Raw genomic sequence first — 57,671 nt, forward strand, 5'->3', positions numbered from 1 at the left:
TTGGGGTAGCGCAGCGCGGTCAGCCGCTTGCGGGCCATCTTGGCGCCGACGACCTCGTGGTGGTGGAACGACACCCGGCCGCCCGGCTCGAACCGGCGCGTCTTGGGCTTGCCGATGTCGTGCAGCAGCGCCGCCAGCCGCAGCACCAGGTCGGGCCCGTCCTCCTCCTGGGCGATCGCCTGCTCCAGGACGATCAGCGAGTGCTCGTAGACGTCCTTGTGCCGGTGGTGCTCGTCGATCTCCAGGCGCAGCTTGGGCAGTTCCGGCAGGACGTGGGCGGCCAGGCCGGTGTCGACCAGCAGCGCCAGCCCCTGCCGCGGGTGCGCGCCGCACAGCAGCTTGGACAGCTCGTCGCGGACCCGTTCGGCCGACACGATCTCGATGCGCCCGGCCATGTCGGTCATGGCCCGCACCACCTCGGGCGCGACGGTGAAGCCGAGCTGGGCGGCGAAGCGGGCGGCGCGCAGCATCCGCAGCGGGTCGTCGCTGAAGGAGTCCTCCGGGCGGCCGGGCGTGCGCAGCACCTTGCGCTCCAGGTCGGCCAGGCCGCCGAACGGGTCGACGAACTCGTGCCCGGGCAGCCGCGCCGCCATCGCGTTGACGGCGAAGTCGCGGCGGCGCAGGTCCTCCAGCAGCGAGGTGCCGTAGGAGACCTGCGGCTTGCGGGACCGGGGGTCGTAGGACTCGCTGCGGTAGGTGGTGATCTCCAGCTGGTGGTCGCCCTTGCGCAGGCCGACGGTGCCGAACTCGATGCCGATCGTCCAGACGTGGTCGGCCCAGCCGCGGATGATCTCCAGGACGCGCTGCGGCGGGGCGTCGGTGGTGAAGTCCAGGTCCTTGCCGACGCGGCGCAGCAGGGCGTCGCGCACCGGCCCGCCGACCAGCGCCAGCTCGTGTCCGGCGGCCCGGAAGCGCTCGCCCAGCTCGTCGGCGAGCGGCGCGACCCGGCGCAGCAGCTCGGCGATGGCCGCCCGTTGCCGCGGGGACGGCTGCGTCGGCTGCTGCTGGGTCACATTCTGGTCGGGCACGGCCATCGAGCGTATTTCCTTGGTTGAGGGCTGACAAAAGAATTTGTTCGGCGCCCGGGAGGCGGTTCGGGAAAACTTCCTGCGGATTGCGCGAGGAATCCTTCCCGTCGCGCGCGGTCTCCGGGGCACGTTCCGGGCCCCCGGGGACGCCCGCCGCACACCACCGCAGTCTCCCGTACGACCAAAGGTAGCGGGGCTCGCCGGGGTGCGGCCCACCGCAGGGGTCGGCCGCTCAGAGGATTTTCCCGACCTGTCCGAGTCAAGAGGTGACTCCCCCGGTGTGGGGGTGTACGGAACGCCGGCGTTCCCCGCCGGACGGAGCAGGACGTGCCCCCCCCTGAGGAGTCAGGAACGATCGGGGTTCGGACGCGCGTTGCTGGGAAGTAGGCGCAGTACCTGCGTTGATCACCTCCGCGACCGGGGGCGTCATGTGCGGGTTTGCAAGGGAATCGGGCGAAGAGGCGGGAGGAAGGTCTGACGGCAGCCGTCACGCGGCTACCATCAAGCGCGTGATGCGGGACTACGACGCCCGCTGTCTTCAGGCGAGGCCTCCTGCGGCAGGCGGCCATCGGGTGGACATGGCGTGAGAACGGTCAAACGCGCGGCCTGGCTGGCCGTACTGGTGTCCTGCGTTTCTGCGGTCACGGCCCCCGCACTGGCGGCCACGCCCAGGGCACCGAAGACGGCGCAGAGTTCTCCGAACCGGCCGCAGAACCCGGTGACGGCCCAAGGCGCGGCACAGGCGCAGGGGGCGTCGCAGGCGCAGGCCGCGTCGCAACAGGCCGGCAGGCAGCAGTCGCAGGTCACGCTCGCGCTGTCCAAGGTGACCCCGTCGGCCATCACCGCGTCCGGAAAGAACTCCAGGTTCACGCTGACCGGCACCGTCCGGAACAACTCCGGGCACACGCTCGCCGGGCTGTCGGTCCGGCTGCGCTACAGCTCCCACCGCATCACCAGCAGGGGCGAACTCGCCCAGTACGCGTCCGCCGCGCCGTCCAGGCTGCCGGGCGCCACCACACCGCGCCCGCTGCCCCAGGCCGCCGCCGCGAACGGCACCCAGACGTGGAAGCTCGGCGGCAACGCGGCCGCGGTCGGCATGCGGCAGTTCGGCGTCTACCCGGTCGGCGTCGAGGTCATCAACTCCTCCCAGCAGGTCCTCGCCGGCTTCACCACGTTCCTCACCTTCACCGGCAACGCCGGCGGCACCCAGCCGCTGTCGGTCGCCTGGGTATGGCCGCTCATCGACGGCCAGCACCGCGCCAACGACAGCACCTTCATCGACAACCGGCTCGCCACCGACCTCGCCCGCGGCCGGCTCAGCACCCTCGTCGACGCGGCCGCCGCGACCACCACGCCCATCACCTGGGCGATCGACCCGGCACTGCTGGACGACGTCCAGGCGATGAACCAGACCTACCTCGTCAAGCGCCCCGGCACCGCCGACAAGGGCACCCGCACGCCCGCCAACCCCGCCGCGCGGCAGTGGATCGACAAGCTGAAGAGGGCGTCCAAGGGCGACCCGTACTTCGTCCTCCCCTACGCCGACCCCGACGCCGTCGCGCTCGTCCGGTACGGCGACTCCATGGCCCGGCACCTCGACATCGCCTACAAGAACACCGCCGTGGCCGCCGAGGTCCTCGGCCGCGCGCCGACGGTGAAGGTCGCCTGGCCGCCGTCCGGCATGGCCGGCCCGGACACGCTGGACGCGCTGTCCCGCTACGGGCAGATCGGTACGGACGGGGCGTTCCTGCTGAGCAACTCGGCGTTCCAGGAGAACCCGCAGGGCTACACCACCAGCGCCACCACCGCGGTGCAGACCAAGCAGGGGATGCGCCGCGTGCTCACCTACGACGACACGATCAACGACATCGTCAGCTCGGGCACCCGGTCGCCGGGCGCGGCGGCCCTCGCCGAACAGCGCTTCCTCGCCGAGACCGCCATGATCACGGCGGAGGCGCCGAACCTCCGGCGCACCCTGATCGTGGTCCCCGACCGGCACTGGAACCCCGCCCCCGAGTTCGCCCAGCGGATCCTCGCCCACACCAAGTCGGCGCCGTGGCTGAAGGCGGTGGATCTGCAGACGGCCATCAAGGCCAAGCCGCAGGCGCGGGTCTTCACCGGGTACCCCGACGCCTACGAGGCCTACGAGCTCGGCCCCGCCTACCTGGAGCAGGTGCGCAGGATCGCGCGGGACGTCGCCCTGTTCTCCCAGGTGACGGCCGAGCCCGTGCGGATCGACTACACCCGGGCCGTGCTGCGCATGGAGTCGGCCGCCTGGCGCGGGCACGGCAGGCGCGCCCGGGCGGCACGCGAGGAGCTCGCCCGCGAACTCGGCGCGCACAAGGCCGGAGTGAAGATCATCCCGTCCCAGAACGCCCTGGCGGGCAGTTCGGGGCGGATCCTGGTCAGCGTCGCCAACAACCTGCGCGACCAGAACATCAAGGTCCGCCTGGAGGTGACCAGCGAGAACAGCGCCAAGCTGCAGATCGGCCGGTTCCCCGCCGAGGACCTGGTGCTCGAACTCGGCCCCGGTGAGAAGGTCAGCCGCAAGATCCCCGTGCAGGCGGCCGGCAACGGCAACTTCCGGGTCCGGCTGCGCCTGATCACGGCCGAGGGCAGGGTGTTCGGCACGGAAGAGATCACGGTGCGCACCACGGGATACGGGCGGCTGGCGCTGCTCATCACCGGCGGCTCACTTGCCGTACTCTTCGTGGGCGTCGGAGTGCGGGCCATGCGAGCAAGGCGCCGCCGGAAAGCGGAGGCAGGCGGTGACGGGTCGACAGGAGCGGAACCAGCACCCATCGGGGCCATGGCCCCGGCATCCGGGGACCCCGGACCCCCCGACGTCCCCGGAGCCGGAGCAGGCTCCGCCTCCCCAGCCCGAGACGGCCACCTCCCAGGCAACCCCCCGACCTTCACCGGCAACCCCTGACCGGCCCTCGCCCGGCGGCGGCTACGGCCCTGCCCAAGGGCAGCCTCCCTATGGGGCGGGCCAGCAGCCCGCACCCGGGCAACACTCCCCCGGCCCCCACCCCGGGGGCCGGCACAGGGCCAGGTTCGACGGCGCGCAACGTCCGGCTGCCCCGGAGCAGAACGAGCAGCCCCGGCCCCTGTCCCCTCAGCCGCCCGCCGGTTCCACGCCGTGGGGCACCCCGCCTCCGGCGGCCGCGGGCCCTAAACCTGGACGAACCACACCTCCCATGGGCTATCCCCCGTCACCACCACCCAACCCGGGCCCTTACCGGCCCGCCCCGCCGGCACAAGGCCCCTCGGCGCCTGACGGGCGGTTCCCGCCCGAGCGCCCGTCACCGGGGCCCGGGGCGCCGAGTGTGCCCGGAGCCGCGCCCGGCCCGTCGGCCCCACCCGCGGCCGCGCACGGTGCCGACGGCGCGTCCCGTCCCCCTGCGGCACCGGGGCCGTACCTGCCCGGCCCGTCTCCGTCCGGGCCGTCCGGGCCGTCAGGGTCGTCAGGGCCGTCCGGACAGGGGGCCATGGGGCCGCAGGCGCCGGGTCCGGGCGGCTTCGCCCACGGTGGGGCGGGGTCCCCGAACTGGGGGGCGCCCCCCGAAACCGCGCCTCCGGCACAAGGAAGGTGGGCGCCGGAGGGCTCGGCCCCCGGATGGCCGCAGCCCGCGAACGCCGGCTCTGCCGAACCGAACCCCGCGGATTTCAGTCCCACAGGTATGAACCCGGCAGGACAGAACCGCCCAGGCCCGGGATGGGGCGGACAGCAGCACGCCCCCAACCCGGGGGCGTACCAACCCCCGTACCCTGCGGCCGGCGGCGCTCCCCAGCCGCACGGCCCCGGACCGGTGCCTCCGGCCCCGGCGGGCCCCACGTCCACCGACGCGGCCCAGGCCGCCCCTGAGGAGGAGAAGCCGTCCGGCAAGGGCGGCGGCCTGCTGAAGTCCAGCGCGATCATGGCGCTGGGGACGCTGGCGTCCCGGATCACCGGCTTCCTGCGCACCGCCGTGATCGTCGCCGCGCTCGGCACCGGCGTGCTCGCCAACGCCTACAACACCGCCAACACCATCCCCAACCAGGTCTACGACCTGCTGCTCGGCGGCATCCTGACCAGCGTCATCGTCCCGCTGCTGGTGCGCGCCAAGGAACGCGACCGCGCCTACGGCGAGCAGTACGAGCAGCGCATGTTCACCCTCGCGGTGATCGGCCTGGCCGTCCTGACCGTGGTGTCGGTGCTGATGGCGCCGCTGTTCATCGACGTCCTCGCCGGCAGCTACACGGGCGACCAGCGGCGGGTGGCCGTGCTGTTCACCCAGTTCTTCCTGCCGCAGATCTTCTTCTACGGGGTCGGCGCGTTCGCCGGGGCGATCCTCAACACCCGCGGCAGCTTCGGCGCGCCCATGTGGGCGCCGGTGCTCAACAACATCGTGGTGATCGCGGTCGGCGGCGCGTTCCTGATGCTGTCCTCCGGCCGGGTCGACCCGTCCAACATCTCCGACACCCAGTTCATGCTGCTGGCCGTCGGCACCACCGGCGGCATCGTCCTGCAGACGGTCGCGCTGTGGCCGTCGCTGCGCAAGGTCGGCTTCCGCTGGCGGCCCCGCCTGGACTTCAGGCGCGGCGAGATCGGCCAGGTCGGCCGGATGGCCGGCTGGACGCTGATGTACGTCGTCGCCACGCAGGTCGCGCTGGCCGTGGTGACCGCGCTGGCCAACCGGGCCGGCGACCGCGGCGTGGCCGAGGGACTCGGCGAAGGGTACGGCTACACCCCGTACTTCAACGCCTACCAGCTCTTCCAGCTCCCGTACGCGATCGTCGGCGTCTCGGTGATCACGGCCCTGCTGCCCCGCATGAGCCGGTTCGCCGCCGAGGGCAAGCACGCCGACGTGCGCGCCGCCTTCGCCGGCGGCCTGCGGCTCTCCTCGGTGATCATCCTGCCCGCGGCGGCGCTGATGCTGGTGCTCGGCCCGGAGATCACCACCGTGCTGTTCGCGCACGGCAACACCTCCGACTCCGACGCACTGGTCATCGCGCGCGTCATGCAGATGTTCGCGATCGCGCTGGTGCCGTTCTCGGTGTACCAGCTGATGATGCGGGTCTTCTACGCGATGCAGGACACCCGCACCCCCGCGTTCATCAGCGTGGCCGTCGTGACCACCAACATCGGCATGGCGCTGACCATGTACAACGTGCTGCCCACCGACAAGATCGTCATGGGCATCGCGGGCGGTTACGCACTCGCCCAGGTCATCGGCACGCTGATCAGCTGGATGATCCTGCGGCGCCGGCTGGGCGGCATGGACGGACGCCGCATCGCGGGCGCCTACCTCAAGCTCATCGTCGCCCTGTGGCCGCTGATCGGCTTCGCCTACGCCACGCACGCCGTCATCGAGGCCGCGCTCGGCACGGGCCTGGCCCCCGGCCTGATCACCCTGGTCGTCGGCAGCGCCGGCGGCGGCCTGCTCTACCTCGTCTTCGCCCGCCTGCTGCGCGTCGACGAGGTCCAGACGATGACCGGCATGATCACCAGCCGCCTCCCCGGCCGCCGCTGACCCGCCGCCCCGCCCGGCCGCCGCTGACCCGCCCGGGCCGGCGGCGGCCGGGCGCACTCGGAGCGAGCCATGCGGTGGTCTCGGGAGGACGGCCTGGTGGCGGACGGGGAGCGCGGCGTAGCGGCTGGCCACCATCCGGTGGCGCTCGAAGTGGTTGACGTCGTACTCCATGGCATGGCGGCCCTGTCAGGCGGCCGGGTCGAAGGCGGGTGAAACGACCGCCGCTACCGGGCCTGATCGCCCGTGATTCGGGGTCGTGGCGGCGATGCCACGGCGACGCCCACCTCACTTCGCAACAGGCTTCAGGCAGTCGCCGGCTGTGGCCGACCATGGCGGCGGTGGCCGCGTCGGCGGTATGGGGCTCGCGCGCTTCGACGCGTCTGGAGGGGGCGGCGTTCGGGTGGTCTGCCGTGTCCGATCACGTGGAGCGCATGGTGTGGCGGACGACGTCGGTGGGACGTCCGCAGGGGTTGGCCGTGGGGCGACGGGCGAGCATGCGTCCTCCCGTCATCGAGCGGATCGGCCTTGGTCACCAGGGGGCGGGGAGGGCGTATCGCCTCATCAGCGGGTCGGGCAGACAGGGGCGAGAGCCTGCCCAGGGCACGCAGGGACGCGGCGACCAGCGGAACGGGTTTCGGACTGCAAGGATTGTTAGCTCCGGACAGACCCCACACCGGCGGGATCAGGACCGCGCATGCGTGACGTTGCCTGGAGCTGGGGTGACACAGGTCGGTCCCGGGGTGACATATGTCGGTCGGTGGTGACCTACAGACCGGGATTAGATCACGGGTATAGCGTGGCAAAGTACACGGCACGCGCGCCGATAACGCCGTCGCTGATCTGTGTAACCACTACCATGATGGGGACTACGGCTTGCGGGGCGACACCCTGGGGAACGCAAAGAGGAGGGTCGGAGGCGTAAGCTGCCACGCCACGAACATGGATTCTGACCACCTGCGCAGGACGTTGCCGTGAGCACGTCAGTCATAGAGCCCGGAACCCGTCTGGCCGGCCGCTACCGGCTGGAGGAGCGCATCAGCGACTCGGGCGGGTCCGCACAGTGGAAGGCCATCGACGAGATCCTGGCGCGAGCCGTGGCCGTCCGGACCTTCGACCCCGAGTTCCCTCGCGTCGCCGAGGTGGTCAGGTCCGCCCGCGCCGCGGCCCGGCTCACCGACCCGCGTCTCACCCAGGTCTTCGACGCCGACGACAGCGGCGAGAGCGCGTACGTGGTCAGCGAGTGGGTCTCCGGCGAGACGCTGGAGCAGATGCTGGCGAAGGCCCCGCTGGAGCCCGGCCGCGCCGCGACGCTGCTGTACGAGGCGTCCGAGGCGATCGCCGCCGCGCACGCCGCCGGGCTGTCGCACCTGTGCCTGTCCCCCCGCGACCTGGTGTGGACGACCGGCGGGACGGTCAAGCTGCTCGGCGTGGCCACGGCGGCCGCGCTGGCCGACGTCCGCTCCGCCGATCCCGCGCGCGACGACGTCCGCGGGCTCGGCGGCCTGCTGTACGCGGCGCTGACCGCGCACTGGCCGGGCGACCCCAAGCTTTCGGCGCTGCCCGCCGCACCGGTGGCGGACGGCGTGGTGCGGGCGCCCCGGCAGGTCCAGGCGGGCATCTCGCATGCCGTGGACGCCATCGTGTGCCGCGCCCTCGGCCTGCCGGTGGCGGGGCAGGAACCGCTCGCCTCCCCCGCCGACTTCGCCAAGGCGATGCGCGGCGTACCCCGTACGCCGCTGCCGCTGTTCGCGGGGCTCGGCGGCGTCCACTCGCCGGCGCCGTCCGCGCCCGCCCGTCCCGCGCCCACGACCGGCGCCCGCGCGGCCACCACGCGGGCCGCCCGGCCGAGCGCTCCGGCGTCGCACCGCCAGGCCCCGCAGCAGCCTCGGCGACGCGGCGCCGCCCCGGCGCCCGCGCCGCACGCGCCTCGTGCGCGGCACGACTCCGCCCCGCCGCCGACGTCCCCGGTCGGCGTCCAGGGGACGGGTTCCGCATCGCGCAGCCCGCTCAACCGCGCCCTGCTGGGCGTCGCCGCGGCCGCCGCCACCGTCATCGTCGGACTGAGCGCGTGGGCCATCGGCAACGCCGGCGGCTCGTCCGACAAGGGCACCAGCAAGGCCGGCGTGACCGATCCGGGCCGCCCCTCCGCGACCGCCTCACCGACGGCGACCAAGCTGGAGGCCCGGGGCGCGTCCGCCCTGGAGGACCCCAAGCGCGGCAGCCACGACACGTCCATCGGCAAGAACCCGGAGGCCGTGCTGGACGGCAAGCCCAGCACCCAGTGGCAGACCCAGACCTACACGTCGAGCAACTTCGGCAACCTGTCCAACGGTTTCGGCGTGGTTCTCGACATGGGCAAACAGGTCAAGGTCGACCATGTGGTGGTCGACGCGCCGGTGAGCGCCTCCGTCCCCATCCAACTGCGCGTCGGCGACAGCAACAGCCTCGGCGCCCTGCGGGTGGTGGGGCAAGAGCAGGGCAGCGGCCAGTTCACCATCAAGGCCACCCGGGAGGCTCGCGGGCAATATGTCCTGATTTGGTTTACTAATCCCGTGCCGCCGGGTTTCAAGGCCAAGCTCAACGACGTCACCGTCTACGGCACCGCCGGCTGACCCGATCTTCACGGGTCACCGGAATCTCCGCCGAAGGTGACCATCCGGTCGTCATAGGGTCGGCGTGGTAGGCCGAAACACCGCCGGCGGCACGCGATCTCCATCGTTGCGGTCCGTGTAGTCAAGCTCGAACGAGCTGTGACGGTGACGGTGCCAGTCGGTATCGTGCCTCTGAGCAGATTGTCCCCTCCCCCCAGGATTTCGTGGTGTCGACCCGAGTTGGCAGGATCGATCGCACTTACCCGACACGGATCGGTGGTGCCGCGAGTGAGAGCAGGCGCTCATGGCGTCGGTGAGCATGAGCGTCAACGAGGTACCGGACAAGGAACTGCTCGCACGGCACGTCAACGGCGACCCGCACGCGTTCTCCGAACTCGTGAAACGCCACCGCGACCGGATGTGGGCCGTCGCCATGCGGACGCTGGGCGACCCGGAGGAGGCCGCGGACGCCCTCCAGGACGCCTGCCTGTCCGCCTTCCGCGCGGCGGCGCGGTTCCGCGGTGACGCGGCCGTCACCACCTGGCTGCACCGCATCGTCGTCAACGCCTGCCTCGACCGCGTACGCCGTAAGTCGGTGCGCCCGGCCACGCCCATGGGCGACGACGCCACGTTCGACGCCGTGGCGCCCAAGATGCCGGACCCGACGGACGCCCACGGGGTGGCGCTGGACGTGCAGTCCGCGTTGGCGCAGCTGCCGTTCGAGCAGCGCGCGGCCCTGGTGCTCGTCGACATGATGGGCTACTCGGTGGACGACGCCGCGCAGGTCATGGAGGTGCCCCCGGGCACGATCAAGAGCCGCTGCGCCCGCGGCCGGGCCCGGCTCGCCCCGCTGCTGGCGCACCACAGGAACCGCAAGGGGCGCAGAAACGTCGGAGGTGTGGAAGGAGGTGGCATGCCCAGATGAACCCCGCCCACCTTAGCTACGACACCCTGGCCGACCTGGCCGAGGGCCTACTCGACGACGATCAGGCCGCCTCCGTCACCGCGCACCTCGACACCTGTGCCGAATGCCGGAAACGCTCGGACGAGCTATCCGATGTCTCCCGGATTCTGGCGGAGGCACCCGTACCGTCCATGCCCGCCGACCTTGCCGCCCGCATCGACTCGGCCATCGCCGCGGAGTCGATGCACAGCGCGGCCGTGGTGAGCTTGGCACAGCGGCGCGGCAGGCGGCACTGGCGGATCCTGTCGGCGGCCGCCGCGGCGGTGGTCGTGGTCGGCGGCGGAGGGATGGTCGGATACCAGCTGCTCGGCGCCTCGTCGGACGCCAAGCACCAGACCGCGGCGAGCACGCCCGTGCAGGACCCGCCCGACCGAAGATCGCACTCCCCCGGTGCGGCGCCGTCGTCGAACGCCGTGCAGGGGGCCGGTTACACCGTCCTGCGCAGCGGCACGGACTACCGCCCGGGAACGCTCGTCCGGCAGGTCACGACGCTGGTCGGCAACGGGGGCCGCCAGCTCATGCTCTCCGGGGGCGAACCGGACGGCAGGCTCTCCCAGTGCGTCAACCGAATAGCCCAAGGCAAGATCCCCAAGGTGGTGGACGTGGCGACGTACGAGGGCCGACCAGCCACGGTGATCGCCTTGCCCACCGATGGATCCGACGGCCTGGACGTCTGGGTGGTGGGGCCCGGATGTTCGTCCGACCGAACGGATCTGATCCAACACGAGAAAACAGAGCGCTGATCGCGGGGGCCGACCAGATGGGTCGGCCGTTTTTAGGTCTACAGCCCCTACGCTCCCTCGGCGCCCTGTAGAGAAGGCTCACGGTCATAGGGGGTGCGACCGTGAGCCTTCTCTTCTACAGACCGGTCGACGTCGGAGGACGCCCCCTGCCTCTGCCTCCCAGGCCGACTACCTCGCCGAACTGCACGCAACGACGCGGCGTGGAACCACGGCTACGGACCGCCGTCGACGTCGGCGAGCACAACAGCGAGGGCCATCCAACCGACGCGGTCGGATGCCCGGGCCCGCGTGCCTCCGCACGTACGGTGACAAGACGCCGCCCCGCGCGCACGACACGCAACGCAGCCCGCCCCCTGAATCGGCACGGTCTTGCCGACCTGCAAGCTGAATGCCTCCCGGCCTCAGAAGTCAGAAAGGAACTCCAGGGCCACTGCCCAAGCTTCTTCTGCCGCGTCCCGGTCGTAGTCAGGCAGATCGGAGTCGGTGAACAGGTGCCCCGCGCCCGGGTAGCGGAACACCTCGACGTCGGCTCCGGCGCGGCGCATGCGCAGGTACCAGGCGTTGAGCCAGTCCACCGGCTCGTAGGTGTCCGGGTCGGCGACGTGCAGCTGCACCGGGATGTCGGTGGACGCGTCGTCCGCCATGTCGGACGTGCCGTGCATGAGCAGCAGCCCGCGCGCCTTCTCGTCGGCGAGAGCGAGATTCTGGGCCAGAGCCGCCCCGAGGGAGAACCCCGCGTACACGAGGCCCTCCTGCGACAACGGCGCCGCGGCCGCCACCGCGCGCTTGAGCAGCTCGTCCCGGCCGATCTCCTCCTTGATCTCGATGCCCTCCTCCAGGGTGTCCACGACGCGCCCGTCATACAGATCCGGGACATGCACCTCATGCCCGGCCGCCCGCAACCGATCGGCCGCCTGGTGGACAGCGGGCCGCAGCCCGTACATCGAGTGCAAGAGCAGAATCCTCGCCATGGCCAAAGCCTATGGTCAGCCGCCAACCCCGGTAGCCGCGCGCCGCCAGCCATATCTGCCGCCAGCCATATCTGTCGCAGAGGGCCCACGCGGCTGTACCCGTAGTAGCGGCGGTCGTGGCTGAGGGCCGCGCTCCCCTGTCCGGGAATCCCGGAGCCCTAGGATCGGTTGACGCGACTGGCAGGCCGGGGCACGCGCTCTGAGCGTCGAGCACCGAAAGGTACGGATCCGCACAAGGGGCATGATGTTGCGGAGGGCGCGTACAACACCGTGGCGGTCACGGCATCGCCCTGCACCTGAGGCGAGCAGAGGAGAGGCGCAGAACAGTGAGCGACGTGCGTAACGTCATCATCATCGGGTCGGGCCCGGCGGGGTACACGGCCGCGATCTACGCCGCCCGCGGCGATCTGAAGCCGCTGGTGTTCGAGGGTTCGGTGTCCGCCGGCGGTGCGCTGATGAACACCACCGAGGTGGAGAACTTCCCCGGCTTCCCCGACGGGATCCTGGGCCCGGACCTCATGGACAACCTCCGCAAGCAGGCCGAGCGATTCGGCGCCGAACTGGTGACCGACGACGTCACCGAGGTGGACCTGACCGCCGACCCCAAGATCGTCAAGGTGGGTGACGAGGTCTACCGCGCCAAGGCCGTGATCATCGCGACCGGTTCCGGGTACCGCAAGCTCGGCCTCGAGGGCGAGGAGCGGCTGTCGGGGCGGGGCGTGTCCTGGTGCGCCACCTGCGACGGGTTCTTCTTCCGCGACCAGGACATCGCGGTGGTCGGCGGCGGCGACACGGCCATGGAGGAGGCCATCTTCCTGACCCGCTTCGCCCGGTCGGTCACCGTGATCCATCGCCGCGACCAGCTGCGCGCCAGCAAGATCATGCAGGATCGGGCGTTCGCCAACGACAAGATCCGCTTCATGTGGGACAGCCAGGTCGTGGAGATCCTGGGCGACGACCGCCTGACCGGCGTGCGCGTGCGCAACACCCGGACGGGCGAGGAGTCCACGCTGGACGTGACAGGGCTGTTCATCGCGATCGGGCACGATCCGCGCAGCGAGCTGTTCGCCGGGCAGCTGGACACCGACGCCGACGGCTACCTGATCGTGCAGTCCCCGACCACCAAGACCAAGATCCCTGGCGTGTTCGCCGCCGGAGACGTGGTCGACCACGTCTACCGTCAGGCCATCACCGCCGCCGGCACCGGGTGCGCCGCCGCCATCGACGCCGAACGCTGGCTGCAGGAGCACGGACAGGCCGAGACCGTGCCGCAGGATCCGGCCGAGCTCACCCGTCAGGGTTGAGCCGGCGAGGCGGCCGCCGCCTGACGAACACTAAGGAGACACCATGAAAGCCGTGACCGACGCGGACTTCGACACCGAGGTCCTCAAGAGCGACAAGCCCGTCCTGGTCGACTTCTGGGCGGAATGGTGCGCACCGTGCCGGATGGTGGCCCCCGTCCTGGAGGAGATCTCGGCCGAGCACGGCGACAAGCTTGAGATCGTCAAGATGGACATCGACAAGAACCCCGGCGTGCCGCAGCGGTACGGCATCGTCAGCATCCCGGCCTTGTTCGTGTTCAAGGACGGCAAGGTCGCCCGCCAGATCACCGGGGCCAAGCCGAAGTCCATACTCCTGCGCGAACTCGCCGACTTCATCTGACCCTCGCCTTCCCGCGGCGAGCGCACGACGACGGGCCCTGTCCTGGCCGACACTCCGGGACGGGGCCCGTCGCCATCAGCACGGCCGCACGGCTGACTCCCATCGCCATGCCGACGCCGGTGCCCGCGCCCCGGTACGGCCTCCATCGAGCGCGGTGCCCCTCAGATCCCACCCCGACCAGACAACAAGGCGATCCTTCCCCCTCCCAGGGGCTGTCCGGGATCCTGCACCGATCCAGAACAGGACTGCGACCAGGACGATCACCGCGCGGCGATTGCAGGCGAGCTTGTCAGACCTGGTGGCGATCCCGCGGCGTGCTTGTACCAGTTGAGGGAACAGCGCTCGCCCTGCGGCGATGTAGACGGCCGGGTCGAACACCGACGGATGCCCGCTTTGTGGGCCGCGGCGCCCCTTCTGGCCTGCTGGATGATCGCAGCGGTCCTGCGTCCCCGCGGTGACCGGCGAAACGATCACGGATCAGGCCGATGCTGAGAGCGCCCCGCACCGGTCCGCAACGCGGCGCCCTCCGCCAAGACATGGGTGGGACGGCGGCGGGCGTGAGCACGACCATCGACGGTTGGCCGCCCCGTCCACCGCCATGTGGACTACCGCGGCCGCAGCAGCCGCACCCGATCCTTGAGCACCGCCATCGACCGCTCCCAGCCGATACGCTCGGCGATCACCGTCGCGGGCATGTCCGGGAACTCCTCCAGCAGCGCCCTGATCGCGGCTCCACCGCGTCCACGATCGACCCCTTACACGCCCGCCCGTACTTGGGCGGCTCATCGGCCGCCAACGCCCGATTGACGGTGTTCTTCGAGATCCCCATCCGCCGAGCGATCGCCTTGATCGGCATCCCCTCGGCCCGATGCAACCGGCGGACCTCCGCCCAGTCCTCCACCTTGATCACCCTCCACAGTGACAGCAGAGGGGGTCAGAGTCCGCCCGACGCCTGGGGGTCAGTTCAGTTTTCACGCGACGTCGGCAAAGGCCGCCTCGAAGGTGCTCGGCGGCCAACCTCGGTAGCGCTCATGCGCCTTCTTCCAGCGGCGTGGCTGGCGCGGGCACCACGCCGCCTTAGCGATCGCCACACCGGTCGGGCAGACCCCGGTCGCCCGATCTCGCGATCCTCAAGGTCCGGCGCCGTCACCAACACCCACGGCCAGTATCCAGTCAGCTAGGCCGTGTTTCAAAGTAGGTGGAGCCAGAGAAGAGCCAGGTAGCGGCCAGCGAGCCTGACGTGGCGGGTGTTCACGGCCCGGTGGCGCTCGGGGCAGCCACGGCCGTACCCGACGGTATCGCTGCTGCCGCCGGGCCTGGTCTCCCGCAGCCGGGATCATGGCGGCGACACCACGGCGACGCCCGCCGCACTTCGAAACACAGCCTAGGCGCGAATGCCATCGGACCCCTCGTCGTCAGGTGGGAAGTACAGGCTCGCAACGAGTATCAGCGCTACCCGCCACGTCAGGTCCAGGGTGGCGCGGATGCGACATGATCTCGTCGAGCTCGCACAGGTCCGCGTCCAGCTAGACGGTCGCGCCCTCGGACGCGGTGCTCAGCGCGCGTCCAAGATACGTACCGAAGAGTAAGGCGCCTCGCCGGGACGCGCGGCGCCAAGTCATCCACAAGACTGACGTGCGGCTGCCCTCCCTGGGGGCCGAGCAGTCGCGTGCGATGCCGACCTCCATGACCACCGCACCGACAGACGTGGCCAAGGTTTCATGTGAAACAACTCTGGACGCGCCTGAGGGCGAGCCATGCGACGGTAATTTTCGTAGATCTTCTCCGGTAGAGCCAGTTCGTCCCGCAGCCCAGCAGCGCACCAGCTCTCCCTGCCACCCGTTGCGTGCCCGAACGGAACTTGCCGAACGTCCCAAAGGATCAAGCAAGGGCCGCCGAGGCGACTCCTGCATGAGCACCGGATGATCGTGCGCACCCGCACCTGGCAGCGCCCCCGGCTTCGACGCCAAGCCAACCGCGACAGCGGTAGGAGGCATCGTCGCCGAAACGGTCGGGTTACTTGTCGCACGGACCCACGCCACTGCACCAGAGCCACGGCTGACCGGCGACACCGCACCGGCGTCCCCTGATCCTTTTTAGTTGCCGCGTGCGTGTGTCCGGGGCTCGGTCATGCTGGGCGACCTGACCGCCGTTACCTTTCAGTCCGCGTCGCAGGCGGAGAGCGAGGTCCACATCCGTCAGATCGTCAGGGGCCGGGGAGGCAGGTGCCGATACTGACACGACGAGGAAGAGAAGCTGACTACCGCGAGGGTGTCGAGAGGCTGAGGAGGGCCCGGCGTCCTCGACTGACCGCAATCGCCACACCGCCCACATGTCGGCGGGGACTGCGCCAGTGGTCGGCCGCCCCCGTCCACCGCCATGTGGACTACCGCGGCCGCAGCAGCCGCACCCGATCCTTGAGCACCGCCATCGACCGCTCCCAGCCGATACGCTCGGCGATCACCGTCGCGGGCATGTCCGGGAACTCCTCCAGCAGCGCCCTGATCGCGGCTCCACCGCGTCCACGATCGACCCCTTACACGCCCGCCCGTACATGGGCGGCTCATCGGCCGCCAACGCCCGATTGACGGTGTTCTTCGCGGGCCGCTGCCCCAACCTGGGCAGTGTCGTCAAAGTGGCTGTGGCCGGTCGGTCGACGTGGACCGTGTGGCCGCTCTTCGACAGGCGCATCCATCGCCGGCCGACGCCGTCGAGCGCTGCTTCGACCACATCGGGCGGTGGCACGGCACCGCCACCCGCGCCACTGCAGGACCGCCAAGTCCTTCCGATTCGCCGTTGCGTCGCCCGCCCTGCCGATGTGGCCATGACATATTGACGACACGCCCTAATCGGCCGCCGATGGCGGCGTCGATGCCACGAGGCCACAGCGGACGGCGAACGGCCCTGCTCGCACTCAAGATCAGCCACAGCTGAATGCGTAAGATCCACATGGCCTACCAGTAGGGCGTGTCCGGTGGATCACGGTGATGGATGCGCAGCAGCAGTTCGGTGCCGAGGGTGATCGCGGCCCGGTGGTGACAGGCGAGCTTGGCACGGCGGGTGGCAACACCACGCTGTCACTTGAGTCGGTTGATGCGGCCTCGGCCACGCTGCGGCGTCAGCAAAGCAGCAGCATCGAAGGTGGGCGGGCAACCAGCCCCCCTGCTCCGCAGCAGCCCCGCCTGGCCCGCCGACCGGCACGCACACAGGACAGCAACGATGCCCACGGCCCCGCAGCAGGCGGCGGACGCCCTGACTGCCGCCCCCACCTCAACCACGGCGCAACACCAGGATCCACCGTGGCGTGTCTGTCTGAGGCCACCGTACGGTGGCTCTTGCTGACTAAGCCGGTGCGATACGACACGGTGAGTCAGCCGATACGGCTCGGCAGCGGGTCGAGCCGGTGCCCCGGCCCCGAGGCGGAGTGGCAGCAGGAATCGCCAGTAGGTGATCAACAAGACCTCATGGCGGTTACAGCCGAATGCGCGTGGCGGGACAGTCGGCACGGGGCAGGAGCGCCGCGAGCGGTTCGCATGGCCGGGATGAGGACGGCCCCTTGGTCCGGACGCGCGGGCACCGGCAGGCTGCCGACACCGCAACCGGAAACATGGAGCAGACCGCCAAGACGGACTCCTCCCCCACGCACACCTGCACGCCGCTGGCGCACACCGAGCCCCAGGCCGGGCGACCGTACAGACCGACCAGCACACCGGCAGACGCCCAGCCGCACGCGCAGCACCTCAGCCGCCACGGCGCACTCACCCAGCCGATAGAAGGCGCCCGCCACCGAGAGCGCCCGGTCCCTCGGGGGGACCAACCACCCAGTCGTCTCCAAGCGGGCGATGGACCAGCCGCGGGTTCCCTACGCCGGCCCCGGCCCCGCCCGCACACGCCGCCGGGCCGGCCAGGAGTACGACGAGCCTCTCAGAGGCGCTCAGACGGGCCGAAGTGCGCCTTCCGGCGTCATGGAGCCGAGAAGCCTTTCCAGGGCCACCTCGACGTCTTCACGCCATGACAGAGCCGACTTGAGCTCCAGGCGCAGCCTCGGATAGCGGTGATGCGGCCGGACGGTCTTGAAGCCGACGGAAAGGAGATAGTCGGCGGGCACCATGCAGGCGCCTTCTTCCCCCTTAAGGTCCCCGAAAGCCTCGATGGCCTTGACCGCACGCCGCGTGAGGTCCTTGGCGACGCCCTGGACGAGCATCCGGCCCAGTCCCCCACCGGCGAACTCCGGCAGGATGTGGGCGGTCATCAGCAGCACGGCGTCGGCGCTCACCGGGCTGGTGGGGAAGGCGACGGAACGCGGCACGTACAGCGGCGGCGCGTACATGACGAAGCCCGCCGGCACGTCGTCCACATACACGATCTTCCCGCAGCTGCCCCACTCCAGCAGCGTGGAGGAAATCCACGCCTCCTTTTCCAGCCCCGGGTCCCCCGCGTCCATTGCGCGGTCCCGGCTGACCGGGTCGAGCTCCCAGAAAACACAGCGGCGGCAGCGACGCGGGAGGTCGTCGAGATTGTCCAACGTGATGTTGACGAGACGACGCGACACCGGATCGGCACCCCCTGAAGCTCGTTCGGCCGGTCCGTCTCTGTGGCGCGGTCGGAACCGGTGAACGAGCATGCTCGCTGCGGGGCTTGCTGTGCGGAGCGCCACTTCGCGGAAATTCCCGGCAACGTTCCGGGACCCTGAGGCATCGTATCGAACAGCGGGCTTCTTCCCGTCGCGGTCGGCGGTCGGCCTTTGGTATGCGGGGCAACGCTGGGCAAAGATGCCTCGATCATTCGTCGAGGGGGCTGTGTTCCGGGTTTCGGACGGGTACACGATGTCCTCCTATCGGCGCCCCGGACCATCCGTCCCGTCGCCGCTGGAAGGGACCGAGGGCCCATGACCACGGGGTCTCGGCTTCGGCCACACGGGGAGAGGACCATCCGGGCAGCAACGGCGCTGCCCGGACCCTCCACTCCGGGCGGCGCCCGCTCGGGGGTTCCGCCACGTTCACCCAAGGCCATGCCGTAGGTTTCTGGGTTATCCGATCACCCTTGGAGGTGCCTCGTGGAACAGCACTCGCGGACAGACGCCTACATCGACCGCTACGCCGCCCGTGCCGCCGGCATGGTGCCTTCGGAGATCCGGGCTCTGTTCGCGGTGGCCGACCGTCCCGAGGTGGTCTCTCTCGCCGGCGGAATGCCGTATGTGTCCGCTCTGCCGCTGGACAGGATCGGCGAGATGATCGGCGACCTGGTGGCCCGCAACGGCGCGCAGGTCCTGCAGTACTCCTCGGCGCAGGGTGACCCGGTCCTCCGCGAGCTGATCTGCGAGGTGATGCAGCTGGAGGGCATCCGCGCCAATCCCGACGACGTGGTCGTGACGATGGGCGCCCAGCAGGCCCTCGACCTCATCACGAAGATCTTCGTGGATCCCGGTGACGTGGTGCTGGCCGAGGCCCCCTCCTACGTCGGTGCCTTGGGCACGTTCGCCGCCTACCAGGCCGATGTCGTCCATGTTCCCCTCGATGAGGGCGGGCTGATCCCCTCCGCCCTGCGCGAGGCCCTGGGGCGTCTGCGCCGTGAGGGACGCCGGGTGAAGTTCCTCTACACGGTGCCCACCTTCCAGAACCCCGCAGGGGTGACGCTCACCCGCGCGCGGCGTGCGCAGATCCTGGAGATCTGCGCCGAATACGACGTGCTCGTCATCGAGGACAACCCGTACGGTCTGTTGGGCTTCGATGGCGAGCCGATGCGGGCGCTGCGCGCGGACGACGCCGAACGCGTCATCTACCTCGGCTCGTTCTCAAAGACGATCGCGTCCGGGCTGCGCGTGGGCTGGGCCCTGGCGCCCCACGCGGTGCGGGCCAAGCTGGTGCTGGCCGCCGAGTCCGCCATCCTCTGCCACTCCAATCTCTCGCAGCTCGCCGTGCGGGAGTACCTGACCACCCAGCCGTGGCGCGAGCAGATCAAGGACTTCCGGGTGATGTACCGGGAGCGCCGCGACGCGATGCTGGACGCACTCGACACCCTGATGCCGAAGGGCTGCACCTGGACTCGGCCGTCGGGCGGCTTCTTCGTCTGGCTCACCGTGCCGGAGGGTCTGGACACCAAGGCGATGGCTCCCCGCGCCATCGCCGAACGCGTCGCGTACGTGCCCGGCACCGGCTTCTACTCCAACGGGGACGGACGACGCCACATGAGACTGTCGTACTGCTACCCCGAACCACACCGCATCCGTGAGGGCGTCCGCCGGCTCGCAGGGGTGTTGGAGGAGGAGATTCGCCTGCGAGACACTTTCGGAGGCGTGACCCCTGACGCGGCGTCCGGCGGCGTCGACACCCCGGGCCCCGGTCTGGTCTGACGGAACTTCGTCGGGAACGCCGGCTCCCCTGCTGGGGCCGGCGTTTTCCGTGCAACGCGAAAGGCAGTGGTGTGGAACTCGGACACGTGGTCGTCCTCGCCGGCGGGCTGTCGTATGAGCGGGAGGTCTCGTTGCGTTCCGGGCGGCGCGTCGCGGACGCGCTGCGCGCCCTCGACATCCCTGTCGAACTCCGCGACACCGACGCGACACTCCTGGACGCGCTGGCCACCGATCCCCCGGACGTGGTGTTCCCCGTCCTGCACGGGGCGGCCGGAGAGGACGGCTCGATCCGGGATGTCCTGGAACTCCTCGGCGTCCCGTACGTGGGCGCACGCCCGGATGCCTGCCGGGTCGCCTGGGACAAGCCCACCGCCAAGGCGGTCGTCGCCCGGGCCGGTCTGTCCACTCCGGCGTCCGTGGCGTTGCCGAAGGAGATCTTTCACGACCTGGGCGCCGCCTCGGTACTCGACCGAATCGTGGACCGCATGGGGCTGCCGCTCATGGTCAAGCCCACCCGCGGCGGCTCAGCCCTCGGCGCCTCTGTCGTCCGCAACGCCGATGAACTCCCTGCCGCCATGGTGGGCTGCTTCGCCTACGGTGACACGGCTCTGGTCGAGCGATACATCGAGGGCACGGAGGTGGCGGTCAGCGTGATCGAACGCGGCGGCGAGCCGCACCCACTCCCCGCCGTTGAGATCGTCGCAGCCGACGGACGCTACGACTACACCGCGCGCTACGACGCAGGCGACACCGAGTTCGTCACTCCCGCCCGCCTCTCCCCCGAGGCCACCGAACGAGTCACCGCCGCCGCGGTCACCGCTCACCGCGCCCTCGGACTGCGCGACCTGTCCCGCACCGATCTGATCGTGGACTCTTCGGGAGAAGTCCACTTCCTGGAAGTCAACGTCGCTCCCGGAATGACCGAGACCAGCCTTCTCCCCCGCGCCATCGCCGCCGCGGGCCTGGACCTTTCCCAAGTCTGCCGCGACCTCCTCACCCAACGTTTCACGTGAAACATCGTCGCCCCGCACGGCTTCCCGCCCTGAAGCCCCATGCAGTCGGCACCTTGACCACCTAAGGAATGCGCACCATAGAGTCGGCCTGCGACCGGGACGCCATCGCAGCCTCACAACCGTCAAGGCGCCCGTTCGCAGAACACCGTCCGGAACCAGGGCGATGCGGCGGGAGGACCACACGCGCTCACGGCGCAATCCCTCGATCTGCGCGATGACTCCTGACGGACCGGCGGCACAGGACGCTGGGCCGATCCAGTAGACCTGCTCCCACCGAAGCGGCGGAGCGGTCATCCCTCACGCCCACGGTTCAGGGTGCGGTTGAGGTGCCGCCACAGCCCACCGCCGGTACCGCTCATACCCGGTCTTCCAGTTGCCGTGCCGCTCGGGCAGATCGCACCGCGAGTCACCGACGGTCGGCTTCCACAAGATCCCGCTCGGCACCGTGCGCTGATCAGCCACCCCGTCCACCCCGGGGCGGGTAAGGACGCGATGGAAGACGCCGATTCCAGTGCGGGCGGCCCAGCAGATCGGGCCGAGACGGTGCGCCCGGCGCAGGGCGAGCACCTGCGCCTGGTTGCGAGGTGTCGGGGGCTGCGATGCGCGAGGCCGGAGCGGTCGTGCATGCCGACGCCACTCAGCTGCCGATAGCGGGTGGCCCATCATGCGGCGGTGGTCTGGCCGGCGCCGAAGCATCCGACAGCCCGGCGCAGCGGCCAGCCGCCCTCTACAACACACCGGCCAGACGCAGGCATCCAGCTGGAGACAAAGGGGGCGTCACGGCGAAACACGAACGACTCCCCCGGGGCGGTGGGACAGGCCGGCCCCGCTTGTCATCCCACCGCCAAGACCCCGGAAGCGGACAGTCCCTCGGCTGTCTGCCGCACCGCTCTGTCAGTGCCCCCTGGCACGATTCTGGCGATCGGAACGCCATCATCCGATCGGGAGGAGACCGAAGCGATGAGTAGTGGCCAGGAACGTGAGCGCGCCAAACAACCGGAGGACTTGAGCCGGTTCGTCGTGGAGCGGCTGAACGCAGGAGACGTCGAGGGACTGGTGGCGTTGTATGAACCGGATGCGGTCCTGGCGCTGCCCAACGGCCAGGTCGCTGCCGGCAGCAGTGAGATCCGCAAGGCATATGAGCGGCTTGTCGCAGACAAGCCGACCTTCACGCCTGGGCGGCAACTGCCCACCCTCTTCAATGGCGACCTGGCACTGACCTCGGTGCGTTTGGCCGATGGCGGGGTAACCGTCGAAGTGGCCCGCCGCCAGCCAGATGGCACCTGGCTGTGGGTGATCGACCAGCCCAGCCTCCTCGGATAGCTCACATGCATTCTTAGATGCAGGCCATGCGGGGTGGCCTGGTCGCATCCACAAGGCTCTACAAGCTCGCGCAGGCTAAGTGCCTGCCGCCGTGACCTGAGACGGCCATCGCATAACTCTCTCACTCATCGTCGGAGAGGCCCGTTCATTCTTAGGGCGAGCTTCGAAGTGAGGTGAGCGCCACCGTGGCATCGTCGCCACGACTGCGAGGCCCGCCATGCCATGAATTACGACGTCAACCACCCCGAGCGCCCCTGATTCCGAGCGACCAGGCCCGGCAGCGGCATGGGTGGTCCGTCCACCTGCCTTCGCCCCAGCCGACACCGGGCCGCGACCACCCGCCACGCCGCGCCCCCGTCCGCCACCAGGCTGCCCCTTAAGATCGCCACCACCAACGAATGGCTCAACCGACTTCAAAACACGACCTAGGTGTGCTGTCCGGGGACGTTGGTGACAGGCGACACGCCCCAGGCGGTTCTTGAACGGCAAGAGGGCCTTCTGGTTTCGGTGTGGATTGCGACATCTACCACCGACGCCCAGGAGGCCCTCGTGTCCCACCACAACGGCCCCCGTTGACACCCGACCGGACGCCTGCGCCCGGCCCGGTGTGTCGTCGAGGAGGGCCGGCCGCTGCGCCGGGCCGCCGAACGCTTCAACGTCAGCCACACCACTGCCGCAAAGTGGGCCGCCCGCTACCGGCAGCTGGGCGCCGCCGGCATGCACGACCGCACCCGACCGCTGCCCGCATCGCAGCCCCCCACCGGACCCCGCCGCACATCGAGGCGCAGATGCCCGCCCTGCGCCGGGCGCACCGCATCGGCCCGGTCCGCCCGCCCCGCCCGCACCGGCATCGCACCGTCCACCGCGCACCGCATCCTGGCCCGCCACGGACTGCCGCCGCCGGCGGCATGCGACCGGGCCACCGGCGAACCCGTCCGCCGCTTGCGAGCACCAGCGCCCCGGCGACCTGGTCAATATCGACGTCAAGAAACTCGGCCGCACCCCCCGGACGGCGGCGGGCACAAGGTGTTGGGGCGTGCCGCGGGCCGCGCCAACCGGCACCGCGATGGAGGCGGCTGTCTCTACCTGCACACCGCGTTGGACGACCACTCCCGCCCGGCCTACACCGAGATCCTGGCCGATGAGACCGCGGCCACCTGCGCCGCGTTCCCGGTCCGCGCCACGCAGTGGTTCGCCGCCCGCGGCATCACCATCCGGCGCGTTCTGACCGACAACGCCTGGGCCTACACCCAAGGCGACCTTGCGCGCCACCTGCGCCCGGTTGGGCATCCGGCCCCGCTCGCCCCGGCCCAGGCGGCCCCAGACCAACGGCAAGGTCGAACGCTTCCATTACACGTTGCTGGAGGAGTGGGCCTACCACCGGCCCTACACCTCAGAGGCCGAGCGGCAGGCCGCCTTCAGCTGACCGGCTCGACTGGTACAACCGCCACCGACCCCACACCGGCATCGCGGGCCGAACCCCAGCCGACCGTGTCACCAACCTGTCCGAACAGCACACCTAGGGCCTGTTTTGCGGATCTGGATCTTGTGTTTGTGGCTTGATGACGGCCATGGTTCGCCGACACGAGCCGACCGATGCCGCCTGGGCCAGGATCGAGCCGCTGCTGCCGGTCAACACCGGCCCCGGCGGCCGCCGGCGGGATCACAGGCAGGTGATCAACCAGATCTTGTGGAAGATCCGCACTGGCGCCGACCGGCGGGACGTCCCCGAACGTTACGGCCCCTGGCAGACCCTCTACCAGCGGTTCCGCCGCTGGAGCGCGGACGGGACCTGGGACCGGCTGCCGGCACACGTCCAGGTCCACGACGACGCGATCGGCGTGGTGGACCGGTCGGCGGTGTGCGTGGACTCCACCATCGTGCGGGCCCACCAGTACGCCGCCGGTGCCCGCAAAAAGGGGAGCGGCCGGGGACGAAACCGGCATGGCAGGAGGGCGGGCAGGCGCTCGGGCGGTCCCGCGGCGGGCCGGCCGGCAAGATCCACCTGGCCTGCGACGGGCGCGGCCTGCCGCCGGCATTCGTGGTGACCGCCGGCAACGTCAACGACCGCGCCCGCCTGATCGACGTGGTCGAGGCCATCCGGATCGGGCGCACCGGTCCCGGACGCCCGCGAGTGCGGCCCGGGCACCTGATCGCCGACAAGGGTTATTCCACCGGCATCATCCGCGCCTATCCGAGGCGGCGGCGCATCCCGCACACCATCCCCGAACGCGCCGATCAGCTGGCCGCCCGGGCCCGGCGCGGGCACCGCCGCTGCGGCTTCGACCGCGACCGCCACCGGCGCCGCAACGTGATCGAACGCTGCTTCAACCGGCTCAAACGCTTCCGCGGCATCGCCACCCGCTACGACAAGCCCGCCACGCACTACCGCGCCGCCATCACCATCACCGGCCTCATGCTCTGGCTCAACCACGATCCACAAAACACGCCCTAAAAGAACACAACGCCGTGGACAACAGCGTGGGTCCGCTGGGTTGATCGGCCGAGCAGGTCGGCGAGCTACCCGAATCTGTGCGGTCGATGGTCAAACGGCGGTGTGCCACCGCCCTGGATGGGCCGAACACCGGCGGCGGCCGTCGTCAACTGCACCCGGAGGCGGCCGCAAAAGAATGGCGGCCGACACTCTCCGACTCCTATGTCGACGCCAACCACCGCTCGGCAGCCGGATGGGAGGCAGGCAGCACCACCCGCTGGACATGGTCTGCTGGCCGGGTGCTCGGAGGTGACGAGATGCCAGCGGACGTGGCTCCGGCGGCGCCGCGCTCGCATGTTTCACGTGAAACCTCGGCAGCAGGACACCGAGTGGCGCCGCTTCCGCCGATACGGGCATGACGAGAACCTGCCGTTAGGTCGTATCCGACAATTCGTGGTGGCGGAGCCAGAGGATGAGGCTGGCCAACAGTACGCCGCAGCGGTAGCGGGTGGCGATGGCGCGGAACTGCTGGAGCCGGTGAAGCGGCGTTCGACCGGCCGGGCCGCGGGCCTCAACGGCGATGCGGACGGCCCTTTGGCGGCGGCCGCGCCACGGGCCCGGCCAACCGCGCTCGACGCGATGCACCCGGTCGCCAAGCGGGCGGCGTTCTGTTGCGGCGCTTGCAGGGGCTCGGCGTCGAAGGCCGGTGGGCGGCCTTCGCAGCCGCCCATGCGGGCCCGGCTGGCGCGCTGGTCGCGGGACCGCGGTGACGCGGCGACGGCGCAGCCAGGCATGGATGCGGCGGACGGAGTAGCCCTTGCCCCGGGCAGCGCATCCGGGCGGGTGCGTGGACGCCTGCCGCCTGGGCGCACCCTCGCAAATGGGCCATCACCTACTCGAACGCGGTCGAGTCGTTGACGTTGCCAGCAGTGACCAGCACTCCCAGCGGCAGGCTCCCCCATCGACCAGCAGATGCACCTTGGTCGTCGGGCCACCGCGCGTGCAGCAGATCGCCTGTCCGCTTTGCAGGTCACTCTGCCCGATCGCACCTCGCCCGGGTCCCCTCTCTGCGCGCACCGGCCGGTCGGGGTCAAAGAGGCGTTACGGTGGGACACGAGCGCCTCCTGAGGTCGGGCGTGAATGTCGCAATCCACACCGAACCCAAAGGCCCTCAGCCGTTCAAGCACCCAGCGCGCGTGTCACCAACGTCTCCGAACAGCACACCTAGGCCACTTGGAGCCGGGTCGTCCGCCGTCTGTGCGGCTCCGTGGTGCCGTCGGTGCGAGCGGGTCGAGATGGTGGCCGCTCCCCTGTCCTCGATGCGACCGCCTCGCCGACGGCGAAACGTCACCAACCGGCGCGGGCGGCGACGCGATAGCGCCACCAGCCATACCGAGGGCGCACCGTCAGGCCGTGATCACCGCACCGCGGTGACCAGGACGATCGCTGCCCTGTTGCGGGCGAGTTCGTCGAACCGGGGGGCGATGCTGCGCCATTGCTTGAGCCGGTTGATGCGGCGTTCGGCCACGTTGCGGCGCCGGTGGACAGGTGGGTCGAAGACCGGCGGGTGCCCGTCGTGTGAGCCGCGGCGGGCCTGCCCGGCCTGCCGGTCGGTGTTCGGAAACGGTGGCGGCGATACCTGGGCCCGCAGTGACCGGCGAATCATCTTCGAGCTGTAGGTCCTTGTCGGCGATCATCCGATCAGGCCCTGTATTGCGGACGACCCGTGCTGGCCCGCGGCACCGTGATCGCCGTCAGGACGTGGGGAAGGCTGTGCAGTCGTTGACGTCTCCGGGTGTGAGGCCGGGGGTTGGAGTTCGTGAGAGCCAGATCGGGGAGTCTTTGTGCGGGCTTACTGACCCGGCGTGTCTCCCCTTGAGGACGTTGGTTCGGGGCTCCGTTCGGCTCGGGTTGAGCCTGATTGCCGAACTGCGAGAGAAACGACGCCCCGGCGGGTGGGCCGGGGCGTCGGTGGCTTCCGCGAAGGGATCCGGGCGGGGCGGTCGGCAGAAGGGTGTGGTGTCAGTCGTCGGGGGCCATCGCCTTGAGGATGCGCTCCAGGTCTTCCCTGGTGGCGAACTCAACGACGATCTTTCCCTTGGTGCGGCCCATGTCGACACGGACTCGGGTCTCGTAGCGCTCGGAGAGGCGGTCGGCGATCTCCCTGAGCGCGGGGTCCGCGGGCTGCTTGCGGCGGCCCTGGCGTGGTTTGGGAGGTTCATCGGCCTCCCGTGCGGTGATGATCTCGTCCACGGCGTGGACGGAGAGTCCCTCGGCCACGATGCGCTGTGCGAGGTGCTCCTGGGCCTCGACGCTGTCGAGGCGGAGCAGCGCGCGGGCGTGGCCGGCGGACAGTACCCCTGCGGCAACGCGGCGCTGGACGCCCGGCGGCAGGTTCAGCAGTCGGAGCGTGTTGGTGATGTGCGGCCGGGAACGGCCGATCCGCGCCGCGAGCTCCTCATGGGTGGCCCCGAAGTCCTCCAGCAGCTGCTTGTAGGCGGCCGCTTCCTCCAGCGGGTTGAGCTGCTGGCGGTGCAGGTTCTCCATCAGGGCGTCGCGGAGCATGTCATCGTCGCTGGTGTCCCGGACGATGGCGGGGATGGTGTCCACGCCCGCCCTCCTGGACGCCTGCCAGCGGCGTTCGCCCATGACCAGTTCGTAGTCGTGGTCCGGCGAGTCGATCCTGCGGACCACGATGGGCTGGAGCAGGCCCACGATGCTGATCGACGTTGCCAGCTCGTCGAGCGCCTCATCGTCGAAGTGCTGACGGGGCTGGCGTGGATTGGGCCGGATCGAGTCAAGAGGCAGCTCGGCGAAGTGGGCTCCGGCCACCGGCTGCATGTTCGAGCCGGGTACCGTGCCGTTGGCACCCGCGGAGTCGTCAGTGCCCGTGGGAAGCAGGGCGCCCAGCCCTCGGCCCAGTCCTCGACGCTGCTGGCTCACTTGGCGGCTCCCCGATGGGCCATCTCGGAGGCGGCTTCGCTGTAGGCCAGCGCACCGCTGGATCCGGGGTCGTAGGTGATGACGGACTGTCCGTAGCTGGGGGCCTCGGAGACCCGAACGCTGCGGGGGATCACGGTGTTGAGGACGATGTCGCCGAAGTGGTTGCGCACGTCCTCGGCCACCTGGGCGGCCAGGCGGGTGCGGGCGTCGTACATGGTCAGCAGGATGGTGGAAACCTTCAGTACCGGGTTGAGGTGGGCCTTGACCAGGTCGACGGTGCGGATCAGCTGACCAAGCCCCTCCAGTGCGTAGTACTCGCACTGGATCGGGATCAGCAGCTCGTTCCCGCCGACGAGTGCGTTCACGGTGAGCAGCCCCAGGGAGGGCGGACAGTCGATCAGAACGTAGTCGAACTGCTCCGTGTCGTAGGAGTCCAGCGCCCGACGCAGCCGCGACTCCCTCGCCACCTTGGAGACCAGCTCGATCTCGGCTCCGGCGAGGTTCAGGTTCGCCGGAGCGCAGAACAGGCCGGGGATGTCCGGGGCCGGCACCACGATGTCGGCCAGGGGCATGTCCTCGATCAGCACGTTGTAGATCGACGGGACGTCGGCGCGGTGCTCCACGCCCAGCGCGGTCGACGCGTTGCCCTGGGGGTCGAGGTCGACGACGAGCACGCGGGCCCCGTGCATCGCCAGCGAGGCGGCGAGATTGACCGAGGTCGTGGTCTTGCCCACGCCGCCCTTCTGGTTGGCGATCGTGATGATCCGGCACTCAGGTGGTCGGGGCCACTCCTTCTCCCGGCGGCCCGACATCGTCTTCGACGTTGTTTCACGTGAAACCTTGGCGTCCTTGAGCGCCTCGCGCACGGGCTCCGACTCCCCTTGAGATGCTCCCACGGCGCCACCGCCGGTCGGCACATAGCCGACGCTCTCCGCCGTCCCGGACGTCGTACTGCCCCACATCGCATGCCCGGACGGCGGTTTCGCCCCCGTCTGAGGGCCGCTCTTCACTGTTTTCCCGCTCACCGACGCCCCGTTTCCCTGCGTCGCGCCCTCGGGTGCCCCGCCTTCCTCGGGCCAGCCCGGGCCGGTCGTTCGATCGTCGGGGGATTCATTGGCGTGGTCCGGCCAGCCCAGTCCTGGTCCCGTGCTCATGAAGACCTCTTCCTCGACCCTTTAGCGCGGCGGGGCACGCGTTCGGCGACCACACGGACAAGCGTTGTCGGCGGATCGACCATACCGCGCCCGACTTGAAGCAGTTCGCTGGTGCGCACACCGAAGCGCTTCAGGACCGGACGCGCCTCCTCCAACTCGGCCGCGGCGCGCTCGCCCTTGAGCGCGAGCAACTCACCCCCGGGCCGCAGCAACGGCAACGCCCAGGTGACCAGACGTTCCAGTGGGGCGACCGCGCGCGCGGTGGCGACGTCCACGGCGAACTCGCGGGTGACCTCCTCTGCCCGGGCCCGGCGAACCTGGACGTTGCGCAGTTCCAGCATGTCCACGCACTCGTTGAGGAAGGTCGTCCGGCGCAGCAGCGGCTCAAGCAGCGTGACCTGCAGATCCGGTCGGACGATCGCCAACACCACACCGGGCAGTCCGGCGCCCGAACCGATGTCCACGACCTGTGCGCCCTGCGGGATCACCTCCGCCACCACGGCGCAGTTGATCAGGTGGCGTTCCCACAGTCGATCGACCTCGCGCGGACCGATCAGGCCGCGCACCACGCCCGCGTCGGCAAGAAACTCCGCATATCGTTCCGCGACGGGCAGTGACTCGCCGAAGACTTCTCGTGCCATCCCCACCGTACGAATCGTTCCACATGGGCCCCGGCGTCGCACACATGAAACGAGCCTGTGGATAACTCCGCGGCGTGCCCGGAAGCCCCTGGCCGCAGGGTTTTCCGGCATATTCGGCGTCACGCGGGTAAAGGGGAGGCCAGTGCCCATCACGGAAGGAGGCACCGAGGCATGGGAATCGGAGTCAGCCTCGCCTTCATCGCCGCCGGTGCGATCCTGGCGTTCGCGCTCCGCGTCGATCTCAGCGGCGTGGACATCCGGATGGTCGGCTGGATCTTGATCCTGGTCGGGCTGGTCAGCCTGTTCTTCACGGTCAGGTACACCCGTCCGCGGCGCAGCGCCGCCCCGGTCACCACCGGGACCGACCCGCTGTACGTGGAACGCCCCGGCGAGGCGGATCCGGCGGTCCAAGAGGAACGCATCACCGAACGGCCGACCGAACCGCCCGTCGAACGCCCCGTCCCCCCGACGTCCACGACGCCCCGGGGACACAGTGCGCAGGACCCGGCCATGGCCCAGGATCCCCAGTACGCCCAGGACCCGGCGGTTCAGAACAGCCCCCGTCTCACCTCCGAACCCGGTCGTGTTCCGTCCGAACCAGGCCGCCGAGCACGGCGCGACCGCAGCTGACCTGCCTAATGCAAGGACTCCCCCACCCGCGGAGGCCGTCCCCCATTGGCGGTGACGCCACCCGGCGGTGCCGTGTCACCGTCGGGAGAGGTCGTCCGAGCTCGGGCAGCCATGGGGCGGCTTGACGACCGAGGTCCACCTGGTGGTGGACGAGCGCAGACTGACTTTTACGGTCGCGCCCATGGGCAGCACCGTCAACGACTGCACCGCCTTCCCTTCGGTTCTGTCGGCGATCGTGGTGCTGCCGACCGGTCCGGGCCGCTCGCGCTGCCGGCCCGATCGGGTGATCGCTGACGAGGCTTTCGGCCGCGGCGGCCGAAGATGAGGAGGAGCGGCGCGGCGGGGGGTATGCGCGCATGATCGTGAGTACCCGCCCGCAGAGCTCGTCGGCCCCTCCCACTTCGAGGTCACCAACGGGCAGGCGCCCATGTCAGGGGGCCGGGGAGGTTACGCGCGGGGTCGGAGACGGACGCATTGACGCTGCTCCCCCACCAGCTCGCCTACCCCGGGGGCTGCTGGATGGGCGATGCCTGGCGTCCGTGGGCAACGGTCACGTTCTTGTTGGCGGGGCGCTCGATGTCCCTCGATCCCCCACCACAACGGGTTCCGACCACTTTGCTGTGGGGGCGGTGCAGACGCTGGCTGACGTGGCCCCGGCCGAGGCGGCTCGCCTCTCGAGTCGCGCTCGCCGCCCCCCTGGGCAGCAGGTGCACGGCCAGTTCACAGGCGCACGCCGGACGGTGATGCCGCGGGCGGCGAACCACTGTGGCGCGGACCAGAAACGCGGCGCAGATGGCCGCGGTCTCTTCGGCCAAAATCTCGGTGCAGGCGGCCGGGCGGGAGTGGTCGGTTCGGGGCCGTGTGCAGATGGAGGTGGCCGCCGCCGGTGCGGTGCCGGTCAACGCGGCCTGCGGCACGCCCGAGAACCCTGTATCCGCCCGCCGTTGGGGGGTGCGGCGGGTTTCTTGACGTCGATGTGGACCAGGTCGCCGGGACAGGAGCGTTCGTAGCGGCGGACGGGCTCGCCGGTGGCCCGGTCGCACGCCGCCAGGGGCGCCACGCCGTGCCGGACCAGGATGCGGTACGCGGTCGAGGGCGCGAGGGCAGGGCGGGCGGACCGGGCCGATGCGGTGCGCCCGGCGCAGGGCGAGCACCTGCGCCTCGACGCGCGGTGGCGTCCGGTAGGGGCCATCGTCAACCACCTAGAGGGCAATCCGGCCACGACGCGCTCTTCGTCCGCGACCGGGCCGTTCTCCCGAGATCACCGCAGACAATCTACTTTGCGTGCCTTGGGGGCCGTCCGGGCTGGGACCACGGGAGGACGGTCATGGGCGCAGGGGGAAGAACACGCAGGCCCCCGCGTCCCAGCCGGGGGGACGTGGGGGCCTGCGGACAGCCGAGAAAGAGGAACGGCGACGTCAGGAGGGATAGACGACCACGTAGCGGTCGGGCTCCTCGCCTTCGGACTCGCTGCGCAGCCCGGCGGCGGCCACCGCGTCATGCACGATCTTGCGTTCGAACGGCGTCATCGGGGCCAGCGGCTTGGGCGTGCCGCTCTGCTTGACCTCGTCGGCCACGTCCTGGCCGAGCTTGGTCAGCTCGGCGCGGCGGCGCTCCCGGTAGCCGCCGATGTCGAGCATCAGACGGCTGCGGTTGCCGGTCTGCCGGTGCACCGCGAGGCGGGTCAGCTCCTGCAGGGCCTCCAGCACTTCGCCGCGCTTGCCGACCAGTTCGTCCAGGGACGCGCCGACCACCGCGACCAGCGCACGCTCGCCCTCGACGTCCATGTCGATGTCGCCGTCGTAATCACCGATGTCCAGCAGGCCCTCGATGTAGTCGGCGGCGATCTCGCCCTCCTGTTCGAGCGCCTGGACGTCGACCTCAGTCGTGTCGGTCTGGCTCAACGGGGTCTCCTTCTTCGGCATGGACCGGGTTCACAACCTAGCGCTTCTGACTGCCGCTGCGCTTGCTGCGCGGCTTGCGGGTCGGCTGGTTGCGGACGACCTTCGGCTTGGGGACGGTGTCGGTGGACGCGGCGGCGTCCTTCTTGGTACGGCCCTTGGCGTTCTTACCCGCGCCGACCCCGGCCGTCGCGGTGCCGCCGGTCTTGCCGGCGCCCTTGACGGCCTTGCCGGCCGCGGCGCCGTTGCCCGCGCCGGCGGTGGCCCCGGCCGGCTGCTGCGGGTAGCGCTTGTAGATGTAGTGCTGCTGCGCGAGCGTCCAGCTGTTGGAGGTCACCCAGTACATCAGCACACCGAGGGGGAAGCCGAGCCCGAACAGGCCGAAGAACGGCGCCAGGAAGACCATCATCTTCTGCGCCTGCATCATCGGGTTGTTCTCGTCCATCGCGCCCTGCTGCAGCTTGGCGCGGCGCATGCTGGACCGGACGGTGAAGAACGTCGTGCAGGAGCTGATGATCACGGCGAGGCCGGTGACGACGATCGCGCTCCAGCTCTTGGGGTCGTCCCCCAGGGCGTTGAGGAAGGTGTCCGGGATGTGCGCGCCGAAGATGTTGGCGTGCTGTGCGCTCTGGACCAGGTCCGGGGTGACCGCGAAGACGCCCTCGCCCCGGTCGGCGTCCGAGATCCGCCGCAGCACCTGGAAGAGGCCGATGAAGACCGGCATCTGCACCAGGATCGGCAGGCAGCCCGACAGCGGGTTGGCGCCGTTCTCCTGGTAGAGCTTCATGACCTCCTGGTTGAGGCGCTGCTTGTCGTTCTTGTACTTCTTGCGAAGCGCCTGAACCTTGGGGTTCAGCTCCTGCATCTTCCGGGACGCGTGGATCTGCTTGACGAACAGGGGGAACAGCAGGATCCGGAAGAACACGGTCAGCAGGATGATGGCGCCGCCCCAGGCCCACCCGCTGTCCTTAGGGAAGACAAGGCTCAGACCGCTGTGGATCCAGACGATGAGCTGAGCGACGATCTCGTACAGCCAATCAAGCACCGGGCAGCTCCTTGGGCTCTGCTAGCGCGGGGCCGCTTTGCTCGCGGCCGGAGGAGGTCGTGGCGGGCACCTCGGGCACGTCCTTGGGGGCGGGGGCCGTGGGGCCTTCGGATTCCTGAGCTGTGGACTCCGGGGCGGCCGCGCGGCCCTTGGGGGGCGGAACCGGATCGTAGCCGCCGCGGTTGAATGGATGGCACCGCCCGATCCGCCGGACGGTGAGCCAGGTGCCGCGCAGGGCGCCATGCGTCTGCAGCGCCTCAAGGCCGTACGCGCTACAGGTGGGATGGAAGCGGCACTGCTGCCCGAGCAGAGGACTGAGAAAGCGTCTGTAGGCGCGGATGAGAAGCACGAGCACGCGGGCCGCGAGGCTGATCCCCCCGGCCGCCGGTTGCGAAGGGGCCGATCCCCCTGGCTGGCTCGTCATCTCCGCCCCTTGGACGCGGGCCGCAGCACCCGGTCGAGCGCCGACTCCAGATCCGCGGCCAGTTCGTCGTGGCGCGCCGATCCCGCGCGGGGGTTCGCGCGCACTACGAGCAGGCTACCTTGCGGGAGTCGATCGAGGTGCGGCCGGACGAGGTGACGCAGCCGCCGGCGCACGCGATTGCGCACGACCGCGTTACCGACCGTCCGCGCCACGATGAACCCCACGAGCGGGGCGGTGCCGGACGGTGCGGCGTCGTCCTGGCGGAGCAGGTGTACGACGACAGTCGGCCGTCCGGCGCGGCGACCGCGCCGGACGGCCAGGGTGAAATCCTCCCGCCGCCGCATCCGGTTGCCGGACGGCAGCATGAGCGTGGTGCGGGTCGATCAAACCGCGATGCGCGCGCGCCCCTTACGGCGCCGCTCGGCGAGGATGGCGCGCCCCGCACGGGTGCGCATGCGCAGCCGGAAGCCGTGCTTCTTGTGGCGGCGACGGTTGTTCGGCTGGTAGGTACGCTTGCTCACTCGATGCTCCAGTGCTGCGGTCGGATTGTCTTCGGGCGCGAAAACTCGCATCGAGGGCCGCGTCTGGTCCCCCGCAGCCGGGGGCCCGTCCGTAGTTCCCAGGGGGTCCGACGGCGGGCACGCGTCATCTCCGCCGATGCGACTCGACCTCAGCACGTTACGGGCTACCGAGCCATCAGGTCAAACGGAACGCCCCTTCCGCCCGCTCGATCACCGCGGAGCCGGGCCTGAGGCGGACGAACGATGGGCCCCGACATCTCCCCCCGGGCTTGGCCGGCGCGCTTGGCGGGCGCCGGTCAACGGCTTACGGCCACACCCGAGCGCTTTTGGGGCAACGCCATAAGGCCCACCGTGCCCCGCCGCACGGGCGCCCACGCCGGCTCCGTTGGGTCCCCTCCCCCGCCCCCCCCTGACAGCTATACGCGCCTGGAGAGGCGGCTATCCCCTCGGCCCGTCCCTGTGCCCTCGACGCTCGCACTGGCGCGAGACGACGGCAGAGAGGCGTCACCCGCTCCCAAAGGACCGGAGGGGCTCCCCCGTTGGGCGCGGCATGTCCTGGGCGGAGCACGTGGGCTGCACAGGCGCAGCCTGGCATGGCGGGTGGCTGACACTGCGCTCACTATTGGCCGGTTGATGCGGCGTTCAGTGGCGACGCCGGGAGGGAAGCCGCATCGGATATAAGCGGTCGGCCGCCCCCGCTCCGCGGCGGGCCGGCCCGGCCCGCTCATCGGCACGGTCGCCAATCCAGCTCGGCTGTCGCCACCGGGCCGGAGTCATCTTGGTCACTGCGCTGCCGGGGATTCATCATGATCCGCCGGGCACGGCACCGCGCAGTAGCCGGATCGTCCTCTGCTCGTCGTCCCCACTCCTCTCTGGGCGACGCGTCGTGTGTTCCCTACGGACTCGGCCGCCGCAGCGGCGGCTTCTCTACGGCGGCTATGACGGCGGCGGTCGGCGCGACGAGGAAGACGGTCGGCTGGCCCGGTCAACACTGCCGATCCCCAGAGTCGGCCTGTTGCGGAAGCACATCACCAGGCCGGCCCGGAGGCGAGCACGAGTGCCAGCGGCGCGGAACACCCTGGCAGGCCCTTCGGTTCGGCAGGCGCAGTACAGGGCATCCGGGCTCGAGCAGTAGGGGCGTGACGACCGCCGTCGGCCGAGCGCGATGACGGGCTCAGTGCGCCGGGCGCACCGTGTCGTCGGCCGCGGCCCTGGGAAGCGCTACCTCTCGCAGGGGCGCTGCTACGGCGCCATGCCGCTCATCCACGGGAGGATGGGGCTCGGTCTGCTCTGTGGGGAGACGAAGCCCGTGTGTGCGGGCGGAGGCTGTGGATGGGGCGGGGCGCAGCAGGGGGGCTTGTCCCCAGGGCGGGGTGTGGCTGTGGATTTCTCCGGCGGTGTGGGACTTGTGTTGCGAGCGTCGCCCGACGGGCGCTAGTGTCTTCGACCGAGCTGGCAGGGCCGTCGGCTTGTGTGCCAGTCCCCCCTCTCCTGAAGGTTGCCGCGGATTCGCGCGGCGTGAAGAGCTCCCCGATCAACATCTGACCGGTCACGCGCACTGTGACTTTTGCACAGGGGTTTTCCCCATGCTCATGCACAGCATGTGGACAACTCTGTGGACAACTCGTGAGAGAGTAGGTCTTCCGCAGCGCCGGGTGTGGTCTTTGGGGCGTCCTCGCGCGCGCGGGGCTGCTGGGCAGTAGGTAACTCCGGGTGACGGAGATTGGGGAGGGACCTTGCGCATGGACGGTCAGGATCTCGCATCGGTCTGGGCCCGCACCCTCACTGCGCTGTCCGAGGGGGAGCTGCCCGCGAGCTACCGTGCGTGGTTGCCGATGGTCCGTCCGCTGGCGTTGGTCGAGGGGACGGCGCTGCTGGCCGCGCCCAACGAGTTCGCCAAGGACGCGTTGGAGACCCGGCTGCGCAGCCTGATCACGCAGGCGTTGTCCCACGAGCTGGGGCGGGAGATCCGCGTCGCGGTGACCGTCCAGCCGGATCCGCCCTCGACGCAGGGGGCGCAACCCGAATCACAGGGCCCGGGGCACAACGAGATGGGGCCGTCGTACGGTGAGCGCCCCTACGGGAGCGAGTCCTACAACGAGGGGCCGTACACCGAACGCGGTCCGTACGGGGGGGCCGACCGTTACTCCGAGTATTCGGAGCAGGGATACGGCGGGCTGCCCCAGAGCGGTCCCGGCGGTTATCCCCCGCCTGGGGATGACGACCGGGGATGGCCCCAGCGTGACAACGACCACTACGCGCCGCGTCCCGCTCCGTACGGGTTGGGGCCGGAGCTTCAGCGCGACCAGCACTTCCCCTACGGCCAGCACGGCGGCTACCCCGGCCAGGGCAGGCCCGGGCCGGGGGGCGGGTCGCGTCCCGGCGACGCGTACGGGCCCGGCGGGCAGGGGCCGCAGGCGGGGCCCGTCGGTCACGGGCATGCCCCGTCCCATCTGAACGACCGCACGCTGGGGGCGCCTCGGCGTGGTCCCGGCGGGGGCCTGGAGGGGCAGCAGCGCGGGGAGGCGCAGAACGGGCGTCAGGACGAGCAGCCCTTCCAGGACGACGAGCAGTCGTCACTGGGGGAGGCCGGCTCCGCCTCCCCTGAGGCGGGGCCCGGGCACGGTCCCATGCCCGGTGGTGGGCCGGTGCCGTCGAACGGGCCCGTCGCGGGTTACACGGGGCCGGCGCCGGGGGGTGTGGGCGAGCACGCCCGGCTGAACCCCAAGTACACGTTCGAGACGTTCGTCATCGGCTCCTCGAACCGCTTCGCGCACGCCGCCGCCGTGGCCGTGGCGGAGCAGCCGGCCAAGGCGTACAACCCGCTGTTCATCTACGGGGACTCGGGGCTGGGCAAGACGCACCTGCTGCACGCCATCGGGCATTACGCGCAGAGCCTGTTCAACGGGGCGCGTGTCCGTTATGTCAGTTCCGAGGAGTTCACCAACGACTTCATCAATTCGATCCGCGACGGCAAGGCCGACGGGTTCCGCCGCCGCTACCGGGATGTGGACATCCTCCTCGTCGACGACATCCAGTTCCTGGAGGGCAAGGAGCAGACGCAGGAGGAGTTCTTCCACACCTTCAACACGCTCCACAACGCCAGCAAGCAGATCGTGATCTCCAGTGATCGTCCGCCCAAAGAGCTGGTGACGCTGGAGGATCGGCTGCGCAACCGGTTCGAGTGGGGGCTGACCACCGACGTGCAGCCGCCGGAGCTGGAGACCCGGATCGCGATCCTGCAGAAGAAGGCGCGCCAGGAGGGCCTGGCGGTGCCGCCGGACGTGCTGGAGTTCATCGCCTCGCAGATCGCCACGAACATCCGGGAGCTGGAGGGCGCGCTGATCCGGGTGACGGCGTTCGCCAGCCTGAACCGGCAGTCGGTGGACATGAAGCTGGCCGAGATCGTCCTGAAGGACCTGATCCCCAACGACACCGGCCCGGAGATCACCGCCGCGATGATCATGGCGCAGACTGTGGAGTACTTCGGGACGACGATCGAGGACCTCTGTGGACCGTCGCGCTCCCGGATGCTGGTGACCGCCCGGCAGATCGCGATGTACCTGTGCCGGGAGCTGACCGACCTGTCGCTGCCCAAGATCGGACAGCAGTTCGGCGGCCGCGACCACACCACCGTGATGCACGCCGAGCGCAAGATCCGGGCCCTGATGGCGGAGCGTCGCGCGATATACAACCAGGTCACGGAGCTGACGGGACGGATCAAGCACCAGGCCCGCCAACGCTGACCGGCGGCCCGCCGGGCGCCTGCGAGCCTCGGCGGGGCGGGGGCGCGGCGGCCGGTGCGGGCGTCGCAAATCGGACGACCAGCCCCTCGATGCGAATCCCCGTTACCCACAGCCTGTGGAAAACCTTGGGGATTCCCGTGGATAACCCCTGGGATAACTTGCGGAGAACCTGAGGACGATGCGTGGACAAGTTGGGGATTGTTGGGGACGGCCGACCGGCCCCCTGGGGATGACCCCGTGGACAACCTGGGGAATTCCTGGGGACGGCCTGGGGACGCGCGTCGCCCGATCTTCCGTCGGACGCCTCGGGGACGCGCGGGGCCGGGACAACCTGGGGAAAACCCGTGGACAACCGGGGGATGAGTTGAGGACGGCGTGTGGGGACAATCCCTTCATCCTCAGGCCGCGCCGTCGTACACAGCCGCCGCACACAGCCGCGGTGGACAAAAATCCCCGCCGCCACCTGGGAAAACGCGGGTTGTCCACACTATCCACGGCCCCTATGACGAGTACTTCCCTATGTACTTCCCAAGAGAAAACTCATCTCAACTCAGGGCCTGGGGATGCCGAGCCCCGGGCGCGCAGTCAGAACGATCTCTTCCACCTCACCCCTAGTCCGAAACCTGCAGGAGGCGGGTACTTGTGAAGTTCCGCATCGACAGAGACGCCCTGGCCGACGCCGTGGCCTGGACGGCACGGACCCTTCCGGTCCGGCCGCCGGTGCCCGTGCTGGCGGGCATGCACATCCAGGCCGCCGACCGGCTGACCCTGTCGGCATTCGACTACGAGGTGTCGGCGCAGGTCAGCACCGACATCGACACCGAGGAGCCGGGCACCGCGCTGGTGTCGGGGCGGCTGCTGGCGGAGATCTCGCGCAGCCTGCCTCCACAGCCTGTGGAGGTGAGCACGGACGGCGCCAAGGTGATGCTGCGCTGCGGCAGCGCGAAGTTCACCCTGCTGACCATGCCGGTGGAGGACTACCCGACGCTGCCGGAGATGCCGCCGGCGGCGGGCTCGGTGGGCAGCGACGAGTTCGCCGCCGCCGTCGGCCAGGTCGCCATCGCCGCGGGCCGGGACGACACGATCCCGATGCTCACCGGCGTCCGGGTGGAGATCGAGGGCGAGACCGTCACGCTGGCCTCCACCGACCGCTACCGGCTGGCCGTGCGGGAGCTGCACTGGAAGCCCGAGCGGCCGGACTTCTCGGCGGTGGCCCTGGTGCCGGCCAAGACCCTAGCCGACACGGCCAAGTCGCTGACCGCGGGCGCCGAGGTGTCGATCGCGCTGGGCGGCGCGGGCGGCACCGGCGAGGGGATGATCGGGTTCGCGGGCGGCGGCCGCCGCACCACCTCCCGGCTGCTGGACGGCGACTTCGTCAAGTACCGCTCGCTGCTGCCGAGCGAGTACGCCGGGCTCGCCGAGGTGCAGACGTCCCCGTTCATCGAGGCGGTCAAGCGCGTGTCGCTGGTGGCCGAGCGCAACACGCCGGTGCGGCTGTCGTTCCGGCAGGGCGAGGTCGTCCTGGAGGCGGGCACCGGCGACGAGGCGCAGGCCGTGGAGGCGCTGGAGGCCACGCTGGAGGGCGAGGACATCGACATCGCCTTCAACCCCGGGTTCCTGCTGGACGGGCTGTCTGCGATCGGCTCGGACGTGGCGAGGCTGTCTTTCACCACGCCGACCAAGCCCGCCGTGCTCACCGGCAAGCCGCCGGAGGAGGGGGCCGACCCCAACTACCGGTACCTGATCATGCCGGTCCGGCTGTCCGGCTGAGCGTTCGGCGGTTCGCTGCGCCTCCGGGCGGCCCGGCCGGCGGCGCCGGAGCGTGGCCGGAGTGACCCGTCGGCCGGTCGGGCCGCGTGCGGCACCGGGGGCGGCGTATCGGTCCGTCTCGCGCAGTCGTAGCCTCACACCCGGAAGAGCAGCGAATCAGTCAGTCCACGCCAGAGCGCGCGAAGGGGCCCAACGCTCGCACGACCGGCGCGTCCCCGGCCGCCGCCCGGTCGTTCGGTGGGCGGTTCGCACGGGACGTGCCACGCCGCCATGGGTTGGGCCCAGGGCACGCGGGCACGGTCATACCGGGACGAACCGCGTCACGGGTCCGAGCACGGGCCGTCGGATGCCTGCCGCGGCCACGGGACGACGTCGGGAGCACGTCCCGGGCCGCGCGGGCCGTCCACCGCCTGTGGACGGAGCGGGCCGCCCGGCCCGGGTGGCCGGGGCCCGCGGACGGGCGGGTGCGGGGCGCGCCGAAGGCGGACGAGCCGAACGCGACAGGGAGAGTTGGAGCATGGAGCTGGGGATCATCGGCCTCGGCAGGATGGGCGGGAACATGGCCGAGCGCCTGCGGCGCGGCGGCCACACGGTCGTCGGCTACGACCGCAACCCCGACCTCAGCGATGTCGGGTCGCTGGAGGAGCTGGTCGAACGGCTCACCCCGCCGCGGGCGGTGTGGGTGATGGTCCCGGCGGGGCAGCCGACCCACGACACCATCCACAGGCTGGGGGAAGTGCTGCAGTCCGGGGACATCGTCGTCGACGGCGGCAACTCGCACTATGTGGACGACCAGCGGCACGGCACGGAGCTGGGCGAGAAGGGCATCGGCTTCCTCGACTGCGGCGTCAGCGGCGGCGTGTGGGGGCTGGAGAACGGCTACGCCCTGATGGTCGGCGGCGACGACGAGCACGTGAAGCGGCTGATGCCGATCTTCGAGACGCTCAAGCCGGAGGGCGAGTACGGCTTCGTGCACGCCGGCCGGATCGGCGCCGGGCACTTCGTCAAGATGGTCCACAACGGCATCGAGTACGCGATGATGCAGGCCTTCGGCGAGGGCTACGAGCTGATCGAGGCCAGCGACATCGTCACCAACGTCCCGGAGACGTTCCGCAGCTGGCAGGAGGGCACGGTCATCCGCTCCTGGCTGCTGGACCTGATGAACCGGGCGCTGGCCGACGACCCGCACCTGGACGAGATCCGCGGCTACGCCCAGGACTCCGGTGAGGGCCGGTGGACGGTGCAGGCCGCCGTCGACCACGCCGTCCCGCTGCCCGCCATCACCGCGTCGCTGTACGCGCGGTTCGCCTCCCGCCAGCAGGACTCCCCCGCGATGAAGGTCGTGGCGGCGCTGCGCAACCAGTTCGGCGGCCACGCCGTGGAGAGCGCCAAGGGCGCCGACTCCCCCGGCGCCGACGTGACACCGCCCGCCGTCTGATCCCCGGACGTATCCCCCGCGCACCCATGGTTGTCCACAGCCCTGTGGACAACCATGGGGCGGCTGTGGGAGACACGCCGTGGCGGACGCGGCCCGCAGGAGGCTCTACGCTCGTGTCCCGTGCACGTCGCCCACCTTTCGCTCCAAGACTTCCGTTCGTACGCCACCGCCGAGGTGGCGCTTGAGCCGGGAGTCAGCGCGTTCGTGGGCCCCAACGGGCAGGGCAAGACCAACCTCGTGGAAGCCGTCGCCTACGTGTCCACCCACGGCAGCCACCGCGTCGCCACGGACGCCCCCCTCGTCAGGCAGGGCGCGCCCCGGGCCATCGTGCGCGCCGGAGTGGTACGGGACGACCGCAAGGCCCTGATCGAGCTGGAGATCAACCCGGGCAAGGCGAACCGGGCCAGGCTCAACCGCGCCCCCGTCCCCAGGCCGCGCGAGATCCTGGGGATGCTGCGGACGGTCCTGTTCGCCCCCGAAGACCTGGCTCTGGTCAAAGGCGACCCTGGGGAGCGGCGCAAGTTCCTGGACGAGCTGCTGACGGCCCGCGCCCCCCGGTTCGCGGGGGTGCGCTCCGACTACGAACGCGTCCTCAAGCAACGCAACGCCCTGTTGAAATCGGCGGCCGCCCACAGGCGCGCCCCGGGCCCCGAGGTCCTGGCCACCCTGGACGTGTGGGACTCCCACCTCGCCCGCACCGGCGCCGAGCTCCTCGCGGCCCGGCTCGACCTCGTCGCCGCGCTGCGCCCGTTCATGGCCCGCGCCTACGAGGCCCTGGCCCCGTCCGGTGGCGCGGCCGGTCTCACCTACAAGTGCTCCTTGGGCGACGTCGAGTTGTCCACAGACCGTGCACAACTGGCCGAGGCGTTGCTCAAGGCGCTGAACGAGACACGCCGCCAGGAACTGGAACGAGGGATCAGCCTCGTCGGCCCGCACCGGGACGAGCTTCTGATCCGGCTGGGGGACCTGCCCGCGCGCGGCTACGCCAGCCACGGCGAGTCCTGGTCGCTGGCCCTGGGACTGCGGCTGGCCGCCTACGAGCTGCTGCGCGCCGACGGCGACGACCCCGTACTGATCTTGGACGATGTGTTCGCCGAGCTCGACGCCGGCCGCCGCAGCCGCCTGGCCGAGATGGTCGCCCCGGCCGAGCAGGTCCTCATCACCGCCGCCGTGCCCGCCGACGTCCCGGACGAGCTGACCGGCGCCTCGTTCGCCGTGTCCGACGGCAAGGTGACCCCGGCATGACGTCCGGACGGGCGCACCGCGGCGGCCCGCAGGGGAGCCGACATGAGCGATCATCCACAGGATGTGCACAACCAGGCGGAGCCGGACGGCGAGAACCCCGCGCCGCCCCCGCAACCGCCGAAGCCCCCCGCCAAGTCGGGGATAGAACTGGCGCGCCAGGCCCTGGCCCAAGCCAAGGCGGATGCCCGTAAGCGCGGCTCGGTGCCGGGACAGGGGGGCGGCCAGCGCAAGGCGCAACGTCCCGTACGGCTGCGGGAGCCGGGGCGGGGCGGCGACCCCAAGGCGTTCGGCGCGGCCATCCGTGAACTGCTGGCCTACCGGGGGTGGGAGCAGCGCGCCGCGGTCGGCGGCGTGTTCGGCAACTGGCCCGGCATCGTCGGCCAGGAACTTGCCGAGCACACCCGTCCCGAACGCTTCGAGGACGGCGAACTGACGGTCGTCGCCGACTCCACCACCTGGGCGACCCAGTTGCGCCTTCTGTCGGCGACCCTCGTCAGGCGCCTGAACGAGGAACTCGGGCACGGGACCGTACGCCGCGTCAAGGTGGTGGGGCCGTCCTCGGGCCCGCGCCGCCCGGGCACCTGGCGCGTCCGCTGACCACCACCGCAGTACCCCCGACGCGCGGCACCGCTGCCTAGGTCTGGAACGCGGCTGGCGGGGTGCGATAAGGCAGCGGTGGTTCGTGCGGTTTCAGTGTGCGGCCGTGCGGTAGGCGCGGGCGCGCATGTGGGCGACGTCGGCGGTGGAGAACGCCCATGCACAAGCCCAGAACGCGGCGGCCGATTCCTTGGTCTCGTCCGGCAGGATCTCGGTGCAAGTAGTCGACGACGGTGTTTGCGCAGATGGCCGCGATCCGAACTGGGACGGTCGCCCGCGGTGCGGGGGACGCATCGGCGGATCGGGCGGCCGGTGGCGTGGTCGCAGCGGCCGGCACGCTGTGGACCCTGGGTGTTCAGCCCCAGCACGTAGGCGATCCGGCCGGACCTTCGCGGCGACGGCCTGAGGTCGGTCGGCTCAACACGTCGGTGCGGCTGTCGCTTGGCGAGGCGAGGTTTGCGGGGCGGCCGCTCTGCGGCGCGTCTTCCACACGTTGCGGCAGTCCTCACCCGTCGGCGGCCGGCGCGTGCTTCCAGCCCGCCAGAATCACATTCTCCGTCCGTAACGGGCGGGCCGCGCGGTGGCGCCCGTCCCGCTGGGGTGTGGCTGGACCTGCGGTAGGTCTGGCAGACGGCGGGGGCGCCTGGGTTGGACGCCTGGCGCGCGGGGGGACGGGACGACGGTGAGGGGCGCGTCCCGGGGCGTGCGGCGTTGTCCACTGCTTGTGGATGGGGCGCGGGTAGGTGTTCGGGGAGGAGCGGATGGGGCCGGGCCCGGGCGCGCTGAGCCGGTGAGGCGGCCTGTGACGAAACCGTGCGGAATCTGTGGCCGAGGCGGTGAACGAGAGGTGGCCCCGGAGACGTCAAAACACGAGCCGAGAGTGTCGGCGGCGGGGGTTAGGTTCGGCCTTGTCGCGGGTCCGGCCCCGCCGTTGGTGCGAGTACCCGCGGGCTCGGCGGGCCGTCCGCCGGACCAGCCCAGGACGGAGGCAGGACCACCCGGTCTCGCCGCATACCGTCGACGGAGGCGCCGACTGCGGCCGAACATGTGTTCGGAACACGTAATGCTCGCATCCGCTGCCAGTTCCCCGTAGGCCAGATGACACCCCCGGCCGAATGGGGGGATGTGTCTCCTCGCCCGCTGGGCCGCCACACGCGCACACAGCGCCCGTGAGTGCCTCTTTTTGTCAGACCAGCCGGTAGAATGGCGGTGGGTTCAGGATGCTGCGCCGTCACGGGTCGCCCGGCTCCCCTCCGACGTATGGAGCACGTGAACGGTCCTGCCGCGCATCGGCCGCCGGTCGATCGGGCCAGGGCCCCGCGATGTGGGTTGGAGAAGGGCGCCCTTACGTGTGTTACGGGGCACACCGCGTTCCCCGCGAGCGCGGGACGGCGAGCGTCCCCGGCAGGAGGATCTCCTTTGGCGTACGACGCTAGTTCGATCACTGTCCTCGAAGGGCTGGAGGCGGTACGCAAACGCCCCGGCATGTACATCGGGACCACCGGTGAACGCGGACTCCATCATCTCGTCTATGAGATCGTCGACAACTCCGTCGACGAGGCCCTCGCCGGCTACGCCGACACCATCGAGGTCACGTTGCTGGCGGACGGCGGCGTCCGCGTCTACGACAACGGCCGCGGCATCCCCGTGGGCGAGCACCCGGTGGAGAAGCGCCCCGCCATCGAGCTGGTGCTCACCACCCTGCACGCGGGAGGCAAGTTCGACGGCAAGTCGTACGCGGTCTCCGGCGGTCTGCACGGTGTCGGCTCGGCGGTGGTGAACGCGCTGTCCACCCGGCTGGAGGCCGAGGTCAGGCGGGACGGGCACGTGTGGCGGCAGGCCTACACCTGGCGCGGTGCCGAGGCGCCGCTGGCCAAGGGCGAGCCGACCGACGAGACCGGCACCACGATCACCTTCTGGCCGGACCCGGAGATCTTCGAGACCACCAAGTGGAACTTCGAGACGCTGTCGCGGCGGATGCAGGAGATGGCCTTCCTCAACCGGGGCCTTTCCATCACGCTGCGGGACGAGCGGCCCGACCACATCAACGGCGAGCCCCACGTCGTCCGCTTCCACTACGAGGGCGGCATCGAGGACTTCGTCCGCTACATCAACAGCAAGAAGGACGCCGTCCACGACTCGGTGATCTACTTCGGCGACGACACCGAGGGCATGTCGGTCGAGATCGCCATGCAGTGGAACTCCTCGTACTCCGAGTCGGTGCACACCTTCGCCAACACGATCAACACGGCCGAGGGCGGTACGCACGAGGAGGGCTTCCGGGCGGCGCTCACCGCGATCGTCAACCGGTACGCCAAGGAGCAGAAGCTCCTGAAGGACAAGGACGACAACCTCACCGGCGAGGACATCCGCGAGGGCCTCACCGCGATCATCTCGATCAAGCTGGCCGATCCGCAGTTCGAGGGGCAGACCAAGACCAAGCTCGGCAACACCGAGGCCCGGTCGTTCGTCCAGAAGGCCTGTCACGAGCACCTGCGCGACTGGTTCGAGCGCAACCCGGGCGAGGCCAAGGAGATCATCAACAAGGCCACCCAGGCGGCGCGGGCCCGCATCGCCGCGCGGCAGGCGCGCGACCTGACCCGCCGCAAGAGCCTGCTGGAGAGCACGTCGCTGCCGGGCAAGCTGGCCGACTGCCAGTCCACCGACCCCAGCCGGTCCGAGCTGTACATCGTGGAGGGCGACTCGGCGGGCGGTTCGGCCAAGGGCGGCCGCAACCCGCACTACCAGGCGATCCTGCCGATCCGCGGCAAGATCCTGAACGTCGAGAAGGCGCGGATCGACAAGATCCTCAAGAACAACGAGGTCCAGGCGATCATCACCGCGCTCGGCACCGGGGTGCACGACGAGTTCGACATCTCCAAGCTGCGGTACCACAAGATCATCCTGATGTCGGACGCCGACGTCGACGGCCACCACATCAACACGCTGCTGCTGACGCTGCTGTTCCGGTTCATGAAGCCGCTCATCGAGGCCGGGCACGTCTACCTCTCCCAGCCGCCGCTCTACAAGATCAAGTGGGACGCCCGCGGCACGGACGTCGACTACGCCTACTCCGACCGGGAGCGCGACGCGATCATCGAGGCGGGCATCGCCGCCGGCAAGCGCGACCCCCGCCCCCGCGACCAGGTGCAGCGCTTCAAGGGTCTGGGCGAGATGAACGCCAACGAGCTGTGGGAGACCACCATGGACCCAGACAACCGCGTCCTGCTCCAGGTCACCCTCGACGACGCCGCCCAGGCCGACGAGCTGTTCAGCGTCCTCATGGGCGAGGACGTCGAACCGCGCCGCGAGTTCATCCAGCGCAACGCCAAGGACGTGCGCTTCCTCGACATCTGATGGTTTCCTCGCCGTCCCTCCGGTCCCGTCCGGGTCCGCCTGCAGAGCCCGCGTCCGGCCGCTCCCACGGCCGGGCCGGTGCCCCGGCCCCCGGCGCGGTGCCGCACGCGGAACGTCCGCGATGGGCGCGTGGCGGCGAGACCCCGCGACCCGCCGCGAACGCAAGCGCGCGCGGCGGCGTGCCCCGGGACGGACGGACGACACAGGGGCCACGAGCCTCGGGGGCAGGCGGCCCCGGGTCGGCGGCGGGCCGGGCGTGCGGGCCGAGCGCCGACCGTACTTCACCCAGTAGAAGAGGTCTTAGACAGTGACGGACGTGACCACCGAAGGCGGGGGGCGGCCAGAGCGGATCGAGCCGGTCGACATCCAGGTCGAGATGCAGCGCAGCTATCTCGACTACGCGATGTCGGTCATCGTGTCCCGCGCGCTGCCCGAAGTCCGCGACGGGCTCAAGCCGGTGCACCGGCGGGTGCTGTACGCGATGTACGACGGCGGCTACCGGCCCGACCGCGGCTACTTCAAGTGCGCCCGCGTCGTCGGCGACGTCATGGGGAACTACCACCCCCACGGCGACTCGGCCATCTACGACGCGCTGGTGCGCCTGGCGCAGCCGTGGGCGATGCGCTACCCGCTCGTCGACGGCAACGGCAACTTCGGCTCGCGCGGCAACGACCCCGCCGCGGCCATGCGGTACACCGAGTGCCGCATGGCGCCGCTGGCGATGGAGCTGCTGCGCGACATCGACAAGGAGACCGTCGACTTCTCCCCCAACTACGACGGTCGCTCGTCCGAGCCGGGCGTGCTGCCGTCCCGCTACCCGAACCTGCTGGTCAACGGGTCGGCGGGCATCGCGGTCGGGATGGCCACCAACATCCCCCCGCACAACCTGCGCGAGGTCGCCGACGGCGTCCAGTGGTACCTGGACAACTACGACGCCGGCGACGAGGAGCTGCTCGAAGCCCTCATCGAGCGGATCAAGGGGCCCGACTTCCCCACCAGCGGCCTGATCGTCGGCCGCAAGGGCATCGAGGACGCCTACCGCACCGGCCGCGGCTCGATCACCATGCGCGCCGTCGTCGAGGTCGAGGAGATCCAGGGCCGCACCTGCCTGGTCGTCACCGAGCTGCCCTACCAGGTCAACCCGGACAACCTCGCGCTCAAGATCGCCGAGCTGGTGAAGGAGGGCAAGCTCGACGGCGTCGCCGACGTCCGCGACGAGACGTCCGGCCGCACCGGCCAGCGCCTGGTGATCGTGCTGAAGCGGGACGCGGTCGCCAAGGTCGTCCTGAACAACCTGTACAAGCACACCCAGCTGCAGGAGACGTTCGGCGCCAACATGCTGGCGCTGGTCGACGGGGTGCCGCGCACGCTGCGCCTCGACCAGTTCGTCCGGCACTGGGTGGCGCACCAGATCGACGTCATCGTCCGCCGCACCCGGTTCCTGCTGCGCAAGGCCGAGGAGCGCGCCCACATCCTGCGCGCCCTGCTCCGCGCGCTGGACCGGATCGAAGAGGTCATCGCGCTGATCCGGCGCTCCCCCTCGGCGCAGGACGCCCAGCAGGGCCTGATGAACCTGCTGGAGATCGACGAGGTCCAGGCGCAGGCCATCCTGGACATGCAGCTGCGCAAGCTGGCCGCCCTGGAGCGCCAGCAGATCACCGACGAGTACGACCGGCTCATGGCCGAGATCGCCGACTACAACGACATCCTCGGCTCGCCCGAGCGGCAGCGCCGGATCGTCGGCGAGGAGCTGGCCCCGATCGTCGAGAAGTACGGCGACGAGCGGCGCACCCAGATCATCCCCTTCGACGGCGACGTGTCCTACGAGGACCTGATCGCCGAGGAGGACGTGGTCGTCACCATCACCCGCGGCGGCTACGCCAAGCGCACCAAGACCGACCTGTACCGCGCGCAGCGGCGGGGCGGCAAGGGCGTGCGCGGCGCGCAGCTCAAGCAGGACGACATCGTCGACCAGTTCTTCGTCACCACCACCCACCACTGGATCCTGTTCTTCACCAACAAGGGCCGGGTGTACCGGGCGAAGGCCTACGAGCTGCCCGACGGCGGCCGCGACTCGCGCGGCCAGCACGTCGCCAACCTGCTGGCCTTCCAGCCGGACGAGCACATCGCCCAGGTCATGGACCTGCGCGACTACGACGTCGCGCCCTACCTGGTGCTGGCCACCAAGCAGGGCAAGGTCAAAAAGTCGCCGCTGCGCGACTTCGACTCGCCCCGCAGCGGCGGCATCATCGCCATCAACCTGGCCGAGGGCGACGAGGTGATCTCCGCCCGGCTGGTGCGGCCCGAGGACGACCTGCTGATGGTCTCGACCGGCGCGCAGGCCATCCGGTTCCGCGCCGACGACGAGTCGCTGCGTCCGATGGGCCGTGCCACCAGCGGCGTCATCGGCATGCGGTTCGACGGCGACCACGAGGTCCTCAACATGCTGGTCGTCCAGGACGACACGCACGACGTCCTGGTGGCCACCGAAGGCGGCTACGCCAAGCGCACTCCTGTGGGCCAATACCCTGTCCAAGGTCGTGGGGGAAAGGGCGTCCTCACCGCTAAGATCGTGCAAACGCGCGGGAGGTTGGTCGGCGCTCTGATGGTCGGCCCGGACGACGAAGTGTTCGCCATGACCTCCAACGGTGGCGTGATCCGTACCAGCGCGGCCGAGGTCAAGCAATCGGGGCGGCAGACCATGGGCGTGCGCCTCATGAACCTCGCCGACGGGGACAGCGTCGTCGCGATCGCGCGGAACGTAGAGTCCATGGAGGACTCGGACGCCGGAAACGGCGGCGAGGAGAGCGAGAGTGAGTGACGTCCGTAGGCCCGCAGCCCAGGAGGAGACGTGAGCACCCAGCCCGGTAAGAGCAAGGGAAAGGCGTCCGGCTCCTCCCCCGGCTCTTCGTCCGGCTCCTCTTCGGCGTCCGGGGGCGGCAAAAAGACCTCGGCCGCCTCGGCGCGGCCCGATCGGGACGAGGCGAAAGTGAACATCCCCGACACGCCGGTGTCCGACGAGACCCGGCCGGACCTGCGCGCCACCAAGGACGACACCAAGATCGCGCCGGTCACGGACGACACGACCGTCGACGGCTGGATCAAGCCCGTCGAGCCGGGCGGTTCGGGGGCCGACCAGCCGGCCGGCCGTCCCGCGGGCTCGGGCTTCACCGGAACCGGCGTCAAGGACCGTAAGGGCTCCGGCACGGGCCCGGCCGCCACGCCGGTGGCCGGGGCCGGTGCGACGCCTGGTGCCCCGCAGGGGGCGGCGCCCGCCGCTCCCGGTGCGCCCGGAGCTCCGCAGGCCGGCGCGCCTGCCGCGGCGGGCCGGCCGACCCGCAAGGCCCAGCTGCAGCTGGCCCGGCTCGAACCGTGGTCGGTCATGAAGTTCAGCTTCATGATGTCGCTGGTCTGCTTCATCGTCCTGCTGGTCGCGGTGGTCGTCCTGTACGTGATCCTGTCCGGCCTGGGCGTGTTCTCGGCGATCAGCGACACGGTCAACGACCTGACCCGCCAGCAGGGCGAGACGAGCGGCGGCCTGGACGCCGGCAGCTGGTTCTCCTTCACCCGCGTCTTCACCTACACGCTGCTGGTCGGCGCGCTGAACGTGCTGCTGGTCACCGCCCTGTCCACGGTCGGCTCGGTCATCTACAACCTGGTCGCCGATCTGGTGGGAGGCGTGGAGGTCACCCTCAAGGAGGCCGAGTAGCGTCGGGGTCCGCCGTCCGCCGAACTGATTACCGGTCGCGCCGCGCGATGGGGTAGTCTCTCGGTACGCCGCACGGACGGCGACCCCCTCGGGCGTATAGCTCAGTCGGTTAGAGCGCATCCCTGATAAGGATGAGGTCGATGGTTCAAGTCCATCTACGCCCACCAGCTCAAAGCCCCCGCCGGAATCCCGACGGGGGCTTTTGACAGCAACGGTGACAGCAACGACTCAGCTTTCCGCCGTCCCGAACAACTCCCCTGCGATCTTGCCGAGCCCCGACCGGTGATCCTCGTTGTCGCCGTGCGTGTAGATCTCCAGCGTCACGGCGATGCGCGCGTGACCGAGGATCTCTTTCGCGTCGCTCGGGGGGACGCCGAGCCGCTTGAGCAGTGACGCCGTAGTGTGCCGAAGGTCGTGCAGGCGGATTCGCCGGAGCCCCGCGCGAGTGCAGATGCGTTCGAAGGTGCGAGCCAGGTTGCGCGGTTCGATCGGGCGGCCCGTCCGAGTGGTGAAGACCAGGCCGGTTTCCTGCCAATCCTCGCCCGCCCTGCGCTTGGCCTGCATCTGCTGTCCGGCCAGGTCGATGAACGCTTCCCGGACGATCGGCAGCATGGGCAGGTCCCTCCGCCCGGCTTCCGTCTTGACCACGGTCCGGGTGAGCTGACCGTCTACCCGCTGCAACTGCCAGCGGACCCCGATCACGTCGTCATCCATGTCCAGGTCATCCCAGCCCAGCCCGAGCACCTCACCCCGCCGCAGCCCGTACACGAGCATCAGGACGAACGCCGGGTACAGCGGATCATCCCGAGCAGCAGCGAGGAAGGCCCGCGCTTCGTCCACCGTCCACGGCTTGATCTTCTGCGACGGCACCGGGGGAAGCGTGGTCAGGCGGGCGACGTTCACCGTCACCAGTTCCTCACGCATAGCACGGGTTAGCGCCGCGCCCAGGACCATGCGCATGATGTGGACCTGTGCCACAGAGTGACCGGCCTTGATCTGCCCGTTGAGGAACGCCTGTACTTTGGCGACGCGGAGACGGTCTAGACGCTGTTTGCCGAGACCCGGCTTGAGATACAGCCGCACCGTCTGTTCATACTTCTTGTAGGTGTTCCATCGCTTGGCGGGGCGTACGACGTGCTCAAGCCAGTAGTCGAGGTAATCGCCCAGCTTCCACGGCTTGTCAGCGACCGGGATACCCCGACTCGACTTCTGCTGAGCTTCGACGATCTTCTTGTGCACATCCTCGCGAGCCCTGCCGTATACGGTGATGCGCTTGAAGGTGCCTTCCGTCGTCAGGACGTACACCTCACCCGCCCAACGGCCGTCTTTCCGCTGAAAGATCGTGCCCTCACCGTTCGGGCGCCGCTTGTTGGTCTTACGCTCCGCCATCAGGCCGCGTCCTCTCTGAGCTGTGCGATGAATGCGTCGAGGGCATCGGCAGGCACACGGCGAGCCCGACCGATCGTGATGGACTCCAGTTCGCCGGAACGGATCAGGTCATAGACCTTGAACCGACTCAGCCGCAGCGCCGACATGACCTCGGGAACGGTCAGTAGCTTCGGTTCCGGCAGCGCCGACACACTCCCCATCACGCAGCCTCCGCAGTTGCCGAAAGTTCGGTCAGTGCCTCGTTGAGCTGTCGCCGCCGGGTGACGCGTTCATCGATCAGCAGCAGCAGCCGATGGTGAGCGGGTTTGACGTCCGGATCACCAGGCCCAGCGCGTTCCCACAGGAACCGGCGATCACCGGCCGCCGGCCCCGTTGCCGAAATCCCGGCCTCAGCCAGACGCGCGAGCACCCAAGCCACGCGGTCGGCCTTGTGGTCGGCCAGGGTCTTGCCGGACCACTTGCGCGAGACCAGGACACGGCGTCCGCCGTAGCCCAGGTGTTCGCGTCGGTGCGCTTTGCCCTTGCAGAAGCCCGGGACCAGGCCGCGCCGGGGGTTCTTGGGCTGGACGCCGTAGCGCAGCCAGTTCGCGCACGTCGGCGAGCACGGCTCATAGCGCAGTTCCTCGGCCAGCCGTTCGACGTGGGCACGCTGACGGTCGGTCTCGGCTTGGTGGCATTCGCTGATGCTCTTGGTGAGGTACTTGGTGAGGTAGTGGCGGATGCGCCGGTTGGCCTCAGGGGTTCCGGCCATGACGCCCTGTGCGTCGATCTGCCGCCCGAACCGCACCACGTGCAGGGGTTGCGCGTCGTCGTCCTGGTCGAGGGCGTCAAGCGCGTCATCCCAGGTCGGCAGTACTTCCCCGGTGCGAGGATCAACGTAGGTGCCGCCGGAGCCGTCCGGGGATTCGTGCCAGACCGGCAGATTCTCCCCGGAGTAGACGACGCGATCGGTCGGGGGCCACCACACCTGGTGATAGGTCGCGGCCACGACTTGGCGCAATTCGGCGCGGGAGATCGTCCCGCGAATCGCCATGTGCAGGTGGGGAGCGAGCCGCCGTTGCGGTTCCACGGTCGCGAAGTACTGCACGTCGAAACCGACGAACCGGCGAAGGTTCTGCACGAACCGATCGATGAGCTTGCCGAAGTGGATCGCGTCCCGGGCGGCCCGCCGGTAATCGTAGGTGGCCGGATCAACGGGCGTCCCGTCGCTGTTGACGCGGCCGTAGGAGTCCAGGGTGAGCGTCAGGAACAGCGACGGCCGGAACGTGGTCCCGTCGCGTCCGGTGTAGACCTTGCCGACCGTGCGAGCGTCCACCGGCCGACGAGGAAGGTCGGCCACGTCCTGACGCCGCCGCGTGGAACGGGTACGCCGCTTGGTCTGCTCACCGTCCCCGGCCGTCTTGAGGCTGCCCGCCACCCCGGAACGCGCGATCTCGTGGTCGAGTTCGCCGATGAGCCGATCCCAGAAGGCCACATCCTCACCCAGGGCCGTACCGTCGTCGGCCGCCTGGTCGCGGCGCGCCTGTGCCTGCGCTCGCAGCTCGACAAGGTGACGTTGTTCGGCGTCCGGGTCGGCCCGCTCAATGACCGGTTCACGGTCCAGGTGCCAGCCCTCGCGGCATTGCTGGGCACGTAGCCGCCGCTTGCTTTCCGCGCACGGTGGACACACCGAGGCCAGGGTGTGACCGCAGGGCACGGAGACGATCTGTGTCTCACCGGTCTCCAGGTCGACCCGCCGCATCGGGACGGGCCGGATGCACACGCCATGTTCGATGGCGACCGCTTCCACGACTTGAGGAGCCAGCGGAGGCAACGTCTTGACCGGCACATCAGCGGGAGGCGTGTCCGGCCCTTGCCCGAACAGGGGGAGTGTTCCGGTCACGCCGCCTCCGATCCGGTCTCGCCGTCCGGGGAGCCCAGGGCCATCACGACCATCGCGTCGATGTCGTCGTCGGAGACGTAGCCCGCCCGCACCCGCACCGGGTCAGGGGAGGTCTCCAGCCGGACGAACCCCACCCCGGCACCGATCCGGGGAATCGGGCTGATCTTGTCGGCGTAGGCGCCACGGTCGCGGGACCCGTCGCCCAGCACCATGTCAACCTGTTCGTCCTCGTCGAGGCGCAGCGCTATCCGGGTGGGGAACAGGTTGCGCAGGTTGTTGACCTCTTTGCGTGCGTCCTGCTGCGCCCCGATCACGCAGTACCCGACCGACCGGCCCTGTGAGGTGAGGATGGCAAGCGCCGACTCCGCCCGCCGCCGCAGATCCTTGGACGGGCAGTAGGCCGTCAGGAACGCCAGCTCATCCACGATCACGACCCGGAACGGGTACTCGTGGCTCGCGGTGAAGGACCGGACCTTGCCCGCGAACTGTGCGGCCCGGGTGTTCATGTCCCGCGCGGCCGCCTCCAGCAGCTCCACCATGCCGCCGTCCGGGTCATCGGAGTACCGGCCGTAGCGTTCGAACAGCGCCCGCCCATAGGACAACTCCATGCGCTTGGGATCGATCGCCCACACCTCCACCAGGCCCGCGCGCATCAGCGGCAGCAGCGCCCGCACGATGGACCACAGCACCGACCCCTTACCGGCCCCGGTGGCCCCGGCGACCAGCACATGCGTTCCCAGCAGCCGCAGCCGCCACGGCCCGCCATCCTCACACCGCCCGATCACCACCCCCGTCAGGTCCACCGCCGCCGGATCCTCGCAGAGGGGCAGCGCGGGAATCGGGGTAGCGAGTGCGTCTTTGCGGACGAACTCCAGCCAGACACGGCCCGGACGATCACCGCCCCGGACGCGGCACAGGGTTGCGCCGAACCCGTGCGCCAGGTTCGCCGTCACCGCCTCCCAGGCATCGGGAGCCTGCCCCTTGAGCATCCGCACCAGGACGCGATCCGTGGTCGGCCCGGACCGCACCTTGACGATCGCAGGCAGGTACTCACGCCGCTTATGCGTGCGCGACAGACCCGCCGTCACCATGACCGGTTGCCAGTCGCGCCGGTACACGCGCACCAGGCGCCAGCGGGACAGGACCGGCCAGCCGACCCACCGCAGGAACGAGGCACGGTCGGCCGCCCACCAGCCGCCCAGGCCCGCCCCCGCCATCACCACCAGCCCCACCGGCAGACGCCAGCCGTACCGCTGACCGAGCCAGGCCAGGCCACCGGCCAACGACAACGGGACGATGTTGCGCACCACGAACGCCACCAGGGCCAGCACGCCCCGCAGCGCGTTGACGAGCAGCACCAGGCCCTCAGGCATGTGCCACACCGGAGGCGCCCACTTGGGCGGCGCGAACGGATCGCCCGACGCCTCCACCGCGACGTTCTCACCAGGCCCGAGCTTGCGGAACTCCCATGCCATGATGGATCACCTCTTCTCCGAGCAGGTCAGAAGGGGAGAGACAGGGGCGGCCGGAGGTACCAGCTCCAGCCGCCCCGCCTTACTGGTCAGGCCGCCGGCGAATCGGACACCACGGCCCGCTGCGCCGCCGCGTGCAACCGCTCGACCTCGGCCGCGTAGACGGCGAACGACTCGGCGAGCTTGCGCGCCACCCGCACGTCCTCCGCCGTCGGTGCCTCCGGGGCCGCCGGACCGATGAGGACGTGCGCGGCGGCGTGCGACACCGAGATCTGCGCCCGATCACGGCCCGTGGGGCACACGACGCTCATGTCGTCGTCCGGGCGCAGGCTCACCGAGATCCGCGACGTGCCGTCCGGGTCGACCACGACCGTGGTGTAGCTGTAGGCGTCGCTCATGCCGCACGCCCCTTACCCGACCCGCCCGCCGACCGCGACGACGAGCGAGCGCCGTACCGCCGTTCGACCTCGGCCGCATACGCCGACGCCTGATCGGCCAGCCGCCGCGCGAACTCCACATCACCAGCCGTCAGCCGCTCCGGCAGCACCAGGCGGACCACCAGCCGACCCGCCGCCACCGTGAACACCGGGGAGGAGTCGCGGAACGGCCGGAACGAAGCGCGTGCCGTCATGTCGACCGGCAGGGTGACCGCCGCCGCGCGTCCGCCGTTCATCCGGCCGCCCATCAGGCCGCGTCCTTGCCCGCAGCAGCCGGACGAGCCTTGCCGCCGCCGATACCGGCCGCCCGGACACCCGTCGCGCGGAAGGAGTACGCCACCCGGGTACGCGGTTCGCCGTTGGGCATCCGCCCCGTGACCTCCACCCACGGCGTCACCGTGAGCCCGTCGAACTCGATCGGCCGGAACGGCCCGAACGCCGGTTCCGGCAGCACCGGACACACCGACGCCGCGATCTTCACCCGGATCGCCGACGCCTTGTGACCCGCCTCCGGGTCAGCGTCGTACACGTCCACCACCCACACCGGCAGACCCGTGTCCTTGTCGGTCTCCTGACGCTTGGTGTCGAAGTTCTCCAGCGGTTCCGCCGGACCCGTCGCGTACACCCCGTGCGGGAACACGTCCCCGAAGCTCACGGGGATCCGACCCTGAATCGCCATGCGCGACCGCCTCCCTTGTCGATCCTCTTCTTGGCTACTTGTAGGATCAAGTTGCCTGACTCGAAGATACGTGATCAAGCGTGGATCGCAAGAGGGGCGAGCTGACGAATCAGAGTGATCTAGATCACATCAAATTGGGTAACTGTCGGTCAGCTCATGCAGCGACCCCGGTAGCGCCACCTCCGCGACCAGGACCGTCCGGCCGGTGGAGTCCAGCACCGAGCCCACCACCGACAGCACCGGTTCACCCGGCGCCAACTCCAAGAGCTTCGCCTCGTCGTCGGAGGCGCGCCGCGCGCTGATCGTCTCCATGACGCGGACCAGGCGTCCCGCCGCCGCCATGGTCAGCAGCCGCCGGACCGGCACCGTCAACGGGTCCGGTTGGCCAAGGGGTCCCTTGCTCGCGATGTCCAGCGGAGCCCACAGCGACACAAGGTCACTGATCACGCCCTCATGAACGCCGAGGTAGCGCCGCAGCACGACCGGCGCGTTCTTGGCCAGGCCCAAGCGCGCCGCCACCCAGCCAGGAGCAGACCGCCGCCCCGCCTCCACCAGCCGGACCGAATCCGCGTCTTCCTGGCGGTCCAGCACCGCCAGGCCCAGCCGGGGGCGATCCTCCGACTCCCCCGAGGGAGGCGACTTCACGAACGAGCCGCGTCCGTGCTCGCGCTCGATCCAGCCGAGCAACTCAAGATCATTGAGCGCCCGCACCACCGTAGAACGCGCCACCGAGAACTCTCGGACCAACGCAGCCTCAGACGGCAGACGCTCGCCAACCGGATAGGTACCGTCCTGAATGCGCTTCTGGAGAACTTCCAGAACCCGCAGATACTTAGGAGTGTGATCATCCGACATCGCGGCCTGCCAACAGCTTGACGACACAAGTAGCCAAGAGGTTAGCCGCCGGTCCGCAGGCTGTCACTCCTCCCGGACGCCCACCACCAGGACCAAAACGACGAACCCCCCGGAAGGTCCCGCCCGAGCCACCGGAGCCGCTTCCTTCCAGGGGTTCCCCAAGGCCGTGCCTGCCCGGACGGCCCTAGGCTCTTTCAGGCACCCTCCAGTCATCCGGGTCGATTCCCGCACGCAGAAACGTTCGCTTGATCTCCGCCTCAGCACCGACGCCGATACCGCGAATGTCGAGCAGTTCACCACTGCGCAGCAGCCGCAGCAGGTCACCGACCGTCCGGCAGTCGCTCCCCCGGCGCAGCCGCTTCGCCGCCCGAACCGGCAGATCCAGGCACGCCAGCGGACAGTCCAGGGAGACCACGCCCTCAGGATGTCGATGAGTGACCAGACCGGCCGGGTGCTCGTTGTCCGGCAGCCTGGCCACCCGGCCGGCCTCCTCCAGCAGCCGCACCAGATCACCCACGGTGCGCAACCCCAGGCACGACACCGGACACGCCAACGTCACCCCCACATGCCCCGCCACGTGCGCGCCGACATGCCCGGAGCCGCCTACGGCAGCGCCACCCAGTTCCGAGGCCACGGCCAACCCGCCGGATTCAGGATCGCTCCCCGCAACTCCGCAAGGTCGACCGCTTCCACCAGCCGCCACCGCGGCCCGATCGGGACCATCGCCCACCAGGTGCCCGTCCTCTTCCCGTACCACGCCGGTACCTCCGGAAAGTCCTGCCTGATCAGTGCCAGCAGCCGCCCATCCGCATCGGACAGCGACACCCGGCACGGCTGCTCACCCGTCATCACGCACCCCGCCGTGTGACGCCGCGTCAGCGGAGGAGGGCACCTCCAGGACTTTCGCGATCCGTTCAGCCGCCGTCGCGGCATCGGTCGCGGGACACAACGGCTCCAAGTCCGGGGGAGACTGCCGGGTCGGCCCCGCCCACGCCCAGTACCACCACGGCGCCCCGCCGTCATCAGGGTTGCGGAGGCACTGCACCTCCTGCCGCAGGCCCGGACTCACCCGCGCGTAAGGGTCGCTGCGATCAGGCTCCCCGGCCGGGTTGAGCACGCGCACCACACCACCCCGGTACACCGCGCCCACCAGGCCCCGCGCTTGCAGCTCCTCCACCAGCGCCGTCACCAGTTCGGCCACCGGCCGATGCCGCGCCGCATCGTTCATCGCTCCGCCTC

The 57,671-nt window shown here is 70.2% G+C and carries 44 protein-coding genes, 1 tRNA gene and 4 pseudogenes (2 of these 49 cut by a window edge); 24 read left to right on the forward strand and 25 right to left on the reverse strand.

Going from position 1 to position 57,671, the window contains the following annotated elements; translation table 11 throughout:
• Positions 1-1,034 carry the 5' portion of a CCA tRNA nucleotidyltransferase gene (locus ABD879_RS04135; RefSeq protein ID WP_345017572.1) on the reverse strand. The gene continues 511 nt to the left of window position 1, outside the view, so the window shows 1,034 of its 1,545 coding nt (coding positions 1-1,034); the start codon lies at positions 1,032-1,034; its stop codon lies beyond the left edge, outside the window.
• Between the two features lie 616 nt (positions 1,035-1,650).
• Here ABD879_RS04135 and ABD879_RS04140 point away from each other — a divergent pair.
• From ABD879_RS04140 to ABD879_RS04160, 5 genes are all read left to right on the forward strand, one after another.
• Positions 1,651-3,960: a DUF6049 family protein gene (locus tag ABD879_RS04140; protein WP_425549617.1), complete on the forward strand. Its 2,310-nt coding sequence runs from the start codon at positions 1,651-1,653 to the stop codon at positions 3,958-3,960.
• 880 nt (positions 3,961-4,840) lie between these two features.
• Positions 4,841-6,544: a murein biosynthesis integral membrane protein MurJ gene (murJ, locus tag ABD879_RS04145; protein ID WP_345017576.1), complete on the forward strand. Its 1,704-nt coding sequence runs from the start codon at positions 4,841-4,843 to the stop codon at positions 6,542-6,544.
• 971 nt (positions 6,545-7,515) lie between these two features.
• On the forward strand, positions 7,516-9,156 hold the full coding sequence (locus ABD879_RS04150; RefSeq protein WP_345017578.1) for a protein kinase family protein: 1,641 nt from the start codon (positions 7,516-7,518) through the stop codon (positions 9,154-9,156).
• 283 nt (positions 9,157-9,439) lie between these two features.
• Complete coding sequence (gene sigM, locus ABD879_RS04155) at positions 9,440-10,060, forward strand: RNA polymerase sigma factor SigM (protein WP_345017580.1); 621 nt, start codon at positions 9,440-9,442, stop codon at positions 10,058-10,060.
• The gene (locus tag ABD879_RS04160) at positions 10,057-10,842 is read left to right on the forward strand and encodes an anti-sigma factor family protein (RefSeq protein WP_345017582.1); all 786 of its coding nucleotides are present in this window, start codon (positions 10,057-10,059) and stop codon (positions 10,840-10,842) included. Before sigM ends, ABD879_RS04160 begins: the two co-directional genes overlap by 4 nt.
• Before the next feature lie 401 nt (positions 10,843-11,243).
• Here the strand turns inward: ABD879_RS04160 and ABD879_RS04165 are convergent, their stop codons facing one another.
• Positions 11,244-11,813: a dienelactone hydrolase family protein gene (locus ABD879_RS04165; protein WP_345017584.1), complete on the reverse strand. Its 570-nt coding sequence runs from the start codon at positions 11,811-11,813 to the stop codon at positions 11,244-11,246.
• A gap of 326 nt (positions 11,814-12,139) precedes the next feature.
• Here ABD879_RS04165 and trxB point away from each other — a divergent pair, with 326 nt between their 5' ends.
• Entirely contained in the window at positions 12,140-13,117 is a 978-nt protein-coding gene (gene trxB, locus ABD879_RS04170; protein ID WP_345017586.1) for a thioredoxin-disulfide reductase, read from the forward strand.
• Between the two features lie 43 nt (positions 13,118-13,160).
• Positions 13,161-13,475 (forward strand): thioredoxin, encoded by a 315-nt coding sequence (trxA, locus tag ABD879_RS04175; RefSeq protein WP_345017588.1) that lies wholly within the window; start codon positions 13,161-13,163, stop codon positions 13,473-13,475.
• Between the two features lie 611 nt (positions 13,476-14,086).
• On the opposite strand, the pseudogene ABD879_RS04180 reads toward trxA, so the two are convergent.
• From ABD879_RS04180 to ABD879_RS04190, 3 genes and pseudogenes are all read right to left on the reverse strand, one after another.
• Positions 14,087-14,385 (reverse strand): annotated as a pseudogene (locus ABD879_RS04180) (helix-turn-helix domain-containing protein); the annotation flags it as partial.
• Positions 14,386-15,867: 1,482 nt separating this feature from the next.
• Positions 15,868-16,076: pseudogene (locus tag ABD879_RS04185) on the reverse strand (IS21 family transposase); the annotation flags it as partial.
• A 1,333-nt stretch (positions 16,077-17,409) separates the two neighbouring features.
• Complete coding sequence (locus ABD879_RS04190) at positions 17,410-18,027, reverse strand: GNAT family N-acetyltransferase (RefSeq protein WP_345017590.1); 618 nt, start codon at positions 18,025-18,027, stop codon at positions 17,410-17,412.
• A 564-nt stretch (positions 18,028-18,591) separates the two neighbouring features.
• Between ABD879_RS04190 and ABD879_RS04195 the strand changes: the two genes are divergently transcribed.
• The 5 genes and pseudogenes from ABD879_RS04195 (at position 18,592) to ABD879_RS04220 (ending at position 24,618) form a co-directional block, all read left to right on the forward strand.
• Positions 18,592-19,827, forward strand: a complete 1,236-nt coding sequence (locus ABD879_RS04195; RefSeq protein WP_345017649.1) for an aminotransferase-like domain-containing protein — start codon at positions 18,592-18,594, stop codon at positions 19,825-19,827.
• Between the two features lie 71 nt (positions 19,828-19,898).
• Positions 19,899-20,840, forward strand: coding sequence for a D-alanine--D-alanine ligase family protein (locus ABD879_RS04200; RefSeq protein WP_345017592.1), 942 nt, complete (start codon positions 19,899-19,901; stop codon positions 20,838-20,840).
• Positions 20,841-21,800: 960 nt separating this feature from the next.
• Positions 21,801-22,163 (forward strand): YybH family protein, encoded by a 363-nt coding sequence (locus ABD879_RS04210; protein ID WP_345017594.1) that lies wholly within the window; start codon positions 21,801-21,803, stop codon positions 22,161-22,163.
• A gap of 591 nt (positions 22,164-22,754) precedes the next feature.
• Positions 22,755-23,686: pseudogene (locus ABD879_RS04215) on the forward strand (IS481 family transposase).
• Positions 23,687-23,734: 48 nt separating this feature from the next.
• A protein-coding gene (locus ABD879_RS04220; RefSeq protein ID WP_425549616.1) for an IS5 family transposase occupies positions 23,735-24,618 on the forward strand; the annotation gives its coding sequence in 2 pieces (ribosomal slippage) (positions 23,735-24,115 and positions 24,118-24,618; 882 coding nt in all).
• Between the two features lie 1,396 nt (positions 24,619-26,014).
• On the opposite strand, the gene ABD879_RS04225 is transcribed toward ABD879_RS04220, so the two are convergent.
• From ABD879_RS04225 to rsmG, 4 genes are all read right to left on the reverse strand, one after another.
• A complete protein-coding gene (locus ABD879_RS04225; protein WP_345017596.1) occupies positions 26,015-26,263 on the reverse strand; it encodes a hypothetical protein in 249 nt (82 codons plus the stop codon).
• Positions 26,264-26,619: 356 nt separating this feature from the next.
• Entirely contained in the window at positions 26,620-27,540 is a 921-nt protein-coding gene (locus ABD879_RS04230; protein ID WP_345017598.1) for a ParB/RepB/Spo0J family partition protein, read from the reverse strand.
• Positions 27,537-28,352 carry a ParA family protein gene (locus tag ABD879_RS04235; protein ID WP_345017651.1) on the reverse strand — a complete coding sequence of 272 codons (816 nt, stop codon included), beginning with the start codon at positions 28,350-28,352 and terminating at the stop codon, positions 27,537-27,539. Before ABD879_RS04235 ends, ABD879_RS04230 begins: the two co-directional genes overlap by 4 nt.
• A 338-nt stretch (positions 28,353-28,690) precedes the next feature.
• Positions 28,691-29,335 (reverse strand): 16S rRNA (guanine(527)-N(7))-methyltransferase RsmG, encoded by a 645-nt coding sequence (gene rsmG, locus ABD879_RS04240; RefSeq protein WP_345017600.1) that lies wholly within the window; start codon positions 29,333-29,335, stop codon positions 28,691-28,693.
• Between the two features lie 171 nt (positions 29,336-29,506).
• Here rsmG and ABD879_RS04245 point away from each other — a divergent pair, with 171 nt between their 5' ends.
• Both ABD879_RS04245 and ABD879_RS04250 read left to right on the forward strand, forming a co-directional pair.
• Positions 29,507-29,965, forward strand: coding sequence for a DUF6458 family protein (locus tag ABD879_RS04245; protein WP_345017602.1), 459 nt, complete (start codon positions 29,507-29,509; stop codon positions 29,963-29,965).
• A gap of 121 nt (positions 29,966-30,086) precedes the next feature.
• Positions 30,087-30,290 carry a hypothetical protein gene (locus ABD879_RS04250; protein ID WP_345017604.1) on the forward strand — a complete coding sequence of 68 codons (204 nt, stop codon included), beginning with the start codon at positions 30,087-30,089 and terminating at the stop codon, positions 30,288-30,290.
• A 405-nt stretch (positions 30,291-30,695) separates the two neighbouring features.
• Here the strand turns inward: ABD879_RS04250 and ABD879_RS04255 are convergent.
• The 6 genes and pseudogenes from ABD879_RS04255 to rpmH all read right to left on the reverse strand — a co-directional run.
• Positions 30,696-31,152, reverse strand: a pseudogene (locus tag ABD879_RS04255) (transposase family protein); the annotation flags it as partial.
• 231 nt (positions 31,153-31,383) lie between these two features.
• Positions 31,384-31,869 (reverse strand): Jag family protein, encoded by a 486-nt coding sequence (locus ABD879_RS04260; protein ID WP_378271025.1) that lies wholly within the window; start codon positions 31,867-31,869, stop codon positions 31,384-31,386.
• A gap of 37 nt (positions 31,870-31,906) precedes the next feature.
• Positions 31,907-32,911, reverse strand: coding sequence for a membrane protein insertase YidC (gene yidC, locus ABD879_RS04265; RefSeq protein WP_345017606.1), 1,005 nt, complete (start codon positions 32,909-32,911; stop codon positions 31,907-31,909).
• Positions 32,904-33,335 carry a membrane protein insertion efficiency factor YidD gene (yidD, locus tag ABD879_RS04270; RefSeq protein WP_345017608.1) on the reverse strand — a complete coding sequence of 144 codons (432 nt, stop codon included), beginning with the start codon at positions 33,333-33,335 and terminating at the stop codon, positions 32,904-32,906. Before yidD ends, yidC begins: the two co-directional genes overlap by 8 nt.
• Positions 33,332-33,700, reverse strand: coding sequence for a ribonuclease P protein component (gene rnpA, locus ABD879_RS04275; protein WP_345017610.1), 369 nt, complete (start codon positions 33,698-33,700; stop codon positions 33,332-33,334). Before rnpA ends, yidD begins: the two co-directional genes overlap by 4 nt.
• A gap of 18 nt (positions 33,701-33,718) precedes the next feature.
• Entirely contained in the window at positions 33,719-33,856 is a 138-nt protein-coding gene (gene rpmH, locus ABD879_RS04280) for a 50S ribosomal protein L34 (RefSeq protein ID WP_285494495.1), read from the reverse strand.
• Positions 33,857-35,598: 1,742 nt separating this feature from the next.
• Between rpmH and dnaA the strand changes: the two genes are divergently transcribed.
• The 9 genes from dnaA (at position 35,599) to ABD879_RS04325 (ending at position 49,885) form a co-directional block, all read left to right on the forward strand.
• Positions 35,599-37,602, forward strand: coding sequence for a chromosomal replication initiator protein DnaA (dnaA, locus tag ABD879_RS04285; RefSeq protein ID WP_345017612.1), 2,004 nt, complete (start codon positions 35,599-35,601; stop codon positions 37,600-37,602).
• Positions 37,603-38,244: 642 nt separating this feature from the next.
• Positions 38,245-39,372, forward strand: coding sequence for a DNA polymerase III subunit beta (gene dnaN, locus ABD879_RS04290; RefSeq protein WP_345017614.1), 1,128 nt, complete (start codon positions 38,245-38,247; stop codon positions 39,370-39,372).
• Positions 39,373-39,718: 346 nt separating this feature from the next.
• Positions 39,719-40,810, forward strand: a complete 1,092-nt coding sequence (gene gnd / locus ABD879_RS04295) for a phosphogluconate dehydrogenase (NAD(+)-dependent, decarboxylating) (RefSeq protein WP_345017616.1) — start codon at positions 39,719-39,721, stop codon at positions 40,808-40,810.
• Positions 40,811-40,930: 120 nt separating this feature from the next.
• A complete protein-coding gene (recF, locus tag ABD879_RS04300; RefSeq protein ID WP_345017618.1) occupies positions 40,931-42,055 on the forward strand; it encodes a DNA replication/repair protein RecF in 1,125 nt (374 codons plus the stop codon).
• 42 nt (positions 42,056-42,097) lie between these two features.
• Positions 42,098-42,652, forward strand: a complete 555-nt coding sequence (locus ABD879_RS04305) for a DciA family protein (protein ID WP_345017620.1) — start codon at positions 42,098-42,100, stop codon at positions 42,650-42,652.
• Between the two features lie 1,419 nt (positions 42,653-44,071).
• On the forward strand, positions 44,072-46,009 hold the full coding sequence (gene gyrB / locus ABD879_RS04310; protein WP_345017622.1) for a DNA topoisomerase (ATP-hydrolyzing) subunit B: 1,938 nt from the start codon (positions 44,072-44,074) through the stop codon (positions 46,007-46,009).
• A gap of 307 nt (positions 46,010-46,316) precedes the next feature.
• Positions 46,317-48,830, forward strand: coding sequence for a DNA gyrase subunit A (gene gyrA / locus ABD879_RS04315; RefSeq protein ID WP_345017624.1), 2,514 nt, complete (start codon positions 46,317-46,319; stop codon positions 48,828-48,830).
• A gap of 30 nt (positions 48,831-48,860) precedes the next feature.
• Positions 48,861-49,718 carry a DUF3566 domain-containing protein gene (locus ABD879_RS04320; RefSeq protein WP_345017626.1) on the forward strand — a complete coding sequence of 286 codons (858 nt, stop codon included), beginning with the start codon at positions 48,861-48,863 and terminating at the stop codon, positions 49,716-49,718.
• 90 nt (positions 49,719-49,808) lie between these two features.
• Positions 49,809-49,885: transfer RNA gene (locus tag ABD879_RS04325), tRNA-Ile, on the forward strand.
• Positions 49,886-49,946: 61 nt separating this feature from the next.
• On the opposite strand, the gene ABD879_RS04330 is transcribed toward ABD879_RS04325, so the two are convergent.
• From ABD879_RS04330 to ABD879_RS04375, 10 genes are all read right to left on the reverse strand, one after another.
• Positions 49,947-51,107 carry a tyrosine-type recombinase/integrase gene (locus tag ABD879_RS04330; protein ID WP_345017628.1) on the reverse strand — a complete coding sequence of 387 codons (1,161 nt, stop codon included), beginning with the start codon at positions 51,105-51,107 and terminating at the stop codon, positions 49,947-49,949.
• A complete protein-coding gene (locus ABD879_RS04335) occupies positions 51,107-51,298 on the reverse strand; it encodes a helix-turn-helix domain-containing protein (protein ID WP_345017630.1) in 192 nt (63 codons plus the stop codon). The genes ABD879_RS04330 and ABD879_RS04335 overlap by 1 nt, the downstream gene beginning before the upstream one ends.
• 8 nt (positions 51,299-51,306) lie before the next feature.
• A complete protein-coding gene (locus ABD879_RS04340) occupies positions 51,307-52,896 on the reverse strand; it encodes a replication initiator (RefSeq protein ID WP_345017632.1) in 1,590 nt (529 codons plus the stop codon).
• A gap of 89 nt (positions 52,897-52,985) precedes the next feature.
• Positions 52,986-54,464 (reverse strand): FtsK/SpoIIIE domain-containing protein, encoded by a 1,479-nt coding sequence (locus tag ABD879_RS04345; RefSeq protein WP_345017634.1) that lies wholly within the window; start codon positions 54,462-54,464, stop codon positions 52,986-52,988.
• 86 nt (positions 54,465-54,550) lie between these two features.
• Positions 54,551-54,859, reverse strand: a complete 309-nt coding sequence (locus tag ABD879_RS04350; protein WP_345017636.1) for a hypothetical protein — start codon at positions 54,857-54,859, stop codon at positions 54,551-54,553.
• Complete coding sequence (locus ABD879_RS04355; RefSeq protein WP_345017638.1) at positions 54,856-55,146, reverse strand: hypothetical protein; 291 nt, start codon at positions 55,144-55,146, stop codon at positions 54,856-54,858. Before ABD879_RS04355 ends, ABD879_RS04350 begins: the two co-directional genes overlap by 4 nt.
• Positions 55,146-55,577, reverse strand: a complete 432-nt coding sequence (locus tag ABD879_RS04360; RefSeq protein ID WP_345017640.1) for a plasmid replication, integration and excision activator — start codon at positions 55,575-55,577, stop codon at positions 55,146-55,148. Before ABD879_RS04360 ends, ABD879_RS04355 begins: the two co-directional genes overlap by 1 nt.
• Positions 55,578-55,706: 129 nt before the next feature.
• Positions 55,707-56,432: a GntR family transcriptional regulator gene (locus ABD879_RS04365; RefSeq protein WP_345017642.1), complete on the reverse strand. Its 726-nt coding sequence runs from the start codon at positions 56,430-56,432 to the stop codon at positions 55,707-55,709.
• A gap of 184 nt (positions 56,433-56,616) precedes the next feature.
• Positions 56,617-56,949, reverse strand: a complete 333-nt coding sequence (locus ABD879_RS04370) for a DNA-directed RNA polymerase subunit alpha C-terminal domain-containing protein (protein WP_345017644.1) — start codon at positions 56,947-56,949, stop codon at positions 56,617-56,619.
• A gap of 321 nt (positions 56,950-57,270) precedes the next feature.
• The gene (locus tag ABD879_RS04375) at positions 57,271-57,660 is read right to left on the reverse strand and encodes an NADPH-dependent FMN reductase family protein (protein WP_345017645.1); all 390 of its coding nucleotides are present in this window, start codon (positions 57,658-57,660) and stop codon (positions 57,271-57,273) included.
• On the opposite strand from ABD879_RS04375, the gene ABD879_RS33110 reads away from it, so the two are divergent.
• Positions 57,640-57,671 carry the beginning of an NsdA family TPR-like regulatory protein gene (locus ABD879_RS33110; RefSeq protein ID WP_486303739.1) on the forward strand. Its footprint extends 1,450 nt past the window's final position, so only the first 32 of its 1,482 coding nucleotides appear in the window; it begins with the start codon at positions 57,640-57,642; the stop codon falls past the right edge of the window. The two genes, ABD879_RS04375 and ABD879_RS33110, sit on opposite strands and share 21 nt — an antisense overlap.

It is taken from the genome of Actinomadura keratinilytica (assembly GCF_039539665.1).
GTDB classification, from domain to species: domain Bacteria; phylum Actinomycetota; class Actinomycetes; order Streptosporangiales; family Streptosporangiaceae; genus Spirillospora; species Spirillospora keratinilytica.

What these genes read in the sequence shown, in the direction of transcription:
- sigM (WP_345017580.1), top strand. Translation starts at nt 9,440, where the DNA reads ATGGCGTCGGTGAGCATGAGCGTCAACGAGGTACCGGACAAGGAACTG.
- ABD879_RS04160 (WP_345017582.1), top strand. Translation starts at nt 10,057, where the DNA reads ATGAACCCCGCCCACCTTAGCTACGACACCCTGGCCGACCTGGCCGAG.
- ABD879_RS04165 (WP_345017584.1), bottom strand. Translation starts at nt 11,813, where the DNA reads ATGGCGAGGATTCTGCTCTTGCACTCGATGTACGGGCTGCGGCCCGCT.
- trxA (WP_345017588.1), top strand. Translation starts at nt 13,161, where the DNA reads ATGAAAGCCGTGACCGACGCGGACTTCGACACCGAGGTCCTCAAGAGC.
- ABD879_RS04195 (WP_345017649.1), top strand. Translation starts at nt 18,592, where the DNA reads ATGGTGCCTTCGGAGATCCGGGCTCTGTTCGCGGTGGCCGACCGTCCC.
- ABD879_RS04210 (WP_345017594.1), top strand. Translation starts at nt 21,801, where the DNA reads ATGAGTAGTGGCCAGGAACGTGAGCGCGCCAAACAACCGGAGGACTTG.
- ABD879_RS04225 (WP_345017596.1), bottom strand. Translation starts at nt 26,263, where the DNA reads ATGATTCGCCGGTCACTGCGGGCCCAGGTATCGCCGCCACCGTTTCCG.
- ABD879_RS04235 (WP_345017651.1), bottom strand. Translation starts at nt 28,352, where the DNA reads ATGTCGGGCCGCCGGGAGAAGGAGTGGCCCCGACCACCTGAGTGCCGG.
- rsmG (WP_345017600.1), bottom strand. Translation starts at nt 29,335, where the DNA reads ATGGCACGAGAAGTCTTCGGCGAGTCACTGCCCGTCGCGGAACGATAT.
- ABD879_RS04245 (WP_345017602.1), top strand. Translation starts at nt 29,507, where the DNA reads ATGGGAATCGGAGTCAGCCTCGCCTTCATCGCCGCCGGTGCGATCCTG.
- yidD (WP_345017608.1), bottom strand. Translation starts at nt 33,335, where the DNA reads ATGACGAGCCAGCCAGGGGGATCGGCCCCTTCGCAACCGGCGGCCGGG.
- rnpA (WP_345017610.1), bottom strand. Translation starts at nt 33,700, where the DNA reads ATGCTGCCGTCCGGCAACCGGATGCGGCGGCGGGAGGATTTCACCCTG.
- dnaA (WP_345017612.1), top strand. Translation starts at nt 35,599, where the DNA reads ATGGACGGTCAGGATCTCGCATCGGTCTGGGCCCGCACCCTCACTGCG.
- gnd (WP_345017616.1), top strand. Translation starts at nt 39,719, where the DNA reads ATGCCTGCCGCGGCCACGGGACGACGTCGGGAGCACGTCCCGGGCCGC.
- ABD879_RS04305 (WP_345017620.1), top strand. Translation starts at nt 42,098, where the DNA reads ATGAGCGATCATCCACAGGATGTGCACAACCAGGCGGAGCCGGACGGC.
- ABD879_RS04330 (WP_345017628.1), bottom strand. Translation starts at nt 51,107, where the DNA reads ATGGCGGAGCGTAAGACCAACAAGCGGCGCCCGAACGGTGAGGGCACG.
- ABD879_RS04345 (WP_345017634.1), bottom strand. Translation starts at nt 54,464, where the DNA reads ATGGCATGGGAGTTCCGCAAGCTCGGGCCTGGTGAGAACGTCGCGGTG.
- ABD879_RS04350 (WP_345017636.1), bottom strand. Translation starts at nt 54,859, where the DNA reads ATGAGCGACGCCTACAGCTACACCACGGTCGTGGTCGACCCGGACGGC.
- ABD879_RS04355 (WP_345017638.1), bottom strand. Translation starts at nt 55,146, where the DNA reads ATGGGCGGCCGGATGAACGGCGGACGCGCGGCGGCGGTCACCCTGCCG.
- ABD879_RS04360 (WP_345017640.1), bottom strand. Translation starts at nt 55,577, where the DNA reads ATGGCGATTCAGGGTCGGATCCCCGTGAGCTTCGGGGACGTGTTCCCG.
- ABD879_RS04365 (WP_345017642.1), bottom strand. Translation starts at nt 56,432, where the DNA reads ATGTCGGATGATCACACTCCTAAGTATCTGCGGGTTCTGGAAGTTCTC.
- ABD879_RS04375 (WP_345017645.1), bottom strand. Translation starts at nt 57,660, where the DNA reads ATGAACGATGCGGCGCGGCATCGGCCGGTGGCCGAACTGGTGACGGCG.